54 protein-coding genes, 5 tRNA genes and 2 pseudogenes (1 of these 61 only partly in view) are annotated in these 55,802 nt (G+C 71.6%); 11 read left to right on the plus strand and 50 right to left on the minus strand.

Annotated elements, in window-relative coordinates; translation table 11 throughout:
* Positions 1-127: 127 nt before the first annotated feature.
* From ABZY20_RS19050 to ABZY20_RS19120, 15 genes and pseudogenes are all read right to left on the minus strand, one after another.
* Positions 128-328: pseudogene (locus ABZY20_RS19050) on the minus strand (magnesium chelatase domain-containing protein); the annotation flags it as partial.
* On the minus strand, positions 328-729 hold the full coding sequence (locus ABZY20_RS19055; RefSeq protein ID WP_356442688.1) for a YraN family protein: 402 nt from the start codon (positions 727-729) through the stop codon (positions 328-330). The pseudogene ABZY20_RS19050 and the gene ABZY20_RS19055, both read right to left, overlap by 1 nt.
* Before the next feature lie 144 nt (positions 730-873).
* A complete protein-coding gene (locus tag ABZY20_RS19060; RefSeq protein ID WP_003993268.1) occupies positions 874-1,182 on the minus strand; it encodes a DUF2469 domain-containing protein in 309 nt (102 codons plus the stop codon).
* A 56-nt stretch (positions 1,183-1,238) separates the two neighbouring features.
* Entirely contained in the window at positions 1,239-1,763 is a 525-nt protein-coding gene (locus ABZY20_RS19065) for an NUDIX hydrolase (RefSeq protein ID WP_356442689.1), read from the minus strand.
* The gene (gene lepB, locus ABZY20_RS19070) at positions 1,753-2,532 is read right to left on the minus strand and encodes a signal peptidase I (RefSeq protein WP_356442690.1); all 780 of its coding nucleotides are present in this window, start codon (positions 2,530-2,532) and stop codon (positions 1,753-1,755) included. The genes ABZY20_RS19065 and lepB (ABZY20_RS19070) overlap by 11 nt, the downstream gene beginning before the upstream one ends.
* A gap of 51 nt (positions 2,533-2,583) precedes the next feature.
* The gene (gene lepB, locus ABZY20_RS19075) at positions 2,584-3,543 is read right to left on the minus strand and encodes a signal peptidase I (protein ID WP_356442691.1); all 960 of its coding nucleotides are present in this window, start codon (positions 3,541-3,543) and stop codon (positions 2,584-2,586) included.
* Positions 3,431-4,522 (minus strand): signal peptidase I, encoded by a 1,092-nt coding sequence (gene lepB / locus ABZY20_RS19080; RefSeq protein WP_356442692.1) that lies wholly within the window; start codon positions 4,520-4,522, stop codon positions 3,431-3,433. Before lepB (ABZY20_RS19080) ends, lepB (ABZY20_RS19075) begins: the two co-directional genes overlap by 113 nt.
* The gene (lepB, locus tag ABZY20_RS19085; protein WP_356442693.1) at positions 4,515-5,240 is read right to left on the minus strand and encodes a signal peptidase I; all 726 of its coding nucleotides are present in this window, start codon (positions 5,238-5,240) and stop codon (positions 4,515-4,517) included. The genes lepB (ABZY20_RS19080) and lepB (ABZY20_RS19085) overlap by 8 nt, the downstream gene beginning before the upstream one ends.
* Positions 5,241-5,285: 45 nt before the next feature.
* Complete coding sequence (gene rplS, locus ABZY20_RS19090) at positions 5,286-5,636, minus strand: 50S ribosomal protein L19 (protein WP_184827508.1); 351 nt, start codon at positions 5,634-5,636, stop codon at positions 5,286-5,288.
* A 135-nt stretch (positions 5,637-5,771) separates the two neighbouring features.
* Entirely contained in the window at positions 5,772-6,605 is an 834-nt protein-coding gene (gene trmD, locus ABZY20_RS19095) for a tRNA (guanosine(37)-N1)-methyltransferase TrmD (RefSeq protein ID WP_356442694.1), read from the minus strand.
* Complete coding sequence (gene rimM, locus ABZY20_RS19100; protein ID WP_356442695.1) at positions 6,605-7,147, minus strand: ribosome maturation factor RimM; 543 nt, start codon at positions 7,145-7,147, stop codon at positions 6,605-6,607. Before rimM ends, trmD begins: the two co-directional genes overlap by 1 nt.
* A 266-nt stretch (positions 7,148-7,413) precedes the next feature.
* Positions 7,414-7,653 carry an RNA-binding protein gene (locus ABZY20_RS19105; protein ID WP_003973401.1) on the minus strand — a complete coding sequence of 80 codons (240 nt, stop codon included), beginning with the start codon at positions 7,651-7,653 and terminating at the stop codon, positions 7,414-7,416.
* 2 nt (positions 7,654-7,655) lie between these two features.
* Positions 7,656-8,075, minus strand: a complete 420-nt coding sequence (gene rpsP / locus ABZY20_RS19110; RefSeq protein ID WP_356442696.1) for a 30S ribosomal protein S16 — start codon at positions 8,073-8,075, stop codon at positions 7,656-7,658.
* A gap of 289 nt (positions 8,076-8,364) precedes the next feature.
* A complete protein-coding gene (locus ABZY20_RS19115; protein ID WP_114255550.1) occupies positions 8,365-8,973 on the minus strand; it encodes a hypothetical protein in 609 nt (202 codons plus the stop codon).
* Between the two features lie 269 nt (positions 8,974-9,242).
* Positions 9,243-9,713: pseudogene (locus ABZY20_RS19120) on the minus strand (His/Gly/Thr/Pro-type tRNA ligase C-terminal domain-containing protein); the annotation flags it as partial.
* Between the two features lie 279 nt (positions 9,714-9,992).
* On the opposite strand from ABZY20_RS19120, the gene ABZY20_RS19125 reads away from it, so the two are divergent.
* Entirely contained in the window at positions 9,993-10,847 is an 855-nt protein-coding gene (locus tag ABZY20_RS19125; protein ID WP_356442697.1) for a class I SAM-dependent methyltransferase, read from the plus strand.
* Between the two features lie 295 nt (positions 10,848-11,142).
* Here ABZY20_RS19125 and ffh read toward each other — a convergent pair whose 3' ends face one another.
* From ffh to ABZY20_RS19150, 5 genes are all read right to left on the minus strand, one after another.
* Positions 11,143-12,690 carry a signal recognition particle protein gene (gene ffh, locus ABZY20_RS19130; RefSeq protein WP_356442698.1) on the minus strand — a complete coding sequence of 516 codons (1,548 nt, stop codon included), beginning with the start codon at positions 12,688-12,690 and terminating at the stop codon, positions 11,143-11,145.
* An 83-nt stretch (positions 12,691-12,773) separates the two neighbouring features.
* Complete coding sequence (locus ABZY20_RS19135; protein WP_356442699.1) at positions 12,774-15,275, minus strand: [protein-PII] uridylyltransferase; 2,502 nt, start codon at positions 15,273-15,275, stop codon at positions 12,774-12,776.
* Between the two features lie 23 nt (positions 15,276-15,298).
* Positions 15,299-15,637, minus strand: coding sequence for a P-II family nitrogen regulator (locus tag ABZY20_RS19140; RefSeq protein ID WP_142192909.1), 339 nt, complete (start codon positions 15,635-15,637; stop codon positions 15,299-15,301).
* Positions 15,634-16,974, minus strand: a complete 1,341-nt coding sequence (locus ABZY20_RS19145; protein ID WP_356442700.1) for an ammonium transporter — start codon at positions 16,972-16,974, stop codon at positions 15,634-15,636. The genes ABZY20_RS19140 and ABZY20_RS19145 overlap by 4 nt, the downstream gene beginning before the upstream one ends.
* 352 nt (positions 16,975-17,326) lie before the next feature.
* Positions 17,327-18,820 (minus strand): hypothetical protein, encoded by a 1,494-nt coding sequence (locus tag ABZY20_RS19150; protein WP_356442701.1) that lies wholly within the window; start codon positions 18,818-18,820, stop codon positions 17,327-17,329.
* A gap of 445 nt (positions 18,821-19,265) precedes the next feature.
* On the opposite strand from ABZY20_RS19150, the gene ABZY20_RS19155 reads away from it, so the two are divergent.
* Positions 19,266-19,931: a bifunctional DNA primase/polymerase gene (locus ABZY20_RS19155; RefSeq protein ID WP_356442702.1), complete on the plus strand. Its 666-nt coding sequence runs from the start codon at positions 19,266-19,268 to the stop codon at positions 19,929-19,931.
* A gap of 108 nt (positions 19,932-20,039) precedes the next feature.
* Here the strand turns inward: ABZY20_RS19155 and ftsY are convergent, their stop codons facing one another.
* From ftsY to ABZY20_RS19180, 5 genes are all read right to left on the minus strand, one after another.
* Positions 20,040-21,239, minus strand: coding sequence for a signal recognition particle-docking protein FtsY (gene ftsY / locus ABZY20_RS19160; RefSeq protein WP_356442703.1), 1,200 nt, complete (start codon positions 21,237-21,239; stop codon positions 20,040-20,042).
* Positions 21,240-21,599: 360 nt separating this feature from the next.
* Entirely contained in the window at positions 21,600-23,018 is a 1,419-nt protein-coding gene (locus ABZY20_RS19165; RefSeq protein WP_356442704.1) for a sugar porter family MFS transporter, read from the minus strand.
* Between the two features lie 222 nt (positions 23,019-23,240).
* Positions 23,241-26,843, minus strand: coding sequence for a chromosome segregation protein SMC (gene smc / locus ABZY20_RS19170; protein WP_356442705.1), 3,603 nt, complete (start codon positions 26,841-26,843; stop codon positions 23,241-23,243).
* Between the two features lie 210 nt (positions 26,844-27,053).
* A complete protein-coding gene (locus tag ABZY20_RS19175) occupies positions 27,054-27,257 on the minus strand; it encodes a hypothetical protein (protein ID WP_003993245.1) in 204 nt (67 codons plus the stop codon).
* Positions 27,258-27,640: 383 nt separating this feature from the next.
* The gene (locus tag ABZY20_RS19180; protein ID WP_356442706.1) at positions 27,641-27,922 is read right to left on the minus strand and encodes an acylphosphatase; all 282 of its coding nucleotides are present in this window, start codon (positions 27,920-27,922) and stop codon (positions 27,641-27,643) included.
* Between the two features lie 160 nt (positions 27,923-28,082).
* Between ABZY20_RS19180 and ABZY20_RS19185 the strand changes: the two genes are divergently transcribed.
* Both ABZY20_RS19185 and ABZY20_RS19190 read left to right on the plus strand, forming a co-directional pair.
* Positions 28,083-29,213 carry a CAP domain-containing protein gene (locus tag ABZY20_RS19185; protein ID WP_356442707.1) on the plus strand — a complete coding sequence of 377 codons (1,131 nt, stop codon included), beginning with the start codon at positions 28,083-28,085 and terminating at the stop codon, positions 29,211-29,213.
* A 53-nt stretch (positions 29,214-29,266) separates the two neighbouring features.
* Complete coding sequence (locus ABZY20_RS19190; protein WP_356442708.1) at positions 29,267-29,671, plus strand: helix-turn-helix domain-containing protein; 405 nt, start codon at positions 29,267-29,269, stop codon at positions 29,669-29,671.
* Here the strand turns inward: ABZY20_RS19190 and mutM are convergent.
* From mutM to ABZY20_RS19230, 8 genes are all read right to left on the minus strand, one after another.
* On the minus strand, positions 29,644-30,504 hold the full coding sequence (gene mutM, locus ABZY20_RS19195; protein WP_356442709.1) for a bifunctional DNA-formamidopyrimidine glycosylase/DNA-(apurinic or apyrimidinic site) lyase: 861 nt from the start codon (positions 30,502-30,504) through the stop codon (positions 29,644-29,646). The genes ABZY20_RS19190 and mutM overlap by 28 nt on opposite strands.
* A gap of 106 nt (positions 30,505-30,610) precedes the next feature.
* The gene (gene rnc, locus ABZY20_RS19200) at positions 30,611-31,459 is read right to left on the minus strand and encodes a ribonuclease III (protein WP_356442710.1); all 849 of its coding nucleotides are present in this window, start codon (positions 31,457-31,459) and stop codon (positions 30,611-30,613) included.
* A 7-nt stretch (positions 31,460-31,466) separates the two neighbouring features.
* Positions 31,467-31,640 carry a 50S ribosomal protein L32 gene (gene rpmF / locus ABZY20_RS19205; protein ID WP_007493396.1) on the minus strand — a complete coding sequence of 58 codons (174 nt, stop codon included), beginning with the start codon at positions 31,638-31,640 and terminating at the stop codon, positions 31,467-31,469.
* A 2-nt stretch (positions 31,641-31,642) separates the two neighbouring features.
* Positions 31,643-32,287 (minus strand): YceD family protein, encoded by a 645-nt coding sequence (locus ABZY20_RS19210; protein ID WP_356442711.1) that lies wholly within the window; start codon positions 32,285-32,287, stop codon positions 31,643-31,645.
* Between the two features lie 124 nt (positions 32,288-32,411).
* On the minus strand, positions 32,412-33,473 hold the full coding sequence (locus ABZY20_RS19215; protein ID WP_356442712.1) for a cell division initiation protein: 1,062 nt from the start codon (positions 33,471-33,473) through the stop codon (positions 32,412-32,414).
* A gap of 121 nt (positions 33,474-33,594) precedes the next feature.
* A complete protein-coding gene (gene coaD / locus ABZY20_RS19220) occupies positions 33,595-34,074 on the minus strand; it encodes a pantetheine-phosphate adenylyltransferase (RefSeq protein ID WP_356442785.1) in 480 nt (159 codons plus the stop codon).
* A 26-nt stretch (positions 34,075-34,100) separates the two neighbouring features.
* A complete protein-coding gene (gene rsmD, locus ABZY20_RS19225) occupies positions 34,101-34,688 on the minus strand; it encodes a 16S rRNA (guanine(966)-N(2))-methyltransferase RsmD (RefSeq protein WP_356442713.1) in 588 nt (195 codons plus the stop codon).
* Positions 34,689-34,801: 113 nt separating this feature from the next.
* On the minus strand, positions 34,802-38,044 hold the full coding sequence (locus tag ABZY20_RS19230; protein WP_356442714.1) for a helicase-related protein: 3,243 nt from the start codon (positions 38,042-38,044) through the stop codon (positions 34,802-34,804).
* 186 nt (positions 38,045-38,230) lie between these two features.
* Between ABZY20_RS19230 and ABZY20_RS19235 the strand changes: the two genes are divergently transcribed.
* Positions 38,231-39,904 carry an HSP90 family protein gene (locus tag ABZY20_RS19235; protein ID WP_356442715.1) on the plus strand — a complete coding sequence of 558 codons (1,674 nt, stop codon included), beginning with the start codon at positions 38,231-38,233 and terminating at the stop codon, positions 39,902-39,904.
* A 72-nt stretch (positions 39,905-39,976) separates the two neighbouring features.
* On the opposite strand, the gene ABZY20_RS19240 is transcribed toward ABZY20_RS19235, so the two are convergent.
* Positions 39,977-41,857 (minus strand): DAK2 domain-containing protein, encoded by a 1,881-nt coding sequence (locus ABZY20_RS19240; RefSeq protein ID WP_356442716.1) that lies wholly within the window; start codon positions 41,855-41,857, stop codon positions 39,977-39,979.
* 249 nt (positions 41,858-42,106) lie between these two features.
* Between ABZY20_RS19240 and rpmB the strand changes: the two genes are divergently transcribed.
* Complete coding sequence (rpmB, locus tag ABZY20_RS19245; protein ID WP_003993230.1) at positions 42,107-42,292, plus strand: 50S ribosomal protein L28; 186 nt, start codon at positions 42,107-42,109, stop codon at positions 42,290-42,292.
* A gap of 152 nt (positions 42,293-42,444) precedes the next feature.
* On the opposite strand, the gene thiD is transcribed toward rpmB, so the two are convergent.
* Both thiD and ABZY20_RS19255 read right to left on the minus strand, forming a co-directional pair.
* Positions 42,445-43,236, minus strand: coding sequence for a bifunctional hydroxymethylpyrimidine kinase/phosphomethylpyrimidine kinase (thiD, locus tag ABZY20_RS19250; RefSeq protein WP_356442717.1), 792 nt, complete (start codon positions 43,234-43,236; stop codon positions 42,445-42,447).
* Positions 43,233-44,198, minus strand: coding sequence for a thiamine-phosphate kinase (locus ABZY20_RS19255; RefSeq protein WP_356442718.1), 966 nt, complete (start codon positions 44,196-44,198; stop codon positions 43,233-43,235). The genes thiD and ABZY20_RS19255 overlap by 4 nt, the downstream gene beginning before the upstream one ends.
* Positions 44,199-44,404: 206 nt before the next feature.
* Between ABZY20_RS19255 and ABZY20_RS19260 the strand changes: the two genes are divergently transcribed.
* Positions 44,405-44,638, plus strand: a complete 234-nt coding sequence (locus ABZY20_RS19260) for an Lrp/AsnC ligand binding domain-containing protein (RefSeq protein WP_003997603.1) — start codon at positions 44,405-44,407, stop codon at positions 44,636-44,638.
* A 20-nt stretch (positions 44,639-44,658) separates the two neighbouring features.
* Complete coding sequence (locus tag ABZY20_RS19265) at positions 44,659-45,174, plus strand: DUF3515 domain-containing protein (RefSeq protein ID WP_356442719.1); 516 nt, start codon at positions 44,659-44,661, stop codon at positions 45,172-45,174.
* Between the two features lie 21 nt (positions 45,175-45,195).
* Here ABZY20_RS19265 and ABZY20_RS19270 read toward each other — a convergent pair whose 3' ends face one another.
* The 3 genes from ABZY20_RS19270 to ABZY20_RS19280 are packed head-to-tail and all read right to left on the minus strand — an operon-like array spanning position 45,196 to position 48,258.
* Positions 45,196-46,353, minus strand: a complete 1,158-nt coding sequence (locus ABZY20_RS19270; RefSeq protein ID WP_356442720.1) for a D-alanine--D-alanine ligase family protein — start codon at positions 46,351-46,353, stop codon at positions 45,196-45,198.
* A gap of 58 nt (positions 46,354-46,411) precedes the next feature.
* Positions 46,412-47,422 carry an NAD(P)H-dependent glycerol-3-phosphate dehydrogenase gene (locus ABZY20_RS19275; protein ID WP_356442721.1) on the minus strand — a complete coding sequence of 337 codons (1,011 nt, stop codon included), beginning with the start codon at positions 47,420-47,422 and terminating at the stop codon, positions 46,412-46,414.
* Positions 47,419-48,258: a lysophospholipid acyltransferase family protein gene (locus tag ABZY20_RS19280; RefSeq protein WP_356442722.1), complete on the minus strand. Its 840-nt coding sequence runs from the start codon at positions 48,256-48,258 to the stop codon at positions 47,419-47,421. Before ABZY20_RS19280 ends, ABZY20_RS19275 begins: the two co-directional genes overlap by 4 nt.
* 158 nt (positions 48,259-48,416) lie before the next feature.
* Here ABZY20_RS19280 and cofC point away from each other — a divergent pair, with 158 nt between their 5' ends.
* Positions 48,417-49,055 (plus strand): 2-phospho-L-lactate guanylyltransferase, encoded by a 639-nt coding sequence (gene cofC / locus ABZY20_RS19285; RefSeq protein WP_356442723.1) that lies wholly within the window; start codon positions 48,417-48,419, stop codon positions 49,053-49,055.
* A 9-nt stretch (positions 49,056-49,064) separates the two neighbouring features.
* Positions 49,065-49,268 carry a hypothetical protein gene (locus tag ABZY20_RS19290; protein ID WP_356442724.1) on the plus strand — a complete coding sequence of 68 codons (204 nt, stop codon included), beginning with the start codon at positions 49,065-49,067 and terminating at the stop codon, positions 49,266-49,268.
* An 87-nt stretch (positions 49,269-49,355) separates the two neighbouring features.
* On the opposite strand, the gene ABZY20_RS19295 is transcribed toward ABZY20_RS19290, so the two are convergent.
* The 4 genes from ABZY20_RS19295 to leuC form a co-directional block, all read right to left on the minus strand.
* The gene (locus tag ABZY20_RS19295) at positions 49,356-49,997 is read right to left on the minus strand and encodes an HU family DNA-binding protein (protein WP_356442725.1); all 642 of its coding nucleotides are present in this window, start codon (positions 49,995-49,997) and stop codon (positions 49,356-49,358) included.
* A gap of 135 nt (positions 49,998-50,132) precedes the next feature.
* Complete coding sequence (locus ABZY20_RS19300; RefSeq protein WP_356442726.1) at positions 50,133-50,363, minus strand: hypothetical protein; 231 nt, start codon at positions 50,361-50,363, stop codon at positions 50,133-50,135.
* A 277-nt stretch (positions 50,364-50,640) separates the two neighbouring features.
* Complete coding sequence (gene leuD / locus ABZY20_RS19305) at positions 50,641-51,234, minus strand: 3-isopropylmalate dehydratase small subunit (RefSeq protein ID WP_356442727.1); 594 nt, start codon at positions 51,232-51,234, stop codon at positions 50,641-50,643.
* A gap of 6 nt (positions 51,235-51,240) precedes the next feature.
* The gene (gene leuC / locus ABZY20_RS19310; RefSeq protein WP_356442728.1) at positions 51,241-52,671 is read right to left on the minus strand and encodes a 3-isopropylmalate dehydratase large subunit; all 1,431 of its coding nucleotides are present in this window, start codon (positions 52,669-52,671) and stop codon (positions 51,241-51,243) included.
* 194 nt (positions 52,672-52,865) lie between these two features.
* Between leuC and ndgR the strand changes: the two genes are divergently transcribed.
* A complete protein-coding gene (gene ndgR / locus ABZY20_RS19315) occupies positions 52,866-53,579 on the plus strand; it encodes an IclR family transcriptional regulator NdgR (RefSeq protein WP_094055732.1) in 714 nt (237 codons plus the stop codon).
* A gap of 176 nt (positions 53,580-53,755) precedes the next feature.
* Here ndgR and ABZY20_RS19320 read toward each other — a convergent pair.
* The 7 genes from ABZY20_RS19320 to gltX form a co-directional block, all read right to left on the minus strand.
* Positions 53,756-53,828, minus strand: a tRNA-Glu gene (locus ABZY20_RS19320).
* A 28-nt stretch (positions 53,829-53,856) separates the two neighbouring features.
* Positions 53,857-53,928, minus strand: a tRNA-Gln gene (locus ABZY20_RS19325).
* Between the two features lie 20 nt (positions 53,929-53,948).
* Positions 53,949-54,021, minus strand: a tRNA-Glu gene (locus tag ABZY20_RS19330).
* Positions 54,022-54,059: 38 nt separating this feature from the next.
* Positions 54,060-54,132, minus strand: a tRNA-Glu gene (locus tag ABZY20_RS19335).
* A gap of 40 nt (positions 54,133-54,172) precedes the next feature.
* Positions 54,173-54,244 (minus strand) — tRNA-Gln (locus tag ABZY20_RS19340).
* A gap of 90 nt (positions 54,245-54,334) precedes the next feature.
* Positions 54,335-55,066 (minus strand): HAD family hydrolase, encoded by a 732-nt coding sequence (locus ABZY20_RS19345; protein WP_356442729.1) that lies wholly within the window; start codon positions 55,064-55,066, stop codon positions 54,335-54,337.
* Positions 55,067-55,271: 205 nt separating this feature from the next.
* On the minus strand, positions 55,272-55,802 hold the 3' portion of the coding sequence (gene gltX / locus ABZY20_RS19350; RefSeq protein ID WP_356442730.1) for a glutamate--tRNA ligase. 963 nt of this gene lie beyond the right edge of the window; 531 of the gene's 1,494 nt are visible here — the last part of the coding sequence; its start codon lies off the right edge, out of view; the stop codon is at positions 55,272-55,274.

Below are 55,802 nucleotides of genomic sequence, written 5' to 3' on the forward strand. Positions count from 1 at the left end.
AGGCATCCCACGAGATTCACTCACATGTTCGATTAGATCGGATGAACCTCGCTCCGGCTCCCGCCGACTCGCTCTCGCTTGAGCTACCCCACCAGAGCCCCGCGACACGCTGGCGTAACAGCCCTTAGGAGGGGGACATGCCTGAACAGATGAACTTGACAGGGAAGACGACCGCGGCGCGCACCCGGTCCCGGCTCTCCGTCAGGCTCTTGTCGGGCAGCCCCACCAGCGTGAACGCCGCCACGCCCGGTTCGAGATCCGCCTGGACCTCGACGACCACGCCCTCGACGCCCACCAGCGCCACCGAACACGCACGGGCGAACGCCATCACGCCACCCCCCGCACGTGCTCGACCACGGCGGCGCCGCGCGACGGCAGCAGCACCCCGACCACGCCGATGCGGACGCCGCCGGGCGGAGCGCCCCCGTGGGTCTGGATCCAGCGCTCGGCGAGGTCCCGCAGCCGCCGGGCCTTCCGCGGTGTCACGGCCGCCATCGGATGCTCGAAGGGGCCCTCCCTGCGGGTCTTCACCTCGCAGACGACCAGGACGTCGCCGTCCCTGGCCACGATGTCGATCTCACCCGTGCGGCCGGAGCGCCAGTTGCGCTCCAGGACCGTCAGGCCGGCTTCGGACAGCCGCCGTGCCGCCAGGGTCTCTCCGTACCTGCCCATGGCGCTGCGTGCCAGATGTGCGTTCATGTCGGCACCACCTCCGGCACCGACGATCACGCACCCGCGCCCATCGAGTGGATCTTGGTGGACGGACCGGCGGATGTGGAAAACCCCGCCACCCTCCCGGGTGAAATTCCGGGGCGAGCGATAAACCGGAGCGATCGATGAACCGGGGCGAGCGATGAACCGGAGCGAGCGGACTCAGCCGCTCGGCAGCTCCAGATCGCTCTTGTTCAGCTCCTCGATGTTCACATCCTTGAACGTCAGCACCCGGACCTGCTTCACGAACCGCGCCGGCCGGTACATGTCCCAGACCCAGGCATCCGCCATGGACACCTCGAAGAACACCTCACCCTGGACCGAGTGCACCTGCATCTCGTAGTCGTTGGTCAGATAGAAGCGCCGCTCGGTCTCGATCACGTATTTGAACAGACCGACGACATCGCGGTACTCCCGGTAGAGCTTCAGCTCCATCTCGGTCTCGTACTTCTCGAGGTCCTCGGCGCTCATGGCATGTTCCCCTTCAGCCGTGCGATCCCACCATTGTGCGCCAGTCCCGCGAACCCCTAGACGATTTCCGGGTCAAGGATCACGGGCCTGGACGGGGGACCTTCGTCGAGCAGCGTGCGCAGCAGCCCGGCGAGTCTGGTCGGATACACCGTCTCATGTGCCCGGGTCAGTTCCGGACACGTCCACCAGCGCGCTCCGGCGACACTGCGCCGTTCCAGCTCGGTCAGCCCGGTGGCGGCGACGGCCGTCCGGTCCGTGCGAGCCAGGTAGTACCACTCGTCCTGGTCCCAGCGGCGGCCCGCGAACGGGAACGAGCACCTGCGCCGCCACAGCACCGGGCCGAGTTCGACCTCGGTGATGCCCGTCTCCTCGGCGAGTTCCCGCAGGGCGGCCTGTTCACGGGTCTCGTCGCCCTCGACACCCCCGCCGGGCGTGAACCACCAGTCGTCGGCCGGATCGTCCGGCTCGTGCCCGTGCAGCAGCAGGATGCGGTCCCGCGGATCCAGCAGGATCACCCGGGCGACCTTGCGCAGTCCTCCCTGGTAGGTGTCCTGGCCCGCCCCGGCGGCCTCAGCGGACACCGGCGGGCTCCGCGCTCGCCCGCCGTGCGCGGGCCGCGCCCGCACGCTTGGCGACGGGCCCGTAGGCGCCTCCGCCGAGGACGAGCACGCCGCCGGCGACGATGAGCAGGGTGATCGTCCGCAGCGGTCCGGGCGAGGAGAGGGCGCCGAGGGGCTCGAAGCCCGTGGGCCGCTCCAGCATGCCCTCCATGGGCCAGACGACCGCGTCCACGCGCGCGTCCACGGCGGAGCGGGCCACCGTGCCGCTGGCGGCGTCGGTCAGGTGGGCGGTGGAGTCCACGGAGCTGCCGCGCTCGTCACCGAGCAGGAAGAGACGGCCCTCGGGGACGGTCACGGTCGGGAAGTTGTTCGCCCCCTCCGACGCGCCCGCGGGCAGGTACGCCTCGTCGATCTTCTTGCCGTTGACCTTGAGCCCGCCGTCCTGGCAGCAGGAGACCGTATCGCCGCCGACGGCGACCACGCGCTTGACCATGGGCGCGTTCGCCCAGGACACGTCCTTGAAGACGACGACGTCACCGCGGCGCACCGCGCCGCCGTCGACGCGCTGCGCCAGGATCCGGTCACCGGCGTCGATCGTCGGGGTCATCGAGCTGGTGGGGACGGTGTACGGCCGGTACACGACCGCCGCCCAGGCGAATCCCCCGAGGAAAAGCACCAGGCCCAGTGCGACGGCCAGCCCGGACAACCGCTGTCCGGTCCGGCTGCCCACCGGGCCGGTTCCTGAGCCGCCGCCGCGCGGGGCCGTGTGCGTCATGCTCTCGCCACCCATGGATCCGCACCCTACCCGGGGGTACCGACCAGGGTCATCACGCCGTCGGAATCACTGCTTCCTGCGGCGCCACCACACCACCGGGGCCACCGCGGCCAGCGCCAGCCCCTGCGGCGCCAGCGGCAGGGCGGCGGCCGCCCGGGCGTCCAGGCCCGACTGGTCGAAGGTGTCCGGCACCGGCAGGCCCGCCCAGCGGTTGACCGGCCAGGCGATGACGACGGCGCGTCCGACGACGTCCTTCACGGGGACCATGCCGTTGTTCTTGTCGGACTGGTTGTAGCGGGAGTCGCGGGAGTTCTGCCGGTGGTCGCCCATCACCCAGATGTGGTCCTGGGGGACCTTCACCTTGAACTGGCCGCCCTGGTCGTCGACGCTGCACGGCGTGTTGCCGGGGTAGACGTACGACTGCTCGTCGAGCTCCTTGCCGTTGACCGTCAACGGGCCGGTGCCCTTGCACTCGATCGTGTCACCACCGACGCCGACGACCCGCTTGATGAGGTCCTTCTCCTCAGCGGACGGCATGAGGCCGATCCAGCTGAGGAACGTCTGGAGCGCGTTGGGGTCCGTGGTCGGCTCGCCCGCGAGCCAGTTGTCGGGATCGTGGAAGACGACGACCTCGCCGCGCTCCGGCTCGGAGCCGAACCAGGGGGTGAGCTTGTCCACCAGCACCCGGTCGCCCTGCTGCAGGGTGTTCTGCATCGAGTCGGACGGGATGGAGAACGCCTGCACGAGGAAGGTCTTGATCAGCAGCGCCAGCACCAGCGCGATGCCGATCAGGATCGGCAGCTCCTTCCAGAAGGAACGCGGCTTCTTCGGCGTCCGGGACGTGCCGCCCGGACCTTCGCCCTCTGCTGTGCTGTACTCGCTTGTCACCCTGTCGTCCTCGGCTGCCCCGGAGTCACTCCCGGAGGTCACGGCGCTGTCCGCGGCCGGGACGGCGGATTCCGCGGGGCGTCCGCGGTGTTCCTCTCCGTCGTGTCCGGACCGTGCGCCAACCGCCACATCCCCCACGCCAACTCCTCACTCTGTGCCGCCGCCTGCCCCATATACGACGCAGGCCCACCACTCCCATAACGAGCGGGAGTTCCGCAGGAGTCGGGAGCTGGATCGTTCCGTTCGAATCGTCCGGGGCAACCCTATGCGACGGCCGGGGAGCCGCGGTCGACCCGGTGCCCGCGTCGGACACGGAGGCGTAGGTGTTCGGTTCCTCCAGGGTGGTCCAGTGGCCGAGGGGCCAGGCGATGACCATGGCGCGGCCCACGACCTCGTCCTCGGAGACCGTGCCGCCGTAGTCGGTGTCCTGGTGGGCGCGGGAGTCGGCGGAGTTGTTGCGGTGGTCGCCCATCACCCACAGGCGTCCCTGCGGCACCGTGATGTCGAACGGCGTGTCGGACGGGGCGGCACCGGGGTACAGGTAGTCCTCGTTCAGCGGGATGCCGTTGACGGTCACGCGTCCTTGTGTGTCGCAGCACTTGACGCGGTCTCCGCCGACGCCGACGACCCGCTTGATGAGGTCCTTCTCGTTCTCCGACGGCAGCAGGCCGATGAAGGTGAGCCCTTCCTTGATCTGCTTGACGCCGACGGGGTCGTCCTTCTTGGGCGTGGTCTGCTCGTCCTGGAGCCAGCCGCCGGGGTCCTTGAAGACGACGACGTCCCCGCGCTGCGGCTTGGAGCCGAACCACGGGGTGAGCTTGTCGACCAGCACCCGGTCGCCGATCTGGATCGTCTGCTCCATGGAGCCCGACGGGATCACGAAGGCCTGGACGAGGAAGGTCTTCAGCACGAGGGCGATCAGGACGGCGACGCCGACGAGGAGGGGTACCTCCTTGACGGCACCGCGCCTGCGGCGCCGCTTGACCTTGCGCTGGAGCTTGCGCCGCTCGGCCCGCGTCCGGCCGCTGGACGGCCCGGCGGCGCGCCGGGCGCCGGTGGGCAGCAGGTTCTCCGCGGGGCTGGCGGGCACGCCGCGCGGTTTGCCGCGGTTACCCATGGGCGCCCGCCCTTCCCGGCGCCGGCACGCGCGCGTAGGCGCCGGAGCGGTCGAGGCGGGTGGCGTGGGCGGAGGGCCAGACGATCCAGTCGGCGCGGCCGATGACCTCGCCGACCGGGATCATGCCGCCGCCGGGTGAGCCGAGGTGGGCGCGGGAGTCGCTGGAGTCGCTGCGGTGGTCGCCGAGGAGGAAGAGCCTGCCGGCGGGCACGACGACGTCGAAGGGCACGGAGGACGGGCTGTCCCCGGGGTACAGGAAGCCCGATTCGTCGACCGGCCGGCCGTTCACCTGGATCCTCCCCTCGTCGTCGCAGCAGACCACGTGGTCTCCCCCCACGCCGACAACGCGTTTGATGTAGTCCGCGTGCCCGAAGTACCCGGTCCCGTCGAACACGACGATGTCTCCCCGCTGCGGCACGGCACCGAAACGGTACGCCAACTTATTTACGAGAACCCGGTCCCCGATCCTCAACGCCTGTTCCATGGATCCGCTGGGAATCTGGAACGGCCGCAGGACGAAGGTGCCGAGCAGCAGCGGGAACAGCAGGCACAGGAAGAGGGCCAGGGTGATCCGGCCGCCCGGGACGTGGGCGCTGATCCGCGACACCAACGCGAAACGCGACCGGCCCTCCGGACCTCCGGAGTCCGAGGGGGTCTCCTCGGAGTCGGAAGGGCGGGAGGAGCGGTCGCGCTCCGGGTGCTGTGCTTCGGTGTCCATCGGAGCCAGATGCTATCCGGCTCCGGTGTGAACTCCGGAGAGCGCTCAGCTCTCGCGCTTCTCCTTGATCTTCGCGGCCTTGCCGCGCAGCTCGCGCAGGTAGTACAGCTTGGCGCGGCGGACGTCACCCTTGGTGACGAGCTCGATCTTCTCCACGATCGGGGTGTGCACCGGGAAGGTGCGCTCGACGCCGACGGAGAAGGAGACCTTGCGGACCGTGAAGGTCTCGCGCACGCCGGAGCCCTGGCGGCGGATCACGACGCCCTTGAACTGCTGCACACGGGAGCGGTTGCCCTCGATGACGCGGACGTGCACGTTGACCGTGTCGCCCGGGCGGAAGGCGGGGACGTCGCTGCGCAGCGAGGCGGAGTCGACGGAGTCGAGCAGGTGAGACATGTCGTCTGCTTTCTTCGCTGATGCCACAGGTCATCAACGGAAACTAGGTGTTTCGGATCTGGGCTGTGCTCGTCGGGACGGGCGTCGTCTCCCCCTGTGGCAGGGGCGCGCGCCGGACGTACGCACAACAGCTGGCTATTCTTCCACGCCGTCGGTCCTGCGCCAAAATCGGCCGTACGGCTCCCCCGCCGGGTCCGGTGCCCAGCCCAGGATGGAGAGCATCTCGCGGTCCTTCTTGTCGAAGGCCTTGGGGTCGCACCGCTCGATGAGGTCGGGCCGGTGGGCGGTGGTGCGCTTGAGGGCCTCGTCCCGGCGCCAGCGGGCGATCTTGCCGTGGTGGCCGCTGAGCAGCACGTCGGGGATGTCCCGGCCGCGCCACTCGGGCGGCTTGGTGTAGACGGGCCCTTCCAGGAGGTTGGCCATCGTGCCGGGCGCGAAGGAGTCGTCGCGGTGCGACTCGGCGTTGCCCAGGACGCCCGGGAGCAGCCGCGCCACGGCCTCCGTGACGACGAGCACGGCCGCTTCGCCCCCGGCCAGGACGTAGTCGCCGATGGACACCTCGTACACCGGCATGCGCGTGGCGTACTCGTCGACGACGCGCCGGTCGATGCCCTCGTAGCGGGCCGGCGTGAAGATCAGCCAGGGGCGCTCGGAGAGGTGGACGGCGAGTTCCTGGGTGAAGGAGCGGCCGCTGGGCGTGGGGACGATGAGGGCGGGCTCCCGGGAGCCCGTCTCGTAGCCGTCGGCGAGGACGGTGTCCAGGGCGTCTCCCCAGGGCCCGGTCTTCATGACCATGCCGGGGCCGCCGCCGTAGGGGGTGTCGTCGACCGTGTTGTGCCGGTCGTAGGTCCAGGTCCGCAGGTCGTGGACGTGGACGTCGAGCTGTCCGCGCGCGCGGGCCTTGCCGACGAGGGAGACGTTCAGCGGTTCGAGGTACTCGGGGAAGATCGTGACGACGTCGAGGCGCATCAGGACTCGTCCCGGCTGGAGGCGATCTCGGCACGGTCGTCGATCAGGCCCGGCGGCGGGGTGATGACGGCCTTCTGCTCCTCCAGGTCGATCTCGGCGACGATCTCCTCGACGAAGGGGACCAGCACCTCGCTGCCGTCGGGGCGCTCCACGATGAACAGGTCCTGGGTGGGCAGGTGCGAGATCTCCGTGATCCGTCCGACCTCGGTGCCGTCGGCGGTGACCACGTCGAGGTCGATGAGCTGGTGGTCGTAGTACTCGTCCTCGCCCTCGGGCAGTTCCTCCGGGTCGACCTCGGCGATCAGGAGGGTGTTGCGCAGGGCCTCCGCGCCCGTGCGGTCGCTCACGCCCTCGAAGCGCAGCAGGAGACGGCCGCTGTGCACGCGGCCCGTCTCGATGGTGAGCGGCCCCACGGAGGCGGGGTCGGTGGCGAGCACGGCGCCCGGGGCGAGCCTGAGTTCCGGCTCGTCGGTGCGTACCTCGACGGTGACCTCACCCTTGATGCCATGGGCACGGCCGATCCGTGCGACTACCAGCTGCACGAGTGCATTCTCCTGTCATACGACTGCGGGCCGGGGACGGCCCTCAGGCCCTCCCCGGCCCTCGGGCCGATCCGGCGGATCCTGTCGCAGACGCGGGGCCTGGCACGCCCATCTGCCGCGTTGTCGTCAGTCGCCGACGCTCCGCGTCGACTCCCTCCTCCGCCTTGCAGCTGGACGCACCAGGCCCCGCTCACGTGCCGTGAAAGCAACCGCCTGATTCCTGCGACCTGATCCGCCGGACCGGCCCGAGCCGGTTGCGTTCAGCGTCAGCGGACGTGGTCCACGTCGACGAGGTCGACGCGGACACCGCGACCGCCGATGGCGCCCACGACGGTACGCAGGGCGCGTGCGGTGCGGCCGTTGCGGCCGATCACCTTGCCGAGGTCGTCCGGGTGGACCCGGACCTCGAGCACCCGCCCGCGGCGCAGGTTGCGCGAGGCGACCTGCACATCGTCAGGGTTGTCGACGATGCCCTTCACGAGGTGCTCGAGAGCCTCCTCGAGCATGCTCAGGCCTCGGTCGAAGCGGACTCAGCGGCGGCCTCGTCCTTCTTCTCAGCCTTCTTCTTCTGGGTGATCGCCTCACCCTTGCCCTCGTCTTCACCGCCGAGAGCCTCGAACGACGGGCGCGCGGCCTTCTCGGGCCGGGTCAGGAGCGGGGCCGGAGCCGGCTCGCCCTTGAACTTCTGCCAGTCGCCGGTCTTCTTGAGGATGGCGAGCACGGGCTCGGTCGGCTGCGCGCCGACACCCAGCCAGTACGCGACACGGTCCGCGTCGACCTCGATGACCGACGGGTTGTACGTCGGGTGGTACTTGCCGATCTCCTCGATCGCACGGCCGTCACGACGGGTGCGGGAGTCGGCGACGACGATGCGGTAGTGAGGCGAACGGATCTTGCCCAGACGCTTCAGCTTGATCTTGACTGCCACGGGAGTGGGTTCTCCTGGATTTGACGTGGTTGGGCACGGCGAGAGAGCCGCGTGGGGTTGCGGTACCCGAGTGCCCGATGGACGCGTCAGCCGGAGGCGAGAGGGTTCCTGTGCGGCTGTCGAGTACAGCTAGCCATTGTGCCACACCCCGGGGGCCGCTCCGGGCCGGGGTCCGGGCGGCGTGCGGGCATGCCGGATCGGCGCCCGGCGTGCGGGTGCAGCACACCGGGCGCCGATCCGTTCCGGCTGTACGTCCCGACCGGCAGCCACGAGATGCCGGTGCCTGACGTCAGCCGGCCACCGCTCCCGCCCCCACGACCTCGGGGATCCGGAACGGCTTGCCGCAGCCGCCGCAGACGATGGGGGCCTGGGCGAGGACCGACGGGACGACGCGGACGTTGCGCCCGCAGTCGCAGACCGCCTTGACGCGGACACCGCCGCCCGAGGAGCCGTGCCGGGCGGCCGGGCCCCGGAAGGTGCGGGAGGTGTCGGAGGAGGTCGCGGCGGTGTGGGCCTTCAGCGCGCGCTGGAGGCGCTCCATCGTCGGACGGTAGCGGCGCTTCGCCTCGGGCGTGAGCGTGACCAGGGAGAAGCCGCTGCTGGGATGCGGTTCCTCGGGGTGGTCCAGGCCCAGCTCCTCGGCGATCGCGAGGAATCTGCGGTTGTGGTAGCGGCCGGCACGGGAGGTGTCGCGGACGCCGCGCGCGGCGGCGATGCCATGGACTGCCTCATGGAGCAGTCGCTCGAAGGAGAGCTCGTGACCGCACGCGGACGACGACTCCCCGATCAGGGACTCTGGCGCGGCAAGGTCGGGCAGCTCGGGGTGGTACCGCTGAATATCGGCCCACGCCTGTGCCAGCTCTGCGGCGAGAACAGGTGGTGTCTGTGTCGTGCTCACGTAATGACAACGAGCCGGGGTGCCCCAGTGTTCCGATTCCGGGGCATCCCAAATAATTTGCACGTACCCGTCAGTTGCCTCTGATGCGTCCCGACGAGGACGCCTGCGCTGATCTGTGGAGAAGCCGCACAGCTCACCACAAGGTGGTGCGTAGCCGCACGTACGCCCCGGCGCGTAGGCCTGCTCCGCGCGCCGGGGAGACGGGGGTCCGCGAAGGCGCAAGGGGCGTTTCGGCCGCCCTGCGCCCCCGGGCGGCCGGGCGTTGTGCTTCAGTAAGCGTGCGCCACGACCGCGACGTTACCGGGCGCGTCACCGTCGTCCGGCACCGACCCGTCCTCGGTGACCGGACACCGTACGGTCACGGCGTGGTCGGCGAGCCTGGCCCGCCCTCCTCACCGCCTTTGAGGTGGAGATCTCGGCGGTACGGGACTCGCGGCGCTCGCGGGACTGCCGCAGCAGCAGCGCCTGGTCCTCCTCCAGGTTCTCGGGGCAGCAGCCCGGCCAGATCGCCGTCGCCCAGGGAGACCGACTCCTGGCCGCCCGGGATCCGCCGCGCCGGCATCGCGTGCCGTTCTCCAGGTCACGCGGGCCGACCTCGATGCGGACCGGTACGCCCTCGGGCTCCCACGCGACGGCTCGGCGACCGAAGGGGACGTCGGCGCGGGCGTCGACGTGGACGCGGATCCCGGCCGCCCCGGCCGGCCGCCGAGCTCGCGGGCCTTGGCCAGAACCGCCTCGTCGGAATGGGCCCCAGTGATCAGGTCCCGGTACCAGCGCGGGGAATCGTCCGCCCGGGGAGTGAGTACGGGGCCTTCGCCTTGGCGCGATGCTGCGGGCCCGCGTTGCCGGAATGTGAAATCTCGCCACCGGCACATGACATCTCACAAGCCCTGCCGCATTCCACTGGACGACGGGTCGAGGGGGGAGTTACCTGGCATACGGGGGGAGTGCGAGCGCACTGTCACGGGGGCCATGGAATCGGGCAAGAGGCAACTCTCGGCGGATTGGGGCGCTTACTTATGACACCTACGCTCGTGCGGCAGCACCTGCCTCACGCGGGGGCCGCACCCCGTGTGGACCTGCGTGCACGCGCGCGTGACTGGTCCGAGATCCAGGAGCGGATGCTCGTACCGCTCTACGAGGCCGTCTACGAGCGACTGGACGTGGGTCCCGCCACGCACCTGCTCGGCCTCGACTGCGGAAGCGGACTCGCCCTGCTGATGGCCGCCGCCCGGGGAGCGGCGGTCACCGGTGTCGACTCATCCCCCGAAAGAATGACCCTGGCACGGCAGCGGCTGCTGCCCGAGGCGTGGGGCACGCACGGACGTCCGGACACCCGGCTGGTGGAGGGCTCGCCCCGGGACACCGAGCGGCCGGGCGCGCCCGCGTACACGCTGGTGACGGCCTTCGAGCCGATCGGGTGCCTCGCCGGTGACGCGGAAGGGCTCGGCGGGCTGCTCGCGGAGGCGACGCCGCTCGCCGGACACGGGGCGGCCGTGGTGCTGGCCGGCTGGGGTCCTCCGGAGCGCTGCGCCACGACCTCGGTGCTGCGGGTCGCCACGAAGCTGTCGGAGCCACTGCGCGGCACGGGCGGCTGCCGCCCGCCGCTGCGCGACGACCTGGAGGAGGTCGCCCAGCGGGCCGGGCTCAGGCCGGACGGCTCAGGGCGCGTGGCCTGTCCCTTCGGGTACGCCGACGTGGACAGCGCGGTGCGCGGCCTGAAGTCGACGGGCCTGTTCGACGCGGCGATGACGGCGACCGACCAGGTGCAGGTCGACAAGGAGCTGGCCGAGGCGCTCCACCCCCACCAGCGCCAGGACGGCACGGTGTGGATGCCGAACGTCTTCCGGTATCTGATCGCCCGGGTTCCGTGACGGCCGGCACCTGATCCGGTGCAGGTGTGAAGGGCACGACCCACGCGAGGAGCACGGCCGACGCGAAGAGTACGGCCGACGCGAGGAGCACGGCCACCGCCCGCGCCCCCAGGCGTCACCGACGGCTCCGACGTGGACGACGGCAGCGGGTCTTCGCCGACGGGCAGGGCGGCAGCATCCTCATCGGCGCCCGGGAGGGCCCCCGGGCCGTCAGGACCCGTACGACGTCGACAGCTGACGGCGAGGGCGCCCCCTGCGCGCAGGGGGCGCCCTCGGTGGCGTGCGGGGCGGGCCGTCAGCCCATGAACTTCTTGAACTCGTCCGGCAGTTCGAAGTCCTTGGCGCCCTGCTGGGGCAGGCCGAAGGCGCCGCCCTCGGCGGCGGCCGCGCGGCGGGCGGCGGCCTCCTGCTCCTGCTGCTTGCGCTTCATCGGGTTGCCGGAGCGCTGCTTGCCCTTGGCCTGCTTCTGCTTCTTCTTGGCCCGGCCGGGGCCACCGCCCATGCCCGGCATCCCGGGCATCCCCGGCATGCCGCCGCCCTGGGCCATGCGGGACATCATCTTGCGGGCCTCGAAGAACCGCTCGACCAGGTTCTTCACGGCGCTAACCTCGACACCGGAACCACGGGCGATACGGGCGCGGCGCGAGCCGTTGATGATCGTCGGGTCCTGGCGCTCACCCGGGGTCATCGACTTGATGATGGCCGCCGTGCGGTCGACGTCCCGCTCGTCCAGGTTCTGGATCTGGTCCTTCATCTGGCCCATGCCCGGCAGCATGCCGAGCAGCTTGGAGATGGAGCCCATCTTGCGGACCTGCTCCATCTGGGCCAGGAAGTCGTCCAGGGTGAAGTCCTGGCCCTTCTTGGACGCCAGCTTGGAGGCCATCTTCTCGGCCTCTTCCTGGCTGAACGTCTTCTCCGCCTGCTCGATCAGGGTGAGCAGGTCACCCATGTCGAGGATGCGGGAGGCCATCCGGTCAGGGTGGAAGGCGTCGAAGTCGTCGAGCTTCTCGCCGTTCGACGCGAACATGATCGGCTTGCCGGTGATCTGCCGGATCGACAGGGCGGCACCACCGCGGGCGTCGCCGTCGAGCTTGGAGAGCACCACGCCGTCGAAGCCCACGCCGTCGCGGAAGGCCTCGGCGGTGTTGACGGCGTCCTGGCCGATCATCGCGTCGACTACGAACAGGATCTCGTCGGGGGAGACGGCGTCGCGGATGTCCGCGGCCTGCCGCATCATGTCCTGGTCGATGCCCAGGCGGCCGGCTGTGTCCACGATCACGATGTCGTGGACCTTGGACTTGGCGAAGTCGATCGAGTCCTTGGCGACCTTGACCGGGTCGCCCACGCCGTTGCCCGGCTCCGGGGCGTAGACGGCGACACCGGCGCGCTCGGCGACCACGCTGAGCTGGTTCACCGCGTTCGGGCGCTGGAGGTCACAGGCGACCAGCAGCGGTGAGTGGCCCTGCTCCTTCAGCCAGCGGCCGAGCTTGCCCGCGAGGGTCGTCTTGCCGGCGCCCTGCAGACCGGCCAGCATGATCACGGTGGGCGGCTGCTTGGCGAAGCGCAGCCGCCGGGTCTCGCCGCCGAGGATGGTGACCAGTTCCTCGTTGACGATCTTGAGGACCTGCTGGGCCGGGTTCAGCGCCCGGGAGACCTCGGCGCCGAGGGCACGCTCCTTGACGTTCTTGATGAACGTCCGGACGACCGGCAGGGCGACGTCGGCTTCCAGCAGAGCGATCCGGATCTCGCGCGCCGTGGCGTCGATGTCCGCCTCGGAGAGCCGTCCCTTGCCGCGCAGGTTCTTGAAGGTCGCTGAGAGGCGATCGGAAAGAGTATCGAACACGGCGCTCGCGGTCCTCGGGGTCGGAGACAGACGGGGGAATCGCCCTCCAGGGTATCCCGGCGTGACAAGTCGCCGGGTCGGCCTCACCCGCGCAGTGTCTCCTCCAGTTTCCGCGCCACCGCCTCGGCCTCGTCACCGGGCAGCGGCGCGCCCTCCGGGCCGGTCACGTAGAAGGCGTCGACGGCGTTGGCGCCCAGGGTGCTGACATGCGCGCTGCGCACCCGCACCGTCGCGTCCTCCAGGGCACGGCCGATGCGGAACAGCAGGCCGGGGGCGTCCTGGGAGCGCACCTCGATGACCGTGGCCAGCCGGGAGGCGGCCGGGTGGACCGACACCCTCGGCGGGGGCGCCACCACGCCCCGGCGGCGCGGGTAGGCCGCGTCCCGCTCGGCGAGCCGGGCGGCGATGTCCAGGGAGCCGTCCAGGGCCCGGACCAGGTCCGCGCGCAGCCGGGCGGCCTGCGGCAGCGAGCCGTACTCGGCGGCGACCCGCCAGTCGAGCAGCAGGACGGAGCCGTCCACCCCGTCCGGGAGGCGCAGGGAGCGCAGCTCGGCGGTCCGTACGGTCAGCCGGTGCACGGCCAGGACACCGGCCACCGCGGGCAGTACGCCCGGCTGGTCGGGCACGGCGATGAGCAGTTCCACCCCGAGGGGTTCCGGGTCACCGGAGGGTTCCTCCCCGGCCGGCGGCTCGGTCTGGGCGCGCAGGGCGAGGACGGGGCTGCCCGTCGCGGCGGCCTCCAGGGCGAGCCGCTCCTGTTCGGCGGTGGGCGCGGCCTCCTCGGGGTCGTCCGGGAGGTTCCCGGCGAGCACCGCCGAGACCCGGGTGACCAGGTCGGCGACGAGCGAGCCCCGCCAGGACGACCACGCGGCCGGGCCGGTGGCCAGGGCGTCGGCCTCGGTGAGCGCGTGCAGCAGCTCCAGGGTGCCCGGGGAGCCGACGGCCTCGGCGACGGCCCGCACGGTGGCCGGGTCCTCCAGGTCGCGCCGGGTGGCGGTCTCGACGAGCAGCAGGTGGTGCCGTACGAGGGTGGCGACGACGGTCACGTCGTGGTGGTCGAAGCCGATGCGGGCGGCCACGTCCTTGGCGATGATCTCGCCGGCCACCGAGTGGTCGCCGGGCCAGCCCTTGCCGATGTCGTGCAGCAGGGCGGCGACCAGCAGCAGGTCGGGCCGGCTGACCCGGCGGGTGAACTCCGACGCGCGCACGGCGGTCTCGATGAGGTGCCGGTCGACCGTCCACAGGTGCACGGCGTTGCGCTGCGGCCGGCAGCGCACCCGCTCCCAGTCGGGCAGCAGCCGGGTGATCAGCCCTTCGGCCTCCAGCGCCTCCCAGACCTCGACGGTGGGGCGGCCGGAGCCCAGCAGGGTGACGAGCTGCTCGCGGGCCTCGGCGGGCCAGGGCGTGGGCAGCGGGCGCACGGTGGCCGCAAGGCGCCGTACGGCGTGCAGGGAGAGCGGGAGTCCGGCCTGCGCGGCGGCCGCGGCGGCGCGCAGCGGCAGGACGGGGTCGCGTTCGGGGCGGGCGGCGCGGGCGAGCACCACCTCGCCGTCCTGCTCCACCACGCCCTCGGCGAGCGGGGAGCGCTCGGTGGCCGGCTTCCCGCCGCCCAGCGCCCTCCCGTCGCCCACCACCGCCCTTCTGAGGAAGTCGCTCCGCTCCCTTGCCAGTTTGCGCAGCCGGGGCCGCACCGCGCGCGAGCGCAGCACCCGTCCGACCTCGCGCCAGGTGACGTCGCTGGCGTACGACACGAGCCGCGCCGCCTCGTACACCTGCCGCAGCAGCGTGTCCGCGTCGAGCAGGCCGAGCTCGGCGGCCACCTGGTCCTGCTCCTGCAGGGCGAGCCGGTCGGTGGCGCGCCCGGTGGCCAGGTGCAGGGCGTCCCGGACGTCGAGGAGCCGGCGCCGGGCGTCGGCGAGTCCCTCGCGCGGGGCGTCGGCGAGCCAGGAGGCGGCGACGGCCCGCAGGGCGGTGGCGTCGCGCAGTCCGCCGCGGGCCTCCTTCAGGTCGGGCTCCAGCAGGTACTGCAGCTCGCCCTGCCGCTCGGCGCGTTCGGCGCACAGTTCCTGCAGTTCGGGCAGGCGCTTGGGCGCCTGGTTGCGCCAGTCGGCCAGCACGGTGGTGCGCAGGGAGGCGGTGAGGCCGAGGTCGCCGGCGAGGTGCCGGGCGTCCAGCAGGCCGAGCTGCACCTTGAGGTCCTCGCCGGCGGTCCTGCGGGCCTCGGCGGGGGTGCGCACCGAGTGGTCGAGGTCAAGGCCCAGGTCCCAGACGGGGTACCAGAGCCGGTCGGCGAGGGCGGCGACCGCCTTGGGGTCGCCGCCGTCGTGCAGCAGGAGCAGGTCGAGGTCGCTGCGCGGGGACAGCTCGCCGCGCCCGTAGCCGCCGACGGCGACCAGGCTCACGCCGCGCAGTCCTTCCGCGCCCGCCGCGAACAGGCCGGTGAGCCAGTCGTCGGTGAGTTCGGCCAGGGCCGCACGGCGCGGCGGCCCGGACCGCGCCTCCTCGGTGAGGAGGCGCAGCCGGGCCGCCGCGTAGCCGCTGGGTCCCGAGTCCTCTGCCTCTTTGCGCATGTCAGTTCCCGTCACCCGGCGACTCCTGTTCCTCTGTCTCAGAGCGCGTCGGGGCCGCGCTCGCCGGTCCGGACCCGTACGGCCGTGTCGACGGGGACGGACCAGACCTTGCCGTCACCGATCTTGCCGGTACGGGCCGCCTTGACCACGACATCGATGAGCTGCTCGGCGTCGTCGTCCTCGACCAGGACCTCGATGCGGATCTTGGGGACGAGGTCGACGGTGTACTCGGCGCCCCGGTAGACCTCGGTGTGGCCCCGCTGGCGGCCGTAGCCGCTGGCCTCGGTGACCGTCAGTCCGTGCACTCCGAAGGCCTGCAGGGCCTCCTTGATCTCGTCGAGCCGGTGCGGCTTCACGACGGCGGTGATGAGCTTCATGCGTCCACCTTCTTGCTCGCGGTTGCGGCGACCGGGGCCGTGACGGCGGTCTTGGCGGCCCCGCCGCCCGCGCCGCTGAAGTCGTATGCGGTCTCGGCGTGCTCGGCCTGGTCGATGCCGGCGACCTCGTCGTCCTCGGTGACCCGCATGCCCATGGTCCGGTCGAGGACGAAGGCGAGGATCGCGGAGACGATCAGGGAGTAGGCGAGGACGCCGAAGACACCGGCGCACTGCTTCCAGAACTGCTCCAGGCCGCCGCCGTAGAAGAGACCCTCGACCTTCGACTGGCCCTTGCCGGTGGCGAAGAAGCCGATGAGGAGGGAGCCGAGGATGCCGCCGACGAGGTGGACGCCGACGACGTCGAGGGAGTCGTCGTAGCCCAGCTTGTACTTCAGGCCGACCGCCATGGCGCACAGCACACCGGCGATGGCGCCGACGGCGATCGCGCCGAGCGGGGAGACCGCGCCGCCGGCCGGGGTGATGGCGACCAGTCCGGAGACGGCGCCGGAGGCGGCGCCCAGGGTGGTGAAGGCGCCGTGGCGGATCTTCTCGTAGGCGAGCCAGCCGAGGACCGCGGCGGCGGTGGCGACCTGGGTGTTGACGAACATCAGCGCGCCCACGCCGTCGTCGTTGCCGAGCCAGGAGCCGGCGTTGAAGCCGAACCAGCCGAACCACAGCAGACCGGCGCCGAGCATGACCAGCGGCAGGCTGTGCGGGCGCATCGGGTCCCGCTTGAAGCCGATGCGCTTGCCGATGACCAGGATCACGCCGAGGGCCGCGGCACCGGCGTTGATGTGGACCGCCGTACCACCGGCGAAGTCGATCACGCCCAGTTCGAAGGCCCAGCCGCCGGCGCCCCACACCCAGTGCGCGACCGGGAAGTAGACGACCGTGGCCCACAGGGCGACGAACAGGGCCCAGGCGCTGAACTTCACGCGGTCCGCGAGGGCGCCGCTGATCAGGGCGGGCGTGATGATCGCGAACATCAGCTGGAAGACCAGGAAGACGAACACCGGGATGGTGTAGCCGGGCCACAGCTCCGTCAGGCCGATGTCGCCGAGGCCGACCCAGTCGGAGTTCCAGCCGATGAGGCTGCCGGAGTCGGTGCCGAACGCCATGGAGAAGCCGTACAGCACCCACAGGACGGTGACGATCCCGAGGCTGATGAAGCTCATCATCAGCATGTTCAGGGTGCTCTTGACGCGGACCATGCCTCCGTAGAAGAAGGCCAGACCCGGGGTCATGAGCATCACCAGGGCGGAACAGATGAGCATGAACCCTGTGTTGGCGGCAGACAGCTTGGGCGCTTCTGCGGCAAGGGTGATGGCTGGTGCCATCGGCGTCTCCTCGTCGTTGGTACGGCCCCGTGCGGGCGAAGCCTCGAGCGGAATGAGGGGTGGGCCGGTTATGCGCCACGAGATTGGCGCAGCGCGGTTTCGGTGGAGGCCCCTCGTTGTTTCGCGGCCGTGACGAAGGCGTGTGGCGTGTTACGCGTCGATGAACTGCCGGATGGCGGGCGCGCTGATCGTTATCGTGGCGCAACCTTCGGCTCTCCGGGGCCGGGGGACGCAAGCCGGCCGCGGCCGGCCTTCCGATGACCTGGCATGGGGGAGCCGAGTCGGGCAGTTCGGGAGGACCGGCCGCGGCCGGGGTTCGGGGCGGGGCGGGTTGCGGCCGCCCCGGTGGTTCTCAGACCGCTTCCGCGGTCTCGGGCAGTTCGGCGGCGAGCCGCTCGGTGAGGTCGACGACCTCGCCGAGGTCGCCGAAGTCGCGGGCGGCGGTGTCGACGGTCTTGCGGATCCGGGTGTTGACGCGCTCGGAGCGGACCTTCTTGGCGACCTGCATGGCCTGGGAGGCGAAGACCGTGCTCTGCTCGGGCTCGCGCCGCAGGAGGTGCACGGTGGCCATGCCGATCAGGTTCAGCGCGTAGGAACGCTGGTGCTCGCCGTCCTCGGCGAAGAGTTCCACGGCCCGCCGCATCAGGGGCTCCGCCAGCGAGGCGTACGTCGGGCTGCGGCCGGCCACGTAGGCGAGGTCGCGGTAGGAGTGGGAGTTCTCCCCGTACAGCTCGGCCTCGGAGAAGAAGCGGATCCAGTCGGGGTCCGGCTCGTCCCACTCGTCGGCGTCCGCGAAGGTGTCCTCGGCCATCCGGACCGCCCGCTTGCACTTGCCGGGCTGGCCCATGTTGGCGTAGGCGCGGGCCTCCATCGCATACAGCATCGACTGGGTGCGGGGACTGGCGCAGTCGCGGCTGCCGTACTGGGCGAGGTGGATCAGCTCCAGCGCGTCGTCGGGGCGGCCGAGGTGGATCATCTGGCGGCTCATGCTGGACAGCACGTACGAGCCGAGGGGGCGGTCGCCGGCCTCCTTGGCCGCGTGCAGCGCGAGGACGAAGTACTTCTGCGCGGTGGGCTGGAGGCCGATGTCGTAGGACATCCAGCCGGCCAGCTCGGCGAGTTCGGCGGCGACCTTGAACAGGCGCCGGGTGGTGGCCTCCGGCTGCGGCTCCTGGAGCAGGTCGGTGACCTCGTGCAGCTGGCCGACGACCGCCTTGCGGCGCAGGCCGCCGCCGCACTGGGCGTCCCACTGGCGGAACATCACCGTCGTGGACTCCAGCAGGTCCAGCTCCGGCTTGGAGAGCCGGCCGCGGGCGCGCCCGGAGCCGGCCGGGTCGGCCTCGGAGCGCGGGGCGGGGGGCGAGGGGACGAGCCAGCGCTGCATGGGCTCGATGAGGGCCGGGCCCGCGGACAGGACCAGCGAGCTCCCGAGGAAGCCGCGCCGCGCCAGCATCAGGTCGCTGCGCGAGAACTCGCTGAGCAGGGCCACGGTCTGCGGGCCCGTCCAGGGCAGGTCGACGCCGGTCGCGGAGGGCGACTGGCGCGCGGTGCGCAGACCCAGGTCCTCGACGGAGACGACGAGGCCGAAGCGCTCCGAGAACAGCTCGGACAGGATCCTGGGGATCGGCTCGCGGGGGTTCTCGCCGTCGAGCCAGCGGCGCACGCGCGAGGTATCCGTGGAGATGTGGTTGGCGCCCAGCTGGCGTGCTCTGCGGTTGACCTGGCGGGCGAGCTCGCCCTTGGACCAGCCGCTGCGGACGAACCAGGAGGTGAGCAGCTCGTTCGGGCGCTTGTCCGCGTGCGGCGCGCCCGCAGCGTTCGTCCCGCTTCCGCCGTTGCCGCTCACTGGAACGCCCCCATCCCTGAGACCACTTGCCGCCGAGTGCGCCAAGCCCTATCAGCATGCCGGTTCGTACGACCGTCCGTCGGGCCCTTGTCACCCTTCGAACGGAAAGCCGCCTTGCCTCCGGCATACCCGTGGGTGCATGTGCCCCCAGGCCTCGTGCACACAAAGTAATCCTACGATCACCGGTGCTGCCACGGCTCACACGGAAACGCCACCATTCGCCACCCCAACGAATGAACTCCCTTGTGGCCTCGCACGATTCACTTGACACAGCACAACCAGGAGTGGAAGCAGCGACGCACTCAGGGGCGCGCGTCGCCAGGTGCACCACCCCGGGCACGTCCGGGCGCCGAGTGAACCAACTGCCGCCGGGAAGGCGGAAACAGAGAGTCACGCACCGCGTCCGCTGCGTAACCACCGGTAGGTCGGACCCGTTGGAGGGGGTATGGGCTTCACGATCGGCATCAGCCGGGGCATGCGCGACATCCGGACCGGCTCGCGCCGCCGCAGCCGCACGTCGGACGGCACGACCGTGGCCGAGTACACCGGCCTGTGGGGCTGGGACGTGGTCCCGGGCGCCCGGGCGTCGGCGGGCGCCTGCTCCTGCGGCCGCCGTGACTGCCCGGCGCCGGGCGCGCACCCGCTGGACTTCGCGCCGGTGCTCCGCGCGGGGGCGACGCTGGACGACGTCACGCGGACCTGGGCCGAGTTCCCCGGCGCCTCGGTGATGCTGCCCGTGGGCCGGGCGTTCGACGTCATCGAGGTCGCCGAGCCCGCCGGCTGCCGCGCCCTGGCCCGGCTGGAGCGCATGGGCCTGCCCGTCGGCCCGGTCGCCGCGACGCCGGACGGCCGCGCCCACTTCCTCGTCGCCCCGGGTGCCGCGGCCGACCTGCCCGGGCTGCTGTACCGCATGGGCTGGGACGACCCGGCCGCCCTCGACCTGCGCGGCCTCGGCCCGGGCAGCCACCTCACGGCACCGCCCTCGGACCGCGGCGGCCTCGGCCCGGTGCGGTGGCTGCGCTCCCCCGCCCTCGACTCCGCCTCCCGGCCCCCGGAGGCCCGCCTGGTGCTCGGCACGCTGGCGTACGTGGCGCACCGGTCACGCGCCTAGGTTCTGTCCGGCACAGCGAAGCGCCCGGCCCCGGTCCTGTCCCGGGGGCGGGCGCTTCGTCGCTCGGCTCCGGTCGCCCGGAGGCCGTTTCCTCGTGGGTGGGTGAGCTCACTCCCCGATAAGGGCGTCAACGAACGCCTCCGGCTCGAACGGCGCCAGGTCGTCCGCGCCCTCGCCGAGCCCGATGAGCTTCACCGGGACACCCAGCTCGCGCTGGACCGCGACGACGATGCCGCCCTTGGCCGTGCCGTCGAGCTTGGTGAGCACGATGCCGGTGATGTCCACGACCTCGGAGAAGACGCGGGCCTGGACGAGGCCGTTCTGGCCGGTGGTGGCGTCGAGGACGAGCAGCACCTCGTCGACCGGGGCGTGCTTCTCCACGACCCGCTTGACCTTGCCGAGCTCGTCCATGAGGCCGGTCTTGGTGTGCAGGCGCCCGGCCGTGTCGATGAGCACGACGTTCGCGCCCATCTCCTTGCCCTCCTTGACCGCGTCGAAGGCGACGGAGGCGGGGTCGCCGCCCTCCGGTCCGCGCACGGTGTAGGCGCCGACGCGCTCGCCCCAGGTCTGGAGCTGATCGGCGGCGGCGGCCCGGAAGGTGTCGGCGGCGCCGAGGACGACGCTCTGGCCGTCGGCGACCAGGACCCGGGCGAGCTTGCCGGTCGTGGTGGTCTTGCCGGTGCCGTTGACGCCGACGACCATCACGATGCCGGGCTTGCGGTCCTCCGGCTCGGTCTTCACCGCGCGGTCCATGTCGCGGCCGACCAGGGTGACGAGCTCCTCGCGCAGCAGGGTGCGCAGTTCCTCGGGGGTGCGGGTGCCGAGCACCTTGACGCGCTCGCGCAGGCGGTCGACCAGTTCCTGGGTGGGCTGCACGCCGACGTCGGCGGTGAGCAGCGTGTCCTCGATCTCCTCCCAGGTGTCCTCGTCCAGGTGCTCGCGCGACAGCAGCGTGAGCAGGCCCTTGCCGAGGGCGTTCTGCGAGCGGGAGAGCCGGGACCGCAGCCGGATCAGACGGCCGGCGGTGGGTTCCGGGATCTCGATCGCGGGGGCTTCGGCGGGCGGCTCCTCGACGACGACCGGAGCCGAGGCGCCTGGAAGATCCACCTCCTCTATCGTGCGCCGCGGTTCCTCCCGCGGCGTCTCGGCCTCGTCGCCGACGTGCGGCTCGGCCGGTGGGGCGGTGATGTCGGGCGCCGCGGGCGGGGGCGGCGGCAGCTGCTTCTTGCGCCGGCTGCCGACGATGAGCCCGCCGAGCGCGCCGATCACGACCACGGCGATGACTACAGCAAGGATGACGATGTCCATAACGCGTCCAGTATCGGCCATGGACCCCCGGCTCACCCCGCTCGCGCCGCCCGGCGGGGCCACGGGCCGCCGGATCTCCACACCCCCGGATGTCTGACGCTTCGTCATCCGACGTCCCCGGACACCCGTCCTGGACACCCGTCCCCGGACACCCGTCCCCGGACACCCGCCCGGCGAAGGGAGACGTGCCCATGCCCGGCACGGTCGCACGCTTCACCTCGTCGCCCCGGGGGCGTCCTCGTCCGGTGGGACGACAGACCGCCGCCCCGGCTCGGGCAGTGGCCGAACCGGGGCGGCGGCGGGTCACGGGGAGAGGGGCAGCGGGGACTTGAGCCCTCCTCCCCGAGCGCGGGGCGGGACTCAGCCCATCTCCTCCAGGGACTTGCCCTTCGTCTCCTTGACGAACTTCAGGACGAACGGGATGGAGAGCGCGGCGAAGGCCGTGTAGATCACGTACGTGACGGACAGGTTCCAGTCGGCCAGCGACGGGAAGCTCGCGGTGATGGCCCAGTTGGCGATCCACTGCGCGGCGGCGGCCACGCCCAGGGCGGCGGCGCGGAGCCGGTTGGGGAACATCTCGCCGAGCATGACCCAGACCACCACGCCCCAGGACAGGGCGAAGAAGAGGACGAAGACGTGCGCGGCGACCAGGGCGATCCAGCCCTGCGTGGCGGGCAGCCTGCCGTCGACCAGGTGGTGGGAGAACGCCCAGGCCTCCAGGGCCAGGCCGATGACCATGCCGACCGAGCCGATGATCGCCAGCGGCCTGCGGCCGATGCGGTCGACGAAGATCATCGCGATGACGGTGCCGACGATGTTGATGATCGACGTCGTGAAGGAGTAGAAGAACGAGTCCGTCGGGTCGACGCCGACCGACTGCCACAGCGTCGAGGAGTAGTAGAACGCGACGTTGATGCCGACGAACTGCTGGAACACCGACAGGCCGATGCCGACCCAGACGATCGGCTTGAAGAAGAAGCTGCCGCCGAGCAGGTCCTTGAAGCTGGAGCGGTGCTCGCTCTTCATGGCGCCCTCGATCTCGGCGACACGGGCGTCCAGGTCGATGTCCTTGCCCTCGACCTCGGTGAGGATCTCGCGGGCGCGCTCGTGCTTGCCGACGGAGATCAGGAAGCGCGGGGACTCGGGGATCGCGAAGGACAGCAGCCCGTAGAGGACGGCCGGGACGACCATGACGCCGAGCATGACCTGCCAGGCCTCCAGGCCCATCAGCTCGCCGCGCTGGTCGCCGTCGGCGGCGTTCAGCAGACCCCAGTTGACCAGCTGCGACACGGCGATGCCGATGACGATCGCGGCCTGCTGGAAGGAGCCGAGCCGGCCGCGGTAGGCGGGCGGGGCGACCTCGGCGATGTAGGCCGGGCCGATCACGGAGGCCATGCCGATGGCGAAGCCGCCGACGACGCGCCAGAAGGCGAGGTCCCACAGGGCGAAGGGCAGCGCGGAGCCGACGGCGCTGACGGTGAAGAGGACGGCGGCGATCTGCATGCACCGGATGCGGCCGATGCGGTCGGCTATGCGCCCGGCGGTGGCGGCGCCGACGGCGCAGCCGATCAGGGCGATGGCGATGACCTGGGCGAGGGCCGCGGAGCCGACGTCGTAGCGGTCCCGGATGGCCTCGACGGCGCCGTTGATCACGGAACTGTCGTATCCGAAGAGGAAACCGCCCATCGCGGCGGCCGCCGCGATGAAGATGACGTGCCCGAGATGATCGGGATGAGCCGTCCTGGCTCCTGACTTGGGTGCCTGCGTTGTGCTGGTCACGTGTACTCCTCGGGCCACCGGCAACGCCGCCGGAGGGGGTCAGCCCTTCGAGGTCCACCTGAAGGTACCTGAAGGTAAAAGGAACGTTGCCGAGACTATGCCTTCAAGTTTCGAAGTCAATAGGTGAGCTGCTGTGGAAATGCGGCAGGGGTGTGACAGGAGTGTGTTCAAGCCTTGAAATCACGGGGAAGCGCAGGTGGGACCAGTGTGCAGTGCACGCATCTAGCGCAGGCGCTGGCTGATGACCTTCGACACACCGTCGCCCTGCATGGAGACGCCGTACAGCGCGTCGGCGACCTCCATCGTGCGCTTCTGGTGGGTGATCACGATCAGCTGGGAGGCTTCCTGGAGCTCCTGCATGATCCGGATGAGCCGCTGGAGGTTGGTGTCGTCCAGGGCGGCCTCGACCTCGTCCATGACGTAGAACGGGCTCGGCCGGGCCTTGAAGATCGACACCAGCAGGGCCACGGCCGTCAGCGACCGCTCCCCACCGGAGAGCAGTGACAGCCGCTTGACCTTCTTGCCCGGCGGACGGGCCTCGACGTCCACGCCCGTGGTGAGCATGTTGTCGGGGTCGGTCAGGACCAGCCGTCCCTCGCCACCGGGGAAGAGCCGGCTGAAGACGCCCTCGAACTCCCGGGCGGTGTCCCGGTAGGCCTCGGTGAAGACCTGCTCGACCCGCTCGTCGACCTCCTTCACCACCTGCAACAGGTCCGCCCGGGTCTTCTTCAGGTCCTCCAGCTGCTCGCTGAGGAACTGGTGGCGTTCCTCCAGCGCCGCGAACTCCTCCAGGGCGAGCGGGTTCACCTTGCCGAGCTGCTGGTAGGCACGCTCGGCCGCCTTCAGGCGCTTCTCCTGCTCGGCGCGGACGTACGGCTTCGGCCGGTTGCGCGGATGCTCCGGATCCTCCGGCAGCTCCTCGCCGTCGGCGGGGGGCGAGGGCGGCACCAGCTGGTGCGGGCCGTACTCCGCCACCAGCCCGGCCGGTTCGACACCCAGCTCCTCCAGCGCCTTGGTCTCCAGCTGCTCGATCCGCAGCCGCTTCTCGGCGCCGAGTACCTCGCCCCGGTGGACCGAATCCGTCAACTTGTCGAGTTCGGCCTTGAGATCGCGTCCCTCGGTGCGGGCGCGGGCGAGTTCCTGCTCGCGGCGGGCCTTGGCGGCCTCGGCGGCGGCGCGCTCCTCGTCGGCGCGTGCCAGGGAGACCTCGACGTGCGCGAGCAGCTGCCGGGCGCCCGAGCCCACGGCCTCGGCGACGGCCGCCTCGTGCCGCAGCCGGGCCCGTCGCTGCTCGGCACGCGCGCGTGCCTCGCGCTCCGCCCGGGCGGCCCGGTCCAGGGAGTCGGCCCGCCCTGCCAGGCCCTTGACCCGTTCCTCGTGCGTACGGACCTGGAGGCGGGCCTCCATCTCGGTCTGGCGGGCGTTGGCACCGTCGGCGGCGAGCCGGTCCCGTACGGCGGTGTCGGGCTCCTCCTCGATCGGTGTCTCCTCGGCGACGGCGAGCCGCTCGGCGAGTTCCTCGACCTCCTGGAGCGCGGTGTCGAGGGCGTCCTGCGCCCGGGCCGCGGCGGCGGCGGACCGCTCGGCCTCCCCGGCCGCGCCCCGCGCCTGCCCGGCGAGCCGTCCGAGCTGCTGGGCGACGGCCGACTTCTCCCGGTCGGCGGCCCGGCGCCGCTCCCCCAGCTCCTCGACCAGCGCGGCGCACTCCCCGCGCCGCTCGACGGCCTGCCGCTGCGCCTCGGCCAGTTCCTCGCAGCGCACGGCCAGCTGCTCCAGCTCGGCGGCGGCCTCGTCGACGGAGGCCTGCACTTCGAGCAGGCTCGGGGCACCGGCGGAGCCGCCGTGGGCGAAGTGGGCGCCCAGCAGGTCGCCCTCGGCGGTCACCGCCGTGAGACGGGGGTGGGTGTAGACGAGGTCCTCGGCGTCTTCGAGGGTGCCGACGACGACGATGCCGTGCAGCAGCCGCCGGACGGCGGGCATCAGTTCGGAGGGGCCGCGGACCAGATCGGCGGCGTGGGTGTGCCGTGCGTCTGCGGCTGCGTCGGGGCCGGTCACGCCCGTGCTGCGGCAGTCGCACATCGGGTGCGGTGCCGTGTCCCCGGAGTTGTCTCCCGCCAGGAGCAGGGTGGCCCGGCCGCCGTCCTGCTTGCGGAGCAGCCTGATCGCGTCCGCGGCCGACGCCGGGCTCGTCACCGCGACCGCGTCCGCGGCGGCGCCGAAGGCCGCCGCGAGGGCGGCCTCGTGGCCCGGGGTGACCGTGAGGAGCTCCGCCGCCGGGCCGAGCAGGCCGGAGAGCCGGTCCTTCGCCGCGAGGAGGATGCCGGTGCCGTCCTTGCGGCGCAGACCGAGGGCCAGGGCCTCGTGGCGGGCCTGGGTGGCGGCGCGCCGGCGCTCCGCGGCCGTGGCCGCCTCGCGGGCTGCCGTGAGGGCGGACTCGGCGTCGGCGAGCCGCTGCCTGGCCGCCTCGTGCCGCTCGGCGAGTTCGGCGTCGCCGGCGTCGAGGCCGTCGACCTCGGCCTGGAGTGCCTCGTACTCCTCCTGGGCGGCGACGGCACGTTCCTGCGCCTCGTCGCGGGCGGCGGCCAGGCGCTCGATCTCGGCCTGCGCGGAGGCCGCCCGGGAGCGGGCCGCGTTGACCTGGCCGCTGAGCCGGGCCAGTCCCTCGCGCCGGTCGGCGATGGCCCGGGCGACGTCCTTCAGGCGCCGCTCCTCCTGGATCAGGGCGCGTTCCAGCTCGGCGCGGTGGGCAACCGTGTCCTCCAGGGCACGTTCGGCCGCTTCCAGGGCCGCCTCCAGCTCGGCCTCCTGTTCGCGGATGCGGGCGGCCTCGCGCTCCATGTCCTCGGGGTCGCGGCCGCGCCGCTCCTCGGGCGGCGCCGAGGTGGCGCTCTTGACGCGGGCGTCGGCCAGCGAGATCGTGCCGCGCACCCGCTCGGCGAGCTGGGAGAGCTCGTACCAGGTCTGCTGGGCCCGCTGCAGGCGCGGCGCGAGCCGCCGTACCTCGTCCTCCAGGAGGGCCTCGCGCTGCTGGGCCTTCCTCAGCTCCTCCTCGGCGGCCTCCTTGCGCTCCTTCAGGGCGGCCTCGTCGGCGACCTCCGCCTTGAGCGCCTCGCGGAGGCGCACCAGGTCGTCGGCGAGCAGGCGCAGGCGGGCGTCGCGCAGGTCGGCCTGGATGACGGCGGCCCTGCGGGCGACGGCGGCCTGCCGGCCGAGCGGCTTGAGCTGGCGTCTGAGTTCGTCGGTGAGGTCCTGCACGCGCGCGAGGTTGGCCTGCATCGCGTCCAGCTTCCGCAGCGCCTTCTCCTTGCGCTTGCGGTGCTTCAGGACGCCGGCGGCCTCCTCGATGAAGGCGCGGCGGCCCATCGGGTCGGCGTGCAGCACCGAGTCGAGCTGGCCCTGCCCGACGATGACGTGCATCTCCCGGCCGATGCCGGAGTCGGAGAGGAGTTCCTGGATGTCGAGCAGGCGGCAGGTGTCGCCGTTGATCTGGTACTCGCTGCCGCCGTTGCGGAACATGATCCGCGTGATGGTGACCTCGGCGTACTCGATGGGCAGGGCGCCGTCGGAGTTGTCGATGGTCAGGGACACCTCGGCGCGGCCCAGGGGCGGGCGGCCGGTGGTGCCGGCGAAGATGACGTCCTCCATCTTGCCGCCGCGCAGCGACTTGGCGCCCTGCTCGCCCATGACCCAGCTGAGCGCGTCGACGACGTTGGACTTGCCCGAGCCGTTCGGTCCGACGACGCACGTGATCCCCGGCTCGAACCGGAGGGTGGTCGCCGAGGCGAACGACTTGAACCCGCGGAGGGTCAGGGCCTTGAGGTGCACGCCGCCGGACTTTACCGCCCGGGTACGTCTCACTCCATGAACCCGCGGTTTCACTGTTGAACGCGCAGGGCAGACCAGACGTTAAAGACGGTGAAAGGATGCGCGGGGAAAGAAAGAAGGGACGCCGGTGGCGTCCCTTGCACTTCTGACACTGAGCGGTTGTGACGGGCGGCCCGACCACTGCCGTACCGATGTGGAGCGGTGCAGTGATCAGGTGAGCGCAGGCTCCGCCTGGTGTGCGTCAACGCTCTCCATGATCCTGTCGTGAGAAGCGGCAGCCGTCAGCGCCTCGTTCTCGGCCTGGATCCGTACGAGCTCGGATTCCAGGTCCTGGACGCGCTGCTGGAGCCGTCGCATCTCGGCGAGGAGTCGAGGGTCGGAGCCGCCGACGTAACCGAGAAGCGCCTTTGCCATGATGGATGGTCCTCCACAATGAGTGACCGACCGATGCGGTGTGGGTCGTGAGGGATTCGCACCCGCGGTGCTTGGCAGGGCCTTCAGTTGTGCTGCCGTTCAGCCATGCCAAACAGCTAAGGTGCGCGGGGTGCTTTCAGCGTCTCACCAAAAAGTTTGACGGTCAACACGATCACGCCCCGTATTGGAAGGCGACCCGTCCGCACACGGCCTGGAACGGCATCGTGGCGGTCTGTGCGGGGCCCTCGGGGCGTGGCGATCATCCTTGCGTGTGCGGCGCGCCGAGGCAAGCGGTTCTCGGCAATCACCAGCGAGTTTCCGTTTCCGGCGGCGTCCGGCGGGCCGCTCGCGGGCGGCCGGGGAGGCCGCCCGGCGGTGCGGGGTCAGCGGATCGCGAAGCCCTCGTAACCGCCGCGAGGTGTGTCCCAGATCTCGGTGACGCCGTCCACGCGGCCGGGCGTGTCGTCACCCTGGAGCCACTCCAGGAGGTCTTGACAGCCCTCCCGGGCCCCTTCGGCGACCACTTGGACGCGACCGTCGCCCAAATTGAGAGCAAAGCCACTCAGACCGCCGATCTCCAGGGCCTTGGCCCGGGTGAACCAGCGGAAACCCACACCTTGGACGCGTCCTCGCACCCAGGCGACCAACCGCACATCCTCGCTCATGACTGCAACCTAACCGCCCAATCTCCCTCCGGGCACTTCCTCCCCTTGCGCCATGCGGTACCGTCCCCCATCAACGAATCTCATATGAAACTCACACGATCGAGTGAGTTTGGTGTTGATCTCGCGACGAGTCGACCGCCAGGACGAGGAAGGCCAGGACATGGGACGCCACCGACGCTCCGCCGCCGGCCGCGCCGCCACGGGCCGCGCGACGGGGATCACCCACACCGACGGCTTCGCGGAGGGCCACGATCCGCTGTACCCCGGCGTGGACGAGGCCCCGACGATGGGCATCGCGCCCTACCTGAACCCCGAGGCGTACGCCGGCACCTACGCGCAGAGCGAGGCCTACCTGTTCGGGGCCGAGGCGCCCGCGCCCGGTGACCGTTACTACGACGACACGGCCGTCTACGCGAGCGACGGCTTCACGCCCGACGGCGGAGCCCGCCGCGCCGGCGCCCACCGGCGCCGGAAGAAGGCCGCGCGCCCGGTGCGCGGCGGCCTGCTCGGCGTGTCCGCCGCCGTCGCCCTCGGCACGGTCGCGGTCGCCACCGGCGCGGTGCCCGGCCTGGAGAACTACAAGCTCGGCGGCGGCAGCGGCGCCGACAACGTGCAGGCCGGCGACGTGCCGACCAACACGCCGACCGGGCAGGGCGGCACCTCCGGCAGCGCCGAGAGCCGGGACGAGGCGCCGACCAGCCGGGGCACCGAGCGCTCCGCCTCGCCGTCGCCGTCCGAGTCGAAGTCGTCGGCCGCGCCGACGAAGACGCCGGAGAAGGCGGAGAAGACGCCGGAGAAGACCCCGGAGAAGAAGGCACCGGCGCAGACGCCCAGCGAGAAGCCGGAGCCCAAGCCCTCGCGCACGGCCACGAAGGCGCCCAAGGCGCCCGGCGCTTCCGCCGCCCTCTCCCAGGAGTCGGCCGCCGCGGCCCAGGTGCTCAGCCTCGTCAACGAGGAGCGGGCCAAGGTCGGCTGCACCCCGGTCGCCGCAAACAGCGCCCTGGCCGGCCTGGCCCAGGACTACAGCGAGGACATGGCCGCCCGCGGCTTCTTCGACCACACCGACCCCGACGGCCGGACCCCGTGGGACCGGGCCGAGAAGGCCGGGATAGCCAACCTCGGCGGCGAGAACATAGCCCGCGGTCAGGGCACCGCGGCGGCCGTGATGGACGCCTGGATGAACAGCCCCGGCCACCGCGCCAACATACTGAACTGCGACTTCAAGACGCTCGGCGTCGGCGTCGAGTTCGGCTCGGGCGGCCCTTGGTGGACGCAGAACTTCGGCTACTGACCGACGGTTAGCGCAACCTGTCGGTTAGCGCTGCGCTGCCGTACGCTGGCTCTATGACCACCACCCAGGAGTCCGCGGAGGGACTGGACGACCTCCCCTACAACGTGTTCGCCAAGGCGTGCCCCTCGCGCGGCACGCTGGAGCACGTCACCGGCCGCTGGGGCGGGCTGACCCTCGGCGCCCTGTACGAGGGCTCCCTGCGCTTCAACGAGTTGCGCCGCCGGGTCGACGGTGTCAGCGAGAAGATGCTGTCGCAGACGCTGCACGCCCTGGAGCGGGACGGTCTGGTGCACCGCGAGGCACAGCCGACCAACCCGCCGCGGGTGGACTACGAGCTGACGCCGCTCGGCCGCGGGGTCGCCGAGCGGCTGCTGAGCCTCATCCACTTCGTGGAGGGGCGGATGGACGAGGTGCTCCAGGCCCGCCGGCGTTACGACGAGGCGCGCGGCGGCCTCTGACACGCCGGGCAGAAGTAGCTCGACCGGTTCATCCACGCCCGGCGGCGCATCGGCGTGCCGCACCGCCGGCACGGCAGGCCCTCACGCCCGTACGCGTCCAGCGACCGGTCGAAGTAGCCGGACTCGCCGTTGACGTTGACGTAGAGGCTGTCGAAGCTGGTGCCGCCCTGGGCGAGGGCGGCGTTCATGACGTCCCGCACATGGCCCAGCAGCAGGTGCGTGCGCGGGCGGGTGAAGGTCGCCGTCGGGCGCTCGTAGTGGATGCGGGAGCGCCACAGGGCCTCGTCGGCGTAGATGTTGCCGACGCCGCTGATCAGTGACTGGTCGAGCAGGGCCCGTTTGATCGTGGACCTCTTGCGGCGCAGTGCCTGGTGGAAGGCCTCGTCGTCGAAGAGCGGGTCGAGCGGGTCCCGGGCGATGTGCGCGATGACGTCGGGCAGGCCGGCCGGGGTGTTCTCGTGCAGCGACAGGCCGCCGAAGGTGCGCTGGTCGACGAAGCGCAGTTCGGTCCCCAGGGCGTCGGTGAAGCGGACGCGGACGCGCAGGTGCTTCTCGTCCGGGGCCGTGTGCGGCTGGACCAGCAGCTGGCCGCTCATACCGAGGTGGGCCAGGATCGACTGGTCCGTGTCCTCCAGGGGCAGCCACAGGTACTTGCCGCGGCGGCTCGGGACGCCGATGCGGTGGCCCTTGAGGCGGTGCGCGAAGTCGTCGGCACCCGCGAGGTGGCGGCGCACCGCACGCGGGTGCAGCACCTCGGCCTCGGCGACGGTCCGGTGGGCGACCCACCGCTGAAGTCCCCGCCGCACGACCTCGACCTCGGGCAACTCGGGCATGGATCCCCCGTCACGAACCTGGTGGATGACCGAGCGCCCGCCCCCGGGCGGGGGCGGGCGCTCGGGTGCGCTCTGCGGCCGTCGCCCGGGGGCGGCGGCCCGTTCGTCAGCCGTCGACGCTGCTGTCGACAGCCGTGTGGGCGGCCTCAACGGCTGCCGTCTGCGTCGCCTCGGCTTCCTTCGCCGCCTTGGCGCGCTCGTCCGCCGCGGCCCGGATGGACCTCCAGGCGGACTCGGCGGCCTGCTGCTCCGCCTCCTTCTTGCTGCGGCCGGTGCCGGTGCCGTACGAGACGCCTCCGACGCGGGCGGCAGCAGTGAAGGTCTTCTCGTGGTCGGGGCCGGTCTCCGTGACCAGGTACTCGGGAACGCCGAGTCCTTCGGTCGCGGTGAGCTCCTGGAGACTGGTCTTCCAGTCCAGGCCGGCACCGAGGTTGGACGACTTCTCGATCAGGGGGTCGAACAGGCGGTGCACCAGCTCCGCCGCCGAGTCCAGTCCCTGGTCGAGGTAGACCGCGCCGATCACCGCTTCCAGGGTGTCGGCGAGGATGGACGCCTTGTCCCGGCCGCCCGTGCCCTCTTCACCGCGGCCGAGCCGGATGAAGGAGCCCAGGTCGAGCCCGCGGCCCACTTCGGCCAGCGCACGCGAGTTCACCACCGCGGCCCGCAGCTTGGCCAGCTGGCCTTCTGGGAGGTCGGGGTGGGTGCGGTACAGCGTGTCCGTGACCACGAGGCCGAGGACGGAGTCCCCGAGGAACTCCAGGCGCTCGTTGGTCGGCAGACCGCCGTTCTCGTATGCGTACGACCGGTGGGTCAGTGCTCGCACCAGAAGGGCGGACTCGACCTGGTAGCCGAGCCGCCCTTCCAGAAGCGTGTGGGACGAGGCCTGGTTGTCCGCCGGAGCACTCCCGCTCGCGCGGGAAGACTTGTTCTTAGGCGTGGACACAGTGCCTCTCACCAGCCGCTCAGACCTCGAGGACCTGGCGCTTGTTGTAGGTGCCGCACGACGGGCACGCGATGTGCTGCAGCTTGGGCTCGTGGCAGCGCTCGCACGCAACCAGGGTGGGGACCGCAGCCTTCCACTGCGACCGGCGGTGGCGCGTGTTGCTGCGCGACATCTTCCGCTTCGGAACAGCCACGGCTACTTCTCCTGCTTCTCGTCGACGCCCGCTTCGGCGCCGCTCATCTCGTCCTTCTCGCCGTCCGACATGGTGTCGGCGAGTCCCTGCAAAGCCGCCCAACGGATGTCGACGGCATCGTGATGGTGGTCCGGGTCGTCCGCCAGGCGTGCGCCGCACTCGGCACACAGACCAGGGCAGTCCTCCCGGCACACCGGCTGCATCGGCAGTGCGAGCACCACCGCGTCCCGCAGCACGGGCTCGAGGTCGAACAGGCCGTCCTCGAGAAAGAGCCTGTCCTCGTCGTCCTCGGCGTCGTCGCCCGGTTCCGCGATCGCGCGGCCCCGGTCGTCGGCGTCAGGGTACGAGAACATCTCCTGGAAGTCCGCTTCGAGCTGCTGCTCCAGCGGCTCCAGACACCTTACGCACTCCCCCTCGGCCGTGGCACGGGCGGTGCCTGTGACGAGCACCCCTTCCATGACCGACTCCAGGCGGAGGTCGAGCTCCACCGGGGCGCCTTCCGGCACTCCGATGACTCCCTTGATACCGAGGTCCTTGGGAGCGTCGACCGTGCGGGTCAGGCGCTGCAGCGCACCAGGACGCCGTCCCAGCTCGTGTGTGTCGAACACGAGGGGATTACGGTGGTCGAGGCGGGCGTTCAGGGCCATTCCTGCTTTCGGTCTTCCAGCTCGGGAGCTGCCCTGCGGTGTTCCCGGGCAGCGGTGATCACGGACGTACGCGCGACCGAAGAGCCAGGATACTGGACCTTTCGCTGTCGGCCCAATCCGGTCCTCAGCCCTGGCCGCGGCCCTGCTCGTAGGCCCGCAGCTGCTCGGCGCTGATCATGCTGGTGTCGAACAGGCTGGTCTCGTCGAGGGCGTATCCCTGCTGCCCCTGCTGCTCCTGCTGCTGCGCCTGGTTCTGGTTCTGGTCGTATCCGGCCTGCTGCGGGTCGTAGCCCTGGTAGGCGTAGGGATCGGCCTGCTGGTAGCCGTACGGGTCCTGCTGGGCGGCGTAGGCCTGCTGCGGGTAGCCGCCGTAGGGGTCGGGCTGCTGCTGGTAGCCGTACGCCGGCTGGGGCGTCGCGTAGTCCTGCTGGGGGGCGGCGGGCGGCTCGGCGGGGGTGGGCGGCTGCTCGGCGTGGCCGGCCAGGCCGGCGAGGTAGTCGGCGTCGCTGGAGTGCTGGACGGTGCTGGTGTCGTCGGCCAGGGCGCCGAGGTCGTCGGTGGCGATCCGGCCGTGCAGCTTCTGCCGGCCCCGGCCGACGGCGTCCAGGGTCTTGGCGAGGACCGCCTCGAAGGCGCCGAGCTTGGCGTCGACGTACTCGTCGGCGGTACGGCGCTGGGTCTCCGGGTCGTGGCTGCGCTCGGGGGCGTCCTCGTCCTCGTAGCCGCGCTCGTCGGTGCCCGGGCCGGTGCCGAGGAGCTTCTCGCGGCCGCGGCCGACGGAGCCGAGGGTCTTGGTGAGGACGACCTCGAAGTTGGCGAGCTTGGAGTCGACGTAGTCGTCGGCCTCGGCGCGGACCTCCTCGGCCTCCTGGCGGGCCTCGGCGAGGATCCGGTCGGCCTCGGCCTGGGAGCGGCGGGCGATCTCGGTGTCGGAGATCAGCGACCCGCGCTCGGCGTGCGCGCTCTCGATGATCCGCTGGGCCTCCTGACGGGCCTGCTCGACCATCTGCTCGCGGTCGCCGATCAGCTCCCGCGCCTGGGCGAGGGAGTCGGGCAGCGCCGCGCGCAGCTCTTCCAGCATCGCGAGCAGCTCGGCGCGGTTGACCACGCACGAGGCCGACATGGGCATGGACCGGGCGCCGGAGACCGTGGTGACGATCTCGTCGAGCTTCTTCTGCACGTCCACCGTGTGCTCGCCACTCTCTACTGATGCCTTGGAGACGGACGGGACGACTGTACGGCCATGGGGTCGCCGCGGGACACCGGGTGACGGGTTGTCAGGTCACCGCGGGGCGCCCGGGGCGCGTTCAGTCCTTCCGCAGCCGCTCGGCAAGGGCCTGCAGGACCTCCTCGGGCACCAGGTGGGAGACGTCGCCGCCCCAGGTCGCGACCTCCTTGACCAGGGAGGACGACAGGAAGCTGTAGGTGGGGTTGGTGGGGATGAAGAGGGTCTCCACGCCCGAGAGGCCGTTGTTCATCTGGGCCATCTGCAGCTCGTAGTCGAAGTCGCTGACCGCGCGCAGGCCCTTGACGATGGCGGGGATGTCGCGCTGCTTGCAGAAGTCGACGAGCAGCCCGTGGAAGGCCTCGACGCGGACGTTGCCGTACTCGGCGGTGACCCGGCGGATCAGGTCGATCCGCTCGTCGATCTCGAACAGGCCCTTCTTGGCCTGGTTGATCATCACCGCGACGTAGACCTCGTCGTACAGCCTGGAGGCGCGGGAGATGATGTCGAGGTGTCCGTTGGTGATCGGGTCGAACGACCCGGGACAGACGGCGCGGCGCACTTGTGATCCCTCGCTCTCCGGTCCGGTCATCGTGCGTCTTCGCACGTAGAGGCGGCGCGACCGTACCAAAACGTTCCCTCGCCGTAGCGACGGGCCCGCAGGGGTTCGAAACCCTCGGGCCACCGGAATTCGCCGCCTCTGGTGCTGCGCTCCACGGTGACGAGGGCTTCTCCGGCGAGCCAGCCTTCCGCGCGGAGTGTGAGCAGGATCTCGCGAAGATCGTCGTCCGTGACGGCGTACGGGGGATCGAGGAAGACGAGGTCGTACGGGTCACCGGGGGGTGCGGTGCGGATGATCTGTTCCGCTTTGCCCGCTCTGACCTCGGCGCCGGGGAGGCCGAGGTTCCTCACGTTCTGGCGGACGACGCGGGCGGCTCTCGCATCGGCCTCGACCAGGAGAGTGTGGCCCGCGCCCCGGGAGAGTGCCTCCAGGCCGACGGCTCCTGATCCCGCGTAGAGGTCGAGGACGCGTTCGCCGTCCAGCGCGCCGCCGAGGAGGGACTGCCAGGTGGAGAAGAGGCCCTCGCGGGCCCGGTCCGAGGTGGGGCGGGTTCCTGTGCCTGGCGGGACGGCCAGGCGGCGTCCGCCGGCCGTGCCGGCGATCACGCGGGTCATCTTCGGTCCTTGGTCGTGGGCGGCTTTCCGTATCAGTGTGGCTGGTCGCGCCCGCGCGGCGGTAGCCGCACATGAGGTACAGCCCCGCGCTCCTGAAGGAGGGGCGGTCACCCTCACCCCTTTTCCAGGTACTGCTCCCTCTCCTCGTCCAGCAGGGCGTCCAGAGCCGTCCGCAGGGCCGGGAGGCGGGTCAGCTCCGGGTCCTGCGCCACGACGGCCGTCGCCTCCTCCCGGGCCTCGGCGATGATCTCCTCGTCCTCGATGACCGCGAGCATCCTCAGGCTGGTGCGGGCGCCCGACTGGGCCTGGCCGAGGACGTCGCCCTCGCGGCGCTGTTCGAGGTCGATGCGGGAGAGCTCGAAGCCGTCGAGGGTGGAGGCGACGGCGTTCAGGCGCTGGCGGGCCGCGCTCGCCTCGGGCATCTCCGTGACCAGCAGGCACAGACCGGGGGCCGAGCCGCGGCCGACCCGGCCGCGCAGCTGGTGGAGCTGGGAGACGCCGAAGCGGTCGGCGTCCATGATCACCATGGCGGTGGCGTTGGGGACGTTGACGCCGACCTCGATGACCGTGGTGGCGACCAGGACGTCGGTGTCGCCCGCGGCGAAGCGGCGCATGACGGCGTCCTTGTCGTCCGGGTGCATACGGCCGTGCAGGACCTCCACGCGCAGGCCCTGCAGCGGGCCCTTGGCGAGCTGGTCGGCCACGTCCAGCACGGCGAGGGGCGGGCGCTTCTCGGCGGCGTCCTCCGGGGACTCCGGCGGCTTCTTCCCGCCGGACTTCTTCGGGTCGTCCTCCTCGTCGCCGATGCGGGGGCAGACGACGTACGCCTGGTGGCCGTTGGCCACCTCCTCGCGGACCCGCTCCCAGGCGCGGGCCAGGAAGTGGGGCTTGTCGGCGGCCGGGACGACATGGCTGGCGATCGGGGAGCGGCCGGCCGGCAACTGGTCGAGGACGGAGGTCTCCAGGTCGCCGAAGACCGTCATCGCGACCGTGCGCGGGATGGGCGTGGCGGTCATGACGAGCAGGTGCGGGGGCTGCTTGCCCTTGCCGCGCAGGGCGTCGCGCTGCTCGACGCCGAAGCGGTGCTGCTCGTCGACCACGACCAGGCCCAGGTCGTGGAACTGGACCTTGTCCTCGATCAGCGCGTGCGTGCCGATGACGATGCCTGCCTCGCCGGTGGCGAGGTCGAGCAGGGCGTGTCGGCGGGCGGCGGCGCCCATGGAGCCGGTGAGCAGCACCACCTTGGTGGCCTGCTCGGCCCCGCCCAGCATGCCGCCCTCGGCGAGCTCGCCCATCATCTCGACGACCGACCGGTGGTGCTGCTGGGCGAGCACCTCGGTGGGCGCGAGCATGGCCGCCTGGCCGCCGGCGTCGACGACGGCGAGCATGGCGCGCAGGGCGACCATGGTGTTGTGGGTGACGGTGAAGTTGTCGGTGATGTAGGCGTGGCTGGGGTGGGCGACGCTGATGCACTGGACGGGCTTCCGCCCCACGTACTCGACCGCCCGGATGCCGCGCCGGAACGTGTTGTACTTCGGCCTCGGACGCACGCGTTCTGCTGTGCGGGTGAGCCGGAAGGGGGCGTACACGTCCGGCAGCGACACCTGCACGGTGTACGCGGCTTTCCCCGGCAGCACGCGTGCCCGGCCGCCCAGAGAGCGTACGAGCCACGCGGCGTCCTCCGCGAGCCGGCGTGAAGCCGAGCAGAGGGAGATGCTCAGGCCGTCGGCCTGGACGGTGCCGTCCGTGTCCAGAAGCCCTTGCAGGAGGGCGAGACGGTCCTTGATCGAAGCGTTCTTGAAAGCCGGAGGGACGAACTTGTCGTGGGACGTCCTTCCCCAGAGGCCCAACTCGCGCAAGACCTGGATGACCGGATTCCGCATGCCTCCAGCACGTTGCCTGAGCTGGATCGTGTGGTCACAGGGGGACCCCTTCACCGGTACCAGCCGGCAATCAGGCGCCACTGCCGCCGCCACCGCCTCACGGATCTCGTCGTCGATGGTGGAGAGACGGAGACTGTGCCGGAATGAACCATCCCCCAGCAGCAGCCCCATCAGGTAAGGGTCGAGGGGCAGCCCGGCGTCGCCGCCGAGGTCGACCGGCTGCGCGGGCGGGATGTACCACTTCGAGGACCCGTCGGCCTCGAAGGTGTCGAGACGGATCTCCCGGGTCGTCATGACCTTGGGAGTCTGGCCACGGTGCCACCCACAGCTCGTGGTGACGATCCAGAGATGCTCGTCGTCGCACTCGACGGAACTCCCGTCGGACAGGACCAGGCGCCACACATCGCGCTCACCCTGCGGGAAGACACCGTCGATCAGCCCGATGTCTCCGTCCGGCACGACCACCTCATCACCCACCCGCAGATCTCCCATGCGACGGAAGCCCATGGGGGTGAGCACCTGCGCGTCGAGGGGCTGGGCCTTCCCGGAGCCCACCTCCCCCTGCAACAGCCGGTGCATCGGATGCTCGGTCGCCAGGTCGTCGAAGATCTCCCGGGAGACCCGCTGCTGGCCGTCGGTGAGGGTGAAGGGGAGGCGGGCGTCGAAGGCCGTGAGCAGGCCGTCGGGGGCCGGTTTCCTGGCGACGGCGGGGAGTTGGGCGTCCGCGTGGCGGCGGCGGGCGAGGGCGACCTGGAGGACGAAGGCCTCGTCCCACTTGAGGCGGGAGCGGGCGTCCTCGATGTCCGCCTTGGTGTGCGGGCGGTGGATCTTCAGGAGGGCCTCGGGGAGCGGGATCAGGCCGCGGCCCTCGCGCAGGGACTCCGGCAGCGGGTCGGCCGCCTCCCGCGCGGTGGGCAGGACCGTCTGGAGCGCCTTGCCGATCTTCCAGGACTCCAGCTTGGCGGTGGCCGGGTAGATCGGGATCAGGGCGCCGGCCCAGGTCTCGACGGACTCCTCGGGGTCGCCGCGCAGCAACTCGTAGGCCGGATGGGCCAGTTGGAGACGGCGGTTGAAGACGGAGACCTTGCCGGCGAACATCGCGCGCGTGCCCGGCAGGAGCTCCTTGTGGGGCTTGTGCACGCCGTTGCCGAAGAAGACCAGCTGGAGGCGCCCGCTGCCGTCCGTGATCGTGACCTCCAGGCGCTGGCCCTTGCCGCGCGGCGCCCGGGCCGAGGCGAACGTGTGCAGGCGGGCGTCGGCGACCTGGGCGACCACCGTGACGTGCTCGTCCATGGGGAGGTCGGCGAGGTGGGTGAGCTGGCCGCGCTCCTCGTATCTGCGCGGGTAGTGGTGGAGCAGGTCGCCGACGGTGAGCAGGCCGAGGTGCTCGGCCATCACCTTCGCGGTGGCGGGGCCGAGCACCGACTTCAGCGGCTGTTGCAGCGGTTCTTCCAGTGCGGGCACGAGATCCATTGCACACCACCGCACTGACAACGGCCCGCGGGCCGCGGCCGTATCGCCGTAAAGATCCCGGAAATCCCTGGTCAGGCGGCTGGTTCGCGCCTTGGGATGACGCGCTCCCGGCCCTCCTTCGCGGTCACGCCCCACCGGGACCGCCCGACCCCGCGCCGTCGCGAGTCCCCCACCGGCGCCGTGAAGATGGACTCCCAGACCTCACAGGCATCCCAGGCGGCACCTTCGCCCCAGTCACCTCATAGGTTCCAGGTCGACCTGCGTGGTCCGGTGGACCTGCTCTCCCCTCACCTCTACTCCAGTCCCAAGGTGTATCTGCGCGAGCTGCTGCAGAACGCCGTGGACGCCGTCACTGCCCGGCGCACGGACGAGCCGGACGCCCCGGCCCGGGTGCGGCTGCACGCGGAGGGCGGGTCCCTGCGCGTGGAGGACACCGGCGTGGGGCTCACCGAGGACGACGTGCACAGCCTGCTGGCCACGATCGGGCGCAGTTCCAAGCGGGCCGAGGGGCTGCAGGAGGCCCGGTCGGACTTCCTCGGGCAGTCCGGCATCGGTCTGCTGGCCTGTTTCGTGGTCGCCGAGCGGATCCGGGTGGTCAGCCGCAGCGCCCGCACGCCGCAGGCGCCGCCGGTGGAGTGGACGGCGTCGGACGACGGTTCGTACACCGTGCGGACGCTGCCGGACGCCGACCGGCCCGAACCGGGCACGACCGTGCATCTGGTGGCGCGGGCGGGGTGCGCGCAGTGGCTCGCGCCCGAGCGGGTCGGCGCGCTGGCACGGGACTTCGGCTCGCTGCTGCCGTACGACGTCCGCGTGGGCGAGGAGGCGGTCACCGACCTGCCCACGCCCTGGGACCGGGCGTACCCGGGCCCGGCCGCCCGCCGCACCGCCCTCGCGCGGCACTGCCACGACCTGTTCGGCTTCACACCCCTGGACACGATCGACCTGACCGTGCCGCTGGCCGGCGTGCGCGGGGTGGCGTACGTGCTGCCCTCCGCGGTGAGCCCGGCCCGGCGCGCGGGCCACCGGGTGCACCTGAAGGGCATGCTGCTGACCGAGCGGGCCGAACAGCTGCTGCCCGACTGGGCGTTCTTCGTGCGCTGCGTGCTCGACACCGACAGTCTGCGGCCGACGGCGTCGCGCGAGGCGCTGTACGAGGACGAGACGCTGGCCGCCGTACGGGAGGCGCTGGGCGAGCGGATCCGCGCCTGGCTGACGGGCCTGGCGGCCGGGGATCCGGAGCGGCTCGCGGCGTTCCTGTCGGTGCACCACCTGGGCGTGAAGTCGCTGGCCCGGCACGACCGCGAGATGCTGCGCACGATGCTGCCGTGGCTGCCGTTCGAGACCTCCGACGGGCGGCTGTCCCTGGAGGAGTTCGTGCAGCGGCACCCGGTGGTGCACTTCACGCGGACCGTCGAGGAGTACCGGCAGGTCGCCGCGATCGCGTCGGCGCAGGGCATCGGTGTGGTCAACGGCGGCTACACGTACGACAGCGAGCTGGTGGAGGCGCTGCCGTCGGTGCGGCCCGGGACGGTGGTGGCCGAGCTGGACGCCGAGACGGTGACCGCGCACCTGGACGCGGTCGACCCGGCCGGGGAACTGGCCCTGTCCGGCTTCCTGGCGGCCGCGCGGGCCCGGCTCGACCCGCTCGGCTGCGATGTCGTCCTGCGGGCGTTCCACCCGCTCTCCCTGCCCGCGCTGCACCTCGACGACCGGGACGCCCGGCACGAGCAGGCCCGGGCCGATGCCGAGGCGCAGGCCGACGACGCGCGCGTGCGGTGCTGGCGGCCTACGACGGCTACGGCGACGGCGCGAAGGGCTCCGGCGGCGACGGCGCGGCGGACCGCGGCGGCGACGTGATTCGCTCGCGGCGGTCCGAGGCCGGGCACCTGCTGCGCGTCGCGGCGGAGGACCGGGACTGAACGGCCCGCCCTACTCGACACCGATGAGCAGCAGCGCCCCCTGCCGCCCGCCCCGGTACACCACCGTGTCGACGGCGAGGTATCCCTCGCGGACCCGGCTCTCCAGGTGCTCGGCGACGGTGTCGGGGGCGTCGTCGCCGAGCACCAGGGTGACCATCTCGCCCCCGGCCGCGAGCATCCGGTCCAGGACCGTTTCGGCGGTGGCCGCGACGTCCGAGCCGATCACGGCCACGTCGCCGTCGATCAGGCCCAGGACGTCACCGGCCTGGCAGATCCCGGCCATCGTCCAGGACTCGGCCTCGGCGACGGTGACCTCGGCGTAGCGGGTGGCACCGGCGGCCGAGGTCATGGACACCACGTCCTCGTCGAAGCGGCGCTCCGGCTCGTGCACGGCCAGGGCCGCGATGCCCTGGACCGCCGAGCGGGTCGGGATGAGTGCCACCCGGACGCCCTCCGTGCGGACCTGCTCGGCCGCGGCGGCGGCGGTGTGGCGCAGCTCGGCGTCGTTGGGCAGCAGCACCACCTCGCGCGCGTGGGCCCGTCGTACGGCCTGCACCAGCTCGCCGCTCGCGGGCGGCTCCCCGGGGCGGGCGAGCACGGTGGTCGCGCCGGCCTCGGCGTACAGCCCGGCCAGCCCTTCGCCGGGCACGACGGCCACGACGGCCCGCTGCGCGCGCTCCCTGGGCGGACGCTCGGCGCCCGTGGTGTGCACGTCGCCGGCGCCGAAGTGCGTGATCCGGATCCGGTACGGCCGCCCGGCCTCGATACCGGCCTCGACGGCCGCGCCCGCGTCGTCGACATGGACGTGCACGTTCCACAGTCCGTCCCCGCCGACCACGACCAGTGAGTCGCCGAGCCCGTCGAGCCGCTCGCGCAGCCGCGCGACGGCCGCGTCCCCGGCCTCCAGGAGGTAGATCACCTCGAACGCGGGGCCGTCCCCGCCGGCGACTGCGGCACCGCCGTCGCCGGAGTCACCGGTGGCCGCCTCCCCGCACGCGTGCGGGGCAGGGACCGGCCCGCCGTCCGCGCCCGGCCCCGGCTCACCGAGGCGTACGGCCCCGGCGGCCGGCACAGGCTCACCGGCCTGCACGGCCGCCACGCGTGCGTGGGCACCCACCGCGCCCCCGGCGTCGCCCTGCCCGGCATCCCCCTGTCCGGCGGTCCGGGCCCCGGGAACGCCGGGCGCGGCACGGCCCGCAGCCGTGACGGCACTCACCGGCACGGCCCGCGGCCTCTCCCCCGTGAACGTCTCCACCAGCGCCCCGAGCACCGCCACCAGCCCGCGGCCCCCGGCGTCCACCACCCCGGCGCGTTCCAGCACGGCCAGCTGCCCCGGGGTCGCCGCCAGAGCCGCCCGCGCGCCCGCGTAGGCCGCCCGGGCCACCGTGCCGCAGTCGCCCTCGGCGCTGTCCGCGGCGTCGGCGGCGGCCGAGGCGACGGTGAGGACCGTGCCCTCCACGGGGTGGGCCACGGCCTGGCGGGCCGAGTCCGCCGCGCGCCGCAGGGCCTCGCGCAGCCCCGGTCCGTCGGCGTGCGGCCCCTCGCCGCCGGCCAGCACCTGGGCCATGCCGCGCAGCAGCTGCGCCAGGATCGTCCCGGAGTTGCCGCGGGCCCCGATCAGCGCGCCGTGGGCCATGGCCCGGACGGCGTCGGAGAGCGTCGGCCGCCCGTCCGGGCCGGATCCCGCCGCGTGCCCCGCGAACACCGCCTCGACCGCCGCGGCGGCCGACTCCACGGTCAGGTACAGGTTCGTGCCGGTGTCCCCGTCGGCCACGGGATAGACGTTGATCGCGTCGATCTCCTCACGCGCCCGCCCCAGCGTCTCGAGCGCGAGACCGCACCAGGTGCGCACCGCGACCGCATCGAGGAATGTCTGCGGCACCTGCGCCACTGCGCCTCCCTGAGCTGCTGGACGTGGCAGGCAGCGTAGACCCCGGAGCCGTGTCCACCGGAACACGGCCCGGGGTGGGCACCGGGCCGGCCATGGTAGTTTCGTTGCACTGGAGCAGTCGTTGTATGCTGCTCCGGTTGCCCGATCCACATCGGGCCATTCCCCCTGGCAGCGCCACTCAGATCATCGATCCTGATCCCGGCATGCCGGGATCAACCGTAAGTGCATCTGAAGTCTTTGGAGTGACCCGTGGCTGCCAACTGCGACGTCTGCGGCAAGGGGCCGGGCTTCGGCAACAACATCTCGCACTCGCACCGCCGTACGTCCCGCCGCTGGAACCCGAACATCCAGCGTGTGCGTACCGTGGTGGGCGGGACGCCGAAGCGCGTGAACGCTTGCACCTCGTGCATCAAGGCCGGCAAGGTCTCGCGCTGACGCTCAGCTAGCGCGCGGCCACTGTCGGTTCGCTGCAGAGCCGGTCCACCTCGCGTGGACCGGCTCTTTGGCGTACCCGAGTGCCGCTTGGTGTGCCCGGGTGCCGCTCCGGAGAGCAGCGCCCGGCAACAGCGGCCCGCCGCCCGGTGCGGCTACCCGTCCCCCCGGAACCGCCAGCCGTGGTCCACCGGCCCGATCCCCCCGCCGAGCGCGAAGCCGGCCGCGATCGCCCCGGTGACGTACTCCTTGGCCGCCGTCACCGCATCCGGCACCGAGTCGCCCTGCGCGAGCCGCGCGGCGATCGCGGAGGCCAGTGTGCAGCCGGTGCCGTGCGTGTGGCGGTTGTCATGGCGCGGCGCCCGCAACCAGTGTTCGTCGGAGCCGTCGGTGAGCAGATCGACGGCGTCCCCGGGCAGGTGCCCGCCCTTGATCAGCACCCAGCGCGGCCCGTACCCGAGCACCGCCGCCGCGGCCCGCCGCATGTCGCCCTCCGACTCGACGCGCACGCCGGTCAGCTGGGCGACCTCGTCGAGGTTGGGTGTGGCGACCGCCGCGACCGGCAGCAGCTTCGTACGAACGGAGTCCAGCGCCGAGGCGGCGAGCAGGGAGTCGCCGTGCTTGGAGACCCCGACCGGGTCCACCACCGCCGGGGCGTCCGTGCCCGCCAGCAACTCGGCGACCGTCTCCACCAGTTCCGCGGAGGCGAGCATGCCGGTCTTGACCGCCCGGACGCCGATGTCGTCGACGACGCTGCGGTACTGCGCCCGCACGGCCTGAGCGGGCAGCTCCCAAGCTCCCTGCACACCGAGGGAGTTCTGTGCCGTCACCGCCGTCAGGACGCTCATGCCGTGCACCCCGAGCGCGAGCATCGTCTTCAGGTCGGCCTGGATGCCCGCGCCGCCGCCCGAGTCGGAGCCCGCCACCGTGAGGACCGTGGGGATCACGACTCCATCTCCCCGAAGTGGTCCCAGCCGCCCTTGCTGGTCCACGGCGCCCCGTCGACCGTCACCTGGGGCAGCGCCGAGGGGTTGAGCACCTCGCCGATGACCTTCCAGCGGGCGGGCAGCTTCACGTCCGGCGGGAACGTCGCCACGATCGCGTGGTCCTCTCCCCCGGTCAGCACCCACTGCATCGGGTCGACGCCCACGGCCTGCCCGATGTCGTTCATCTGCGTCGGGATGTCGATGGCCCCGGAGCGGATGTCGATGCGCACCTTGCTGGCCTCGGCGATGTGCCCGAGGTCGGCGATCAGCCCGTCGCTCACGTCGCACATCGCGGTCGCCCCGAGCCCGGCGGCCGCCGGACCGGCGTGGTACGGCGGTTCCGGCCGCCGGTGCGCCTCCACGAACGCCCGCGGCGAGCGGAACCCCCGGGAGAGCACCGCGTACCCGGCCGCCGACCAGCCCAGCCAGCCGGTCACCGCGACCAGGTCGCCGGGCTGCGCGCCCGCCCGCGTCACGGGCTCCTGGTTGCGCAGGTCGCCGAGCGCGGTGATCGACACCATGATCGAGTCGCCGCGTACGACGTCGCCGCCGACCACGGCCGCGCCCGCCACCTGGCACTCGTCGCGCAGGCCGTCCATCAGCTCGCTCGGCCACGTCACCGGCAGTTCGGCCGGGACGACCAGGCCGAGCAGCAGCGCGGTCGGCACGGCGCCCATGGCGGCGATGTCCGCGAGGTTCTGCGCGGCCGCCTTGCGGCCGACGTCGTAGGCCGTCGACCAGTCCCGGCGGAAGTGCCGGCCCTCCACCAGGATGTCCGTACTGGCCACGACCCTGCGGTCGGGCGCGGCCACCACGGCGGCGTCGTCGCCGGGGCCGACCCGGACCGCCGGGGTGGTGGTCAGACGGGAGGTGAGCTCCCTGATGAGCCCGAACTCACCGAGCTCACCAACAGTGCCCTTCATTGCCCTTTCTCCCCTTCTGTCCCTGTCCGTGCCCGGTCGCGGGGCATCTCGGTCCTCGCTACGGTCGAGGTGACCGTCACGTTCTGCCGGACCCGCGCCCCGGCGCGCAAGACCCGGTGCCCGCGGGTCTCCCCGCGGTGAGCGGCAACGCGATACCGTGGCGTTCCTTTTCCCCACATGATCCTCGTGGCCGCCCTGGAGGTTCCGTGGTACAGGCGTACATCCTGATCCAGACGGAGGTCGGCAAGGCGTCGACCGTCGCCGAGACGATCAGCAAGATCCCTGGGGTCATCCAGGCCGAGGACGTGACGGGACCGTACGACGTGATCGTGCGGGCCCAGGCCGACACCGTCGACGACCTCGGTCGCATGGTGGTCGCCAAGGTTCAGCAGGTGGACGGCATCACCCGCACCCTGACCTGCCCGGTCGTGCATCTGTAGCCCCCGTCTACCCTGTGCCGGTGAACTCTTTCCGTCACCGGCACCGTCGTGTACCGCACCTGTCCCGACTGCCCGCCGTCGCGCTGTTGATCACGGCAGCGGGCTGCTCCTCAGCAGACGACAGCGCGTCGGCGGCGGTTCCCAGTCCGGACGCGAAGGTCACGGAACTGTGCCGCGACCTGGACAAGGTACTGCCCGCGAAGGTGGGCGGTGAGCGTCGCGAGGATCCCGAGCCCGCCTCGGCGTTGACGGCGGCCTGGGGCAGCCCGGCGATCATACTGCGATGCGGTGTGCCGCAGCCGCCGAAGATGGTCGATCCGAAGGTCGCCGAGGGGCGCGACGAGGACGCGGTGGCCGGGGGTGTGAACGGGGTCGACTGGCTCATGGAGCGGCAGGACGGCGGCCATCGCTTCACCACGGCCAACCGTGCGGCCTACGTCGAGGTGGCGGTGCCGGAGGGGGTGGACAGCTCCGGCGTCCTGATCGATCTGGCCGCGGCTGTGAAAAAGGCGATCCCCGAGGGGATCGCCTCCTGAGCGCCGTGCCTCAAGGGCGCCTCACCGCAAGCCGGTCGACCTGCGCAGGGCCGCCTGCACCAGGCGGTCCACCAGCTCCGGGTAGCCGATCCCGCTCGCCTGCCACATCTGCGGGTACATCGAGATGGGCGTGAAGCCGGGCATGGTGTTGATCTCGTTGATCACGAACTCGCCGTCCTCGGTGAGGAAGAAGTCCGCGCGGACCAGTCCCTCGCAGGACGCCGCCTCGAAGGCGTCGACCGCCAGGCGCTGCACCTCGGCCGTCTCCTCGGGCGTCAGCGGCGCCGGGACGATGCCCGGGGTGGAGTCGATGTACTTGGCCTCGAAGTCGTAGTACGCCTGGGCCTGGGGCGGCGGGATCTCGGCGGGGGCGGAGGCCCGGGGGCCGTCCTCGAACTCCAGGACACCGCACTCGATCTCGCGGCCGCGCAGGGCCGCCTCGACGATGATCTTCGGGTCGTGGCGCTGGGCCTCGGCGATCGCCTCGTCCAGACCGGAGAGGTCGTCGACCTTGGTGATGCCGATGGACGAACCGGCGCGCGAGGGCTTCACGAACAGCGGCCACCCGTGCTCGCCGGCGAAGTCCACGATCTTCTTGCGGGCGGCGGCCTCGTCGCGTTCCCACTCGCGGGGCCTGACCACCACGTACGGGCCGACCTTGAGCCCGAAGGAGGTGAACACCCGCTTCATGTACTCCTTGTCCTGGCCGACGGCCGAGGCGAGCACACCCGAGCCCACGTACGGGACGCCGGAGAGCTCCAGGAGACCCTGCAGGGTGCCGTCCTCGCCGTACGGGCCGTGCAGCACCGGGAAGACCACGTCGACCTCGCCGAGCGCCTTCGGCACCGAACCGGGCTCGCTGTAGACGACTTCGCGGCTGGCGGGGTCGACCGGGAGGATCACGGCCCCCTCGTCGGACTCGGCGATGGCCTCCACGCTCGGCGGGCGCCGGTCGACGATGGCCATCCGCTCCGGTTCGTCCGCCGTGAGCGCCCAGCGGCCGTCCTGGGTGATGCCGATCGGCAGGACGTCGTACTTCGTCCGGTCGATGGCCTTGAGGACGGCGCCGGCGGTGACCACGGAGATCCCGTGTTCGGAGCTGCGGCCGCCGAACACGACGGCCACACGCGGCTTGCGAGGCGGCTGCTCGGGGCTCTGGGGGAGGTTCTCGGTGCTCATATCGCGTTGAGAGTACCCGTTGGTAGTGCCCGGAGACAGCGCCCCGGCCTCGCGTCGCTCAGCGTCGTTCGGGCTTGGCGCTGCGCGACATCAGCTCCTTGAGGGCGACCACCGGCGGCTTGCCCTCGTGCACGATGCCGACGACCGTCTCCGTGATCGGCATGTCGACGCCGTGCCGGCGGGCCAGATCGAGCACCGACTCGCAGGACTTGACGCCCTCGGCGGTCTGTTTGGTGACCGCGATGGTCTCCTGCAGGGTCATGCCCTTGCCGAGGTTGGTGCCGAAGGTGTGGTTGCGCGACAGCGGCGAGGAGCAGGTGGCCACCAGGTCGCCCAGGCCCGCGAGTCCGGAGAAGGTCAGCGGGTCGGCGCCGAGCGCCATCCCGAGCCGGGTGGTCTCGGCGAGGCCGCGGGTGATGAGCGAGCCCTTGGCGTTGTCGCCCAGGCCCATGCCGTCCGCGATGCCGACGGCCAGGCCGATGACGTTCTTCACGGCTCCGCCCAGTTCGCAGCCCACCACGTCCGTGTTGGTGTAGGGGCGGAAGTACGGCGTGTGGCAGGCGGCCTGGAGGCGCTGCGCGACGGCCTCGTCGGTGCAGGCGACCACGGCCGCGGCCGGCATGCGCGCGGCGATCTCGCGGGCCAGGTTGGGCCCGGTGACCACGGCGATCCGGTCCGGGCCGACCTTGGCGACGTCGTCGATGACCTCGCTCATGCGCATCGCGGAGCCCAGTTCGACGCCCTTCATCAGCGACACCAGGACCGTGTCCGGGGCGAGCAGCGGGCTCCACTCGGCGAGGTTGCCGCGCAGGGTCTGCGAGGGCACCGACAGGACCGTGAAGTCGGCGTCCGCGGCGGCTTCGGCGGGGTCCGTGGTGGCCCGCACGCGCTCCGGGAGCTCGACGCCCGGGAAGTAGTCGGGATTGGTGCGCGTGGAGTTGATCGCCTCGGCGACCTCCGGGCGACGGGCCCACAGGGTGACCTCGCAGCCCGCGTCGGCGAGCACCATCCCGAAGGCCGTACCCCACGAACCGGCGCTCAGGACCGCCGCCTTGACCGGCTTGCTCACTTGCCCAGCCCTTCCTTCCGCGCCGACTGCGACGACTGTCCCGACGATGCCGAGGGGGCCGGCTGCACCGGCCGCCCGGTCTGCTGCCCGCTGCGCTCCGTCTGCTCCTGTGTGCGGCGCCGCTGCTCGATCCGCTCCTGGCGCGGGTCGTAGGGCGTCCCGGGCGCCTTCTCCCCGCGGATCTCCTCCAGCAGGGCGGTGATGGCGGCCATGATGGCCTCGGTGGCCTCCTTCAGGAGGTCCGCGGTCATCTCCCGGTCGTAGAACCGCGTGAGGTCCACCGGCGGCCCGGCGAGCACACGGTGCGTCTTGCGGGGCAGCGGATGCGGCTTCTTCGCGTACGGCGGCAGCAGCTCGTTGCAGCCCCACTGGGCGACGGGGATCACCGGGCACTTGGTCTGCAGGGCGACGCGGGCGGCCCCGGTCTTGCCGGTCATGGGCCAGCCGTCGGGGTCGCGGGTGAGGGTGCCCTCGGGATAGAACGCGACGCATTCCCCGCGATTCACGGCGTCGATCGCGGCCCGGAAGGCGCTGAGCGCGTCCGTGCTCTCGCGGTAGACGGGGATCTGCCCGGTGCCGCGCATCGCGGCCCCGACGAATCCCTTCTTGAATAGTCCGCTCTTCGCGAGGAAACGCGGAACGCGCCCGGTGTTGTACTGGAAATGCGCGTATGCGACGGGGTCGATGTGTGAATTGTGGTTCACCACGGTGATAAATCCGCCCTCGGCCGGAATGTGCTCCATTCCACGCCAGTCCCGCCTGAGCAGAACCACCAGCGGTGGTTTGCAGATCACCGCGGCGAAGCGGTACCAGAAGCCGATTCTGCGGCGGGGCACGCGGACACCTTCCTCTAGGGCCTGAAGCCGGGGCCACGGGGGGCCGCACAAGTGTCGCCCCAGGCCGCCGGTCTGTCGAGAACACCGTACGCCCCGGCACGCCGCCCGCCGGAGGCCCAGGGTGACAATGGCCGCGACAAGAGGAGGGCGGAACACCTGTGCAGTGGACGTTGGTCGTACCCCTGAAGCCCCTGGCCCGGGCCAAGAGCAGACTCGCGGACACCGCGGACGACGGGCTGCGGCCGGACCTGGCGCTCGCCTTCGCCCAGGACACGGTGGCGGCCGCGCTGGCCTGCCCGGCGGTCCGCGATGTGGCAGTCGTCACGGACGACGCCCGGGCCGGCCGCGAGCTGGCCGCACTGGGCGCCGGGGTCGTCGCCGACGAGCCGGGCAGCGGCCTCAACGCCGCGCTCGCACACGCGGCACGGGCCGTGCGGTCCGCCCGCCCGGCGAGTGCGGTGGCCGCGCTGAACGCCGATCTGCCGGCGCTGCGCCCCGCGGAATTGTCCCGGGTACTCGACGCCGCCGCCGAATTCCCGCGCGCTTTTCTCGCGGATGCGGCCGCAATCGGCACGACCCTGCTCGCCGCCGCTCCCGGCCGGGAATTGCGCCCGGCGTTCGGCGCCGATTCACGCTCCCGGCACCGGGCGTCGGGGGCCGAGGAACTGACCCTCGCCGCCGTGGACTCGGTGCGCCAGGACGTGGACACCGGCGACGACCTGCGCAGCGCGCTGGCCCTGGGCGTCGGGCCTCATACGGCCGCGGCCGCCGCGCGGTTGCTGATCCCCGGGCAGTAGGCTGCGGCCATGCAGGCGACCGCTTACACGTACGACCCCGAGAGCCGCAGCGGGCAGGTGCTCCTGGACGACGGCACGCCGGTGCCCTTCGACGCGGCGGCGTTCGACGCGGGCGGCCTCAGGCTGCTGCGCCCGGGCCAGCGCGTCCGCATCGAGGTGGAGGGCCCCCGGGACGACTTCAGGATCACCCTGGTGACCCTGCAGACCCTCTGACCACGGAATTCTCCGACCACTCGCCGGACACACCGCGGGCCGGACTCCGTGCGGAGTCCGGCCCGGCGCGTGAGTACCCCTTCGCCCTTACTTCTTGCGGGCGGTGGTCTTCTTGGCGGTGGTCTTGCGCGCCGTCGACTTCTTGGCGGGCGCCTTCTTGGCCGTGGCCTTCTTCGCCGGTGCCTTCTTGGCGGTGGTCTTCTTCGCGGCGGCGGTCTTGGAGGCCGCGGCCGTGGTCTTGGCGGGGGCCTTCTTCGCCGTGGTCTTCTTCGCGGCGGTGGTCTTCGTGGTGGCCTTCTTCGCCGTCGTCTTCTTCGCGGCGGTCTTCTTGGCGGCGGCCGCCTTCGTGGTCGCCTTCTTCGCGGCGGCCTTCTTGACCGTCGCGCCGGCACCGCCGGTCAGGCTGCCCTTGGGCGCCTTCTTGACGGAGACCTCGCCACCCCGCGGCAGCTTCTTCGAGCCGCTGACCAGGTCCTTGAACCCCTGCCCCGCACGGAAGCGCGGAACGGAGGTCTTCTTGACCCGAACCCGCTCGCCCGTCTGCGGGTTACGGGCGTAGCGCGCCGGACGGTCGACCTTCTCGAAGGAACCGAAGCCGGTGACGGAGACCCTCTCACCTGCGACGACCGCGCGGACGATGGCGTCCAGCACATGGTCGACAGCGTCGGCGGCCTGCTGGCGGCCGCCCATCTTGTCGGCAATCGCTTCTACGAGCTGCGCCTTGTTCACGTCTTCCCCTTCGGAGACATCGCCAGAACGAAAGTGTTCAAGCTTTTCGCACGTTAGGCAGATATATACCGCAAATCAAACACGAAACGGGCTTATCACCCTTGTGCCGCAGCGAACTCGGCGGTGCTGTCGGGTTCAGCGTTCCTCGCCGGGGAGACGCCCCTCGTCAAGATCCGTCGTGAACCGTTCCAGCCGCCTTGCCGCGTCGGCGAGATCGTGCTTGGCCGCGGCCGTAATGACCAGCAGCTTCCGGGTCAGCGCCATCCGTACGCCCTCCGGGACTTGCAGTGCGCGCACTCTTGTGTGCGCTTCCTTGAGTTGGTCCGCGACTGCCGCATAGAGCTCGAGTTGGCCGTCGTGTTCCATGCACAGATTGTGCCATCTGGGGCGAGTTGTCGCCTGCGCAGGGGACAACTGCCGCCTCAAACGGTCGTCCGGGCACACTCGGAAGTCACGGCTGTACCAGTCGCGTACCCCGGCAACCACCGGCATAACGTGGGAAGTTGACTGCGACCTCGGGGGTCGGCAGGGCCGTTCGGGTGCAGACACGGCTGTACCCCCGATCGGGCCGATCGGGGGTACAGAGGGGGTGTTGCGGTGGCCGAAAGTCGCCTTGTCCGAAGGCGGCGGGCCGTGCTCCGGATCAGACCGGGAGCGTCCGCGGCTTGTACGAGGGGCGCTTCGCCTCGTAGGCGGCGATGTCGGCCTCGTTCTGCAGGGTGATCGAGATGTCGTCGAGGCCGTTCAGCAGCCGCCAGCGGGAGTTCTCGTCCAGCTCGAAGGAGGCGGTGATGCCCTCGGCGCGCACCTCGCGGGCGACCAGGTCGACGGTGATCTCCGTCTGCGGGTCCTTCTCGGTGAGCTCCCACAGCGCGTCCACGGTCTTCTGCTCCAGAACGACCGTGAGCAGGCCGTTCTTGAGCGAGTTGCCGCGGAAGATGTCGGCGAAGCGGGAGGAGATCACGGCCTTGAAGCCGTAGTTCTGCAGCGCCCAGACGGCGTGCTCGCGGGAGGAGCCGGTGCCGAAGTCGGGGCCGGCGACCAGGACGGTCGCGCCCTGCCGCTCGGGCTGGTTGAGCACGAAGGACGCGTCCTTGCGCCAGGCCTCGAACAGCCCGTCCTCGAACCCGTCGCGCGTGACCTTCTTGAGCCAGTGGGCGGGGATGATCTGGTCGGTGTCGACGTTGCTGCGGCGCAGCGGGACGGCCCGGCCGGTGTGGGTGGTGAATGCTTCCATGACTGATCAGACTCCAGCGGGCGTGGGGACGTCGGCGTCGGCCAGGTCGGCCGGGGAGGCCAGGTGGCCCAGGACGGCGGTGGCGGCCGCGACCTGCGGCGACACCAGGTGCGTACGGCCGCCCTTGCCCTGCCGCCCCTCGAAGTTGCGGTTGGAGGTGGACGCGGAGCGCTCCCCCGGGGCCAGCTGGTCCGGGTTCATGCCCAGGCACATCGAGCAGCCCGCGTGCCGCCACTCGGCGCCGGCCTCCTTGAAGACGACGTCGAGGCCCTCGGAGACGGCCTGCAGACCGACCCGCGCGGAGCCCGGGACGACCAGCATCCGTACCCCGTCGGCGACTTTGCGGCCCTTGAGCAGCTCGGCGGCCGCGCGCAGGTCCTCGATGCGGCCGTTGGTGCAGGAGCCTACGAAGACGGTGTCCACCTTGATGGAGCGCAGCGGCTGCCCGGCCTGCAACCCCATGTACTCCAGGGCCCTTTCGGCGGCGTGGCGCTCCGATGCGTCTTCGTACGAGGCGGGGTCGGGGACGGACGCCGAAAGCGGTGCGCCCTGGCCCGGGTTGGTGCCCCAGGTGACGAACGGCGACAGTTCGGCGGCCTCGATGACGACCTCGGCGTCGAACTCGGCGTCCTCGTCCGTCCTCAGCGTCTTCCAGTACGCGACGGCGGCGTCCCAGTCCTCGCCCTCGGGGGCGTGCGGACGGCCCTTGAGGTACGCGAACGTCGTCTCGTCCGGGGCGATCATGCCCGCGCGGGCACCGGCCTCGATCGACATGTTGCAGATGGTCATGCGGGCCTCCATCGAGAGCTTCTCGATGGCCTCGCCGCGGTACTCCAGGACGTAGCCCTGGCCGCCGCCCGTGCCGATCCTCGCGATGATCGCGAGGATCAGGTCCTTGGCGGTGACGCCCTCGGGCAGCTCGCCGTTGACCGTGATCGCCATGGTCTTGGGGCGGGCCATCGGCAGCGTCTGGGTGGCCAGCACGTGCTCCACCTGGGAGGTGCCGATGCCGAACGCCAGCGCGCCGAAGGCGCCGTGGGTGGAGGTGTGGGAGTCGCCGCAGACGACGGTGGTGCCGGGCTGGGTCAGGCCCAGCTGCGGGCCGACGACGTGCACGACGCCCTGCTCGACGTCGCCCAGCGGGTGCAGGCGCACGCCGAAGTCCGCGGCGTTCTTGCGCAGCGTCTCCAGCTGGATCCGCGACACCGGGTCGGCGATGGGCTTGTCGATGTCGAGGGTGGGGGTGTTGTGGTCCTCGGTGGCGATGGTGAGGTCGAGGCGCCGCACGGTGCGGCCGCTCTTGCGGAGACCGTCGAAGGCCTGCGGGCTGGTCACCTCGTGCAGCAGGTGCAGATCGATGAAGAGAAGGTCGGGCTCGCCCTCCGCCCGCCGGACGACGTGGTCGTCCCAGACTTTCTCCGCGAGTGTCCTACCCATCGCTGTTCCCTCCGGCCGACGGCGTTCCGCCGGCCCAACTAGAGATCTTGAGAGGCGGTGCCCGTTCCCCTGATTCCGGGCACACACCACCAGGCCCTTACGTCACGGGCCGTTGTGACTTCGTGATTCCAGGGTGGCGGGTTCCACGGAAATTTGAACTTGCGTTTCACAGAGTGAGACGCGAGTATCGTTGCATGGACAACAGTAGCGGCGTCGGCGTTCTGGACAAGGCGGCCCTCGTCCTGAGCGCTCTGGAGTCCGGTCCGGCCACCCTCGCGGGCCTGGTCGGCGCCACCGGACTGGCACGACCCACGGCCCACCGCCTGGCCGTGGCATTGGAACACCACCGCATGGTGGCGCGCGACATGCAGGGCCGTTTCATTCTGGGCCCCCGCCTCGCGGAGCTGGCCGCGGCGGCGGGTGAGGACCGTCTCCTCGCCACGGCCGGCCCGGTGCTCACGCATCTGCGGGACGTCACGGGCGAGAGCGCGCAGCTGTATCGCCGGCAGGGCGACATGCGCATCTGTGTCGCCGCCGCGGAGCGGCTGTCCGGACTGCGGGACACGGTCCCGGTCGGTTCGACGCTCACGATGAAGGCCGGCTCCTCGGCGCAGATCCTGCTGGCCTGGGAGGAGCCGGAGCGGCTGCACCGCGGTCTGCAGGGGGCGCGCTTCACGGCGACGGCGCTGTCGGGTGTGCGGCGGCGCGGCTGGGCCCAGTCGATCGGCGAGCGGGAACCGGGCGTCGCGTCGGTCTCGGCGCCGGTACGGGGGCCGTCGAACCGGGTGGTGGCGGCGGTGTCGGTGTCCGGGCCGATCGAGCGGCTGACGCGGCACCCGGGGCGGATGCACGCGCAGGCTGTGATCGATGCGGCGGGGCGGCTGTCCGAGGCGCTGCGGCGCGGCTGAGCGATGCGGGGAGGGCCGGCCTCAACGCCGCGGCAGGCCTTCCCCGACCGATCGCCGCAGCAGGAAGTGTTTCGCCGTCGGCCGCGGGCCCGCGGTGGCTGATCGCGCAGTTCCCCGCGCCCCCTCGGGGCGCACACGAAAAGGCCCTCCACCGAAGTGGAGGGCCTTTCCTTACGTACCCCCGACCGGATTCGAACCGGCGCTACCGCCTTGAGAGGGCGGCGTGCTAGGCCGCTACACAACGGGGGCCTGGACACTGCGTTTCCGCAGGTCCGAGCTGGTCTACCTGGACTCGAACCAAGACTAACTGAACCAGAATCAGTCGTGCTGCCAATTACACCATAGACCAATGTGGTTTAGACCAGTCAGTACCCCCGACCGGATTCGAACCGGCGCTACCGCCTTGAGAGGGCGGCGTGCTAGGCCGCTACACAACGGGGGCCCTAGCAGTCCCGAACGATCGTGGATCTTCGGGACCAGTACCCCCGACCGGATTCGAACCGGCGCTACTGCCTTGAGAGGGCAGCGTGCTAGGCCGCTACACAACGGGGGCTTGCGGATCGGAATCCGCTGGCGCAGATGAGCTCTGCGAGCTGGCCTACCTGGACTCGAACCAAGACTAACTGAACCAGAATCAGTCGTGCTGCCAATTACACCATAGGCCACTGGAACGCAAGCCCCTGAGGGGATCTTGTTCTAGCAGTGCGCCTAGGGTTCCTGCCTTCCGGCCCGCTCCCCGCGGCGCAGGAAGAACATTACCTGAAGGTGGACGGGGCTCCAAAACGAGTATCCGCGCCGAGCAGAGAGGGCAGTTCGGCGAGGGAGGCGATGCGGTGCGGGCCGACGGGCGGCTCGACGGTGGCGTACGGGCCGCCCCGGTCGATCCACACCGACAGCAGCCCGGCGTCGGCGGCGCCCCGCCCGTCGATCTCCGGGTGGTCGCCGACGTAGGCCACCTGGTGCGGCGGCAGGTCCAGCGCCTCGCAGGCCGCGAGGAACGCCTCGGCCGCGGGCTTGGAGACGCCCAGCTCGGCCGCGCACAGGATGGTCTCGAAGCGGTCGTGGACGCCGAGGAGGCGCAGCTTGCGGTCCTGGACGTGGAGGCTGGAGTTGGAGAGCACCGCGTGCCGGTGGCTGGCGGTGAGGGCGTCCAGGACGGGCAGGACGTCCGGGAAGAGCTCCCAGACCGCCTCGTAGTGGGCGACGTACCGCAGGAACCAGGCGTCGCCCTCGGCGTCGGTGAGGTCCTGCTCCACGAACATCCGCACCCGGTCGCGCCGCTGGTCCTCGAAGGTGGCCTCGCCGGCCGCGAAGCGCGCCCACTGCAGGTCGGTGATCTCGCGCCAGCGGGCGAGGGCCTGCTCGGCGGTGCCGTGGCCGTCGAGCAGGCCCTCCGCCGTGAGGTGGGCGTGCATGCCGAGGCGGTCGGCGGTGGTGTAGTCGAAGAGGGTGTCGTCGACGTCCCAGACCACGGCGTGGATGCTCATGCTCCGACCGTACCCACCGCGCCGCGCCCTCAGCCCGCCGACGGACGTCCTGCCGTCTGGCACGTGTGCACCGAGGAGATCCAGCCTCCGTGGGGCGGAACGGAGTTGGCCGGGAGGGTGAGCACCGGGTGGCGGCCGGGCGGACACGGCGAGGGCGGCGCCCGGTGCGGGCGCCGCCCTCGTCATGTCCTGCGCCGTGCCGCGTCTACGCGGTCAGCTTCGCCAGCGCCGCGTCGATGCGGGCCAGCGTCGTCTCCTTGCCCAGGACCTCCAGGGACTCGAAGAGCGGCAGGCCGACCGTGCGGCCGGTGACGGCGACCCGGACGGGGGCCTGCGCCTTGCCGAGCTTGAGGCCGTGCGCCTCGCCGGCGGCCAGGACGGCCTCCTTCAGCGACTCGGCGGAGGTCCAGTCGGCCGCCTCCAGCTTCTCCCGGGCGGTGCGCAGCAGGGCGTCCGAGCCCTCCTTCATGGCCTTGTTCCAGGAGGCCTCGTCCTCGGCCGGCTCCGGCAGGAACAGGAAGTCGACGTTGTCGGTGATCTCGGAGAGCACCTTCAGGCGGGTCTGCGCGTGCGGGGCGACGGCCTGCCACTTCGCCTCGTCGAAGGCCTCCGGCGCCCAGGGGGCGAACGGCGCCTGGAGCCACGGGCGGCAGCGCTCCGTGAAGTCCTTCACGTCCAGCATGCGGATGTGGTCGCCGTTGATGGCCTCGCACTTCTTGAGATCGAAGCGGGCCGG

This window comes from Streptomyces sp. NPDC006624 (genome assembly GCF_040611555.1).
In the GTDB taxonomy this organism is placed as follows: Bacteria; Actinomycetota; Actinomycetes; order Streptomycetales; family Streptomycetaceae; genus Streptomyces.

Bases quoted from the DNA above. Each gene is read 5' to 3' on its own strand.
- ABZY20_RS19060 (WP_003993268.1), bottom strand. From the start codon at position 1,182: ATGAGCGCCGAGGACCTCGAGAAGTACGAGACCGAGATGGAGCTGAAG.
- lepB (WP_356442690.1), bottom strand. From the start codon at position 2,532: ATGGGTGGCGAGAGCATGACGCACACGGCCCCGCGCGGCGGCGGCTCA.
- lepB (WP_356442692.1), bottom strand. From the start codon at position 4,522: ATGGGTAACCGCGGCAAACCGCGCGGCGTGCCCGCCAGCCCCGCGGAG.
- lepB (WP_356442693.1), bottom strand. From the start codon at position 5,240: ATGGACACCGAAGCACAGCACCCGGAGCGCGACCGCTCCTCCCGCCCT.
- rplS (WP_184827508.1), bottom strand. From the start codon at position 5,636: ATGTCTCACCTGCTCGACTCCGTCGACTCCGCCTCGCTGCGCAGCGAC.
- trmD (WP_356442694.1), bottom strand. From the start codon at position 6,605: ATGCGCCTCGACGTCGTCACGATCTTCCCCGAGTACCTCGAACCGCTG.
- ABZY20_RS19105 (WP_003973401.1), bottom strand. From the start codon at position 7,653: ATGCTCGAGGAGGCTCTCGAGCACCTCGTGAAGGGCATCGTCGACAAC.
- ABZY20_RS19125 (WP_356442697.1), top strand. From the start codon at position 9,993: ATGACACCTACGCTCGTGCGGCAGCACCTGCCTCACGCGGGGGCCGCA.
- ABZY20_RS19140 (WP_142192909.1), bottom strand. From the start codon at position 15,637: ATGAAGCTCATCACCGCCGTCGTGAAGCCGCACCGGCTCGACGAGATC.
- ABZY20_RS19145 (WP_356442700.1), bottom strand. From the start codon at position 16,974: ATGGCACCAGCCATCACCCTTGCCGCAGAAGCGCCCAAGCTGTCTGCC.
- ABZY20_RS19155 (WP_356442702.1), top strand. From the start codon at position 19,266: ATGGGCTTCACGATCGGCATCAGCCGGGGCATGCGCGACATCCGGACC.
- ftsY (WP_356442703.1), bottom strand. From the start codon at position 21,239: ATGGACATCGTCATCCTTGCTGTAGTCATCGCCGTGGTCGTGATCGGC.
- ABZY20_RS19175 (WP_003993245.1), bottom strand. From the start codon at position 27,257: ATGGCAAAGGCGCTTCTCGGTTACGTCGGCGGCTCCGACCCTCGACTC.
- ABZY20_RS19180 (WP_356442706.1), bottom strand. From the start codon at position 27,922: ATGAGCGAGGATGTGCGGTTGGTCGCCTGGGTGCGAGGACGCGTCCAA.
- ABZY20_RS19185 (WP_356442707.1), top strand. From the start codon at position 28,083: ATGGGACGCCACCGACGCTCCGCCGCCGGCCGCGCCGCCACGGGCCGC.
- ABZY20_RS19190 (WP_356442708.1), top strand. From the start codon at position 29,267: ATGACCACCACCCAGGAGTCCGCGGAGGGACTGGACGACCTCCCCTAC.
- mutM (WP_356442709.1), bottom strand. From the start codon at position 30,504: ATGCCCGAGTTGCCCGAGGTCGAGGTCGTGCGGCGGGGACTTCAGCGG.
- ABZY20_RS19210 (WP_356442711.1), bottom strand. From the start codon at position 32,287: ATGGCCCTGAACGCCCGCCTCGACCACCGTAATCCCCTCGTGTTCGAC.
- rsmD (WP_356442713.1), bottom strand. From the start codon at position 34,688: ATGACCCGCGTGATCGCCGGCACGGCCGGCGGACGCCGCCTGGCCGTC.
- ABZY20_RS19230 (WP_356442714.1), bottom strand. From the start codon at position 38,044: ATGGATCTCGTGCCCGCACTGGAAGAACCGCTGCAACAGCCGCTGAAG.
- ABZY20_RS19235 (WP_356442715.1), top strand. From the start codon at position 38,231: ATGGACTCCCAGACCTCACAGGCATCCCAGGCGGCACCTTCGCCCCAG.
- ABZY20_RS19255 (WP_356442718.1), bottom strand. From the start codon at position 44,198: ATGAAGGGCACTGTTGGTGAGCTCGGTGAGTTCGGGCTCATCAGGGAG.
- ABZY20_RS19270 (WP_356442720.1), bottom strand. From the start codon at position 46,353: ATGAGCACCGAGAACCTCCCCCAGAGCCCCGAGCAGCCGCCTCGCAAG.
- ABZY20_RS19290 (WP_356442724.1), top strand. From the start codon at position 49,065: ATGCAGGCGACCGCTTACACGTACGACCCCGAGAGCCGCAGCGGGCAG.
- ABZY20_RS19300 (WP_356442726.1), bottom strand. From the start codon at position 50,363: ATGGAACACGACGGCCAACTCGAGCTCTATGCGGCAGTCGCGGACCAA.
- leuD (WP_356442727.1), bottom strand. From the start codon at position 51,234: ATGGAAGCATTCACCACCCACACCGGCCGGGCCGTCCCGCTGCGCCGC.
- leuC (WP_356442728.1), bottom strand. From the start codon at position 52,671: ATGGGTAGGACACTCGCGGAGAAAGTCTGGGACGACCACGTCGTCCGG.
- ndgR (WP_094055732.1), top strand. From the start codon at position 52,866: ATGGACAACAGTAGCGGCGTCGGCGTTCTGGACAAGGCGGCCCTCGTC.
- ABZY20_RS19345 (WP_356442729.1), bottom strand. From the start codon at position 55,066: ATGAGCATCCACGCCGTGGTCTGGGACGTCGACGACACCCTCTTCGAC.